The 57015-nt window shown below is 57.5% G+C and carries 53 protein-coding genes and 5 tRNA genes (1 of these 58 only partly in view); 47 read left to right on the forward strand and 11 right to left on the reverse strand.

The genetic code is table 11. The features are described 5' to 3' along the window. Nucleotides 1–63 precede the first annotated feature (63 nt). From ABLU95_RS17930 to ABLU95_RS17950, 5 genes are all read left to right on the forward strand, one after another. A tRNA-Leu gene (locus ABLU95_RS17930) sits at nt 64–148 on the forward strand. A gap of 23 nt (nt 149–171) precedes the next feature. Then, nucleotides 172–246: transfer RNA gene (locus tag ABLU95_RS17935), tRNA-Gln, on the forward strand. Between the two features lie 23 nt (nt 247–269). Next, nucleotides 270–346, forward strand: a tRNA-Met gene (locus ABLU95_RS17940). A 46-nt stretch (nt 347–392) separates the two neighbouring features. Beyond that, nucleotides 393–467 (forward strand) — tRNA-Gln (locus ABLU95_RS17945). 76 nt (nt 468–543) lie between these two features. Then, nucleotides 544–618 (forward strand) — tRNA-Gln (locus ABLU95_RS17950). Nucleotides 619–736: 118 nt separating this feature from the next. Here ABLU95_RS17950 and ubiF read toward each other — a convergent pair. Further along, a complete protein-coding gene (ubiF, locus tag ABLU95_RS17955; RefSeq protein ID WP_086075258.1) occupies nt 737–1912 on the reverse strand; it encodes a 3-demethoxyubiquinol 3-hydroxylase in 1176 nt (391 codons plus the stop codon). Between the two features lie 179 nt (nt 1913–2091). Between ubiF and miaB the strand changes: the two genes are divergently transcribed. The 11 genes from miaB (at nt 2092) to ABLU95_RS18010 (ending at nt 15262) form a co-directional block, all read left to right on the forward strand. Then, a complete protein-coding gene (gene miaB, locus ABLU95_RS17960; protein WP_004885906.1) occupies nt 2092–3516 on the forward strand; it encodes a tRNA (N6-isopentenyl adenosine(37)-C2)-methylthiotransferase MiaB in 1425 nt (474 codons plus the stop codon). Nucleotides 3517–3669: 153 nt separating this feature from the next. Continuing rightward, the gene (locus tag ABLU95_RS17965; protein WP_004176871.1) at nt 3670–4716 is read left to right on the forward strand and encodes a PhoH family protein; all 1047 of its coding nucleotides are present in this window, start codon (nt 3670–3672) and stop codon (nt 4714–4716) included. Continuing rightward, nucleotides 4713–5186 (forward strand): rRNA maturation RNase YbeY, encoded by a 474-nt coding sequence (ybeY, locus tag ABLU95_RS17970; RefSeq protein ID WP_023288844.1) that lies wholly within the window; start codon nt 4713–4715, stop codon nt 5184–5186. The genes ABLU95_RS17965 and ybeY overlap by 4 nt, the downstream gene beginning before the upstream one ends. Nucleotides 5187–5332: 146 nt before the next feature. After that, nucleotides 5333–6211, forward strand: coding sequence for a CNNM family magnesium/cobalt transport protein CorC (corC, locus tag ABLU95_RS17975; RefSeq protein WP_004197606.1), 879 nt, complete (start codon nt 5333–5335; stop codon nt 6209–6211). A 128-nt stretch (nt 6212–6339) separates the two neighbouring features. Continuing rightward, nucleotides 6340–7878, forward strand: a complete 1539-nt coding sequence (gene lnt, locus ABLU95_RS17980) for an apolipoprotein N-acyltransferase (protein ID WP_086075257.1) — start codon at nt 6340–6342, stop codon at nt 7876–7878. A 355-nt stretch (nt 7879–8233) separates the two neighbouring features. Continuing rightward, nucleotides 8234–9145 (forward strand): amino acid ABC transporter substrate-binding protein, encoded by a 912-nt coding sequence (locus tag ABLU95_RS17985; protein ID WP_023288842.1) that lies wholly within the window; start codon nt 8234–8236, stop codon nt 9143–9145. A gap of 164 nt (nt 9146–9309) precedes the next feature. Beyond that, a complete protein-coding gene (locus ABLU95_RS17990; RefSeq protein ID WP_032455129.1) occupies nt 9310–10050 on the forward strand; it encodes an amino acid ABC transporter permease in 741 nt (246 codons plus the stop codon). After that, nucleotides 10050–10724, forward strand: a complete 675-nt coding sequence (gene gltK, locus ABLU95_RS17995; RefSeq protein WP_002894707.1) for a glutamate/aspartate ABC transporter permease GltK — start codon at nt 10050–10052, stop codon at nt 10722–10724. The genes ABLU95_RS17990 and gltK overlap by 1 nt, the downstream gene beginning before the upstream one ends. Then, complete coding sequence (locus ABLU95_RS18000) at nt 10724–11449, forward strand: amino acid ABC transporter ATP-binding protein (RefSeq protein WP_004885898.1); 726 nt, start codon at nt 10724–10726, stop codon at nt 11447–11449. Before gltK ends, ABLU95_RS18000 begins: the two co-directional genes overlap by 1 nt. A 300-nt stretch (nt 11450–11749) precedes the next feature. Beyond that, entirely contained in the window at nt 11750–13420 is a 1671-nt protein-coding gene (locus ABLU95_RS18005; RefSeq protein ID WP_086075256.1) for a ShlB/FhaC/HecB family hemolysin secretion/activation protein, read from the forward strand. A gap of 63 nt (nt 13421–13483) precedes the next feature. Then, nucleotides 13484–15262 carry a filamentous hemagglutinin N-terminal domain-containing protein gene (locus tag ABLU95_RS18010; protein WP_086075255.1) on the forward strand — a complete coding sequence of 593 codons (1779 nt, stop codon included), beginning with the start codon at nt 13484–13486 and terminating at the stop codon, nt 15260–15262. 349 nt (nt 15263–15611) lie between these two features. On the opposite strand, the gene ABLU95_RS18015 is transcribed toward ABLU95_RS18010, so the two are convergent. Then, complete coding sequence (locus tag ABLU95_RS18015; RefSeq protein ID WP_025999140.1) at nt 15612–16094, reverse strand: zinc ribbon-containing protein; 483 nt, start codon at nt 16092–16094, stop codon at nt 15612–15614. Between the two features lie 226 nt (nt 16095–16320). Between ABLU95_RS18015 and leuS the strand changes: the two genes are divergently transcribed. From leuS to lipA, 15 genes are all read left to right on the forward strand, one after another. Beyond that, nucleotides 16321–18903, forward strand: a complete 2583-nt coding sequence (gene leuS, locus ABLU95_RS18020; protein WP_023288838.1) for a leucine--tRNA ligase — start codon at nt 16321–16323, stop codon at nt 18901–18903. 14 nt (nt 18904–18917) lie between these two features. Further along, the gene (gene lptE / locus ABLU95_RS18025) at nt 18918–19508 is read left to right on the forward strand and encodes an LPS assembly lipoprotein LptE (RefSeq protein WP_004885890.1); all 591 of its coding nucleotides are present in this window, start codon (nt 18918–18920) and stop codon (nt 19506–19508) included. After that, entirely contained in the window at nt 19508–20539 is a 1032-nt protein-coding gene (holA, locus tag ABLU95_RS18030) for a DNA polymerase III subunit delta (RefSeq protein WP_048297049.1), read from the forward strand. The genes lptE and holA overlap by 1 nt, the downstream gene beginning before the upstream one ends. Further along, entirely contained in the window at nt 20532–21182 is a 651-nt protein-coding gene (gene nadD, locus ABLU95_RS18035) for a nicotinate-nucleotide adenylyltransferase (RefSeq protein WP_032455122.1), read from the forward strand. The genes holA and nadD overlap by 8 nt, the downstream gene beginning before the upstream one ends. Nucleotides 21183–21254: 72 nt before the next feature. Next, nucleotides 21255–21884, forward strand: coding sequence for an adenosylcobalamin/alpha-ribazole phosphatase (locus ABLU95_RS18040; RefSeq protein WP_072421312.1), 630 nt, complete (start codon nt 21255–21257; stop codon nt 21882–21884). A gap of 222 nt (nt 21885–22106) precedes the next feature. Beyond that, the gene (gene rsfS, locus ABLU95_RS18045) at nt 22107–22424 is read left to right on the forward strand and encodes a ribosome silencing factor (RefSeq protein WP_023288834.1); all 318 of its coding nucleotides are present in this window, start codon (nt 22107–22109) and stop codon (nt 22422–22424) included. Between the two features lie 3 nt (nt 22425–22427). Further along, a complete protein-coding gene (gene rlmH, locus ABLU95_RS18050) occupies nt 22428–22895 on the forward strand; it encodes a 23S rRNA (pseudouridine(1915)-N(3))-methyltransferase RlmH (protein WP_002894620.1) in 468 nt (155 codons plus the stop codon). Nucleotides 22896–22922: 27 nt separating this feature from the next. Continuing rightward, entirely contained in the window at nt 22923–24824 is a 1902-nt protein-coding gene (gene mrdA, locus ABLU95_RS18055) for a peptidoglycan DD-transpeptidase MrdA (protein ID WP_023288833.1), read from the forward strand. Beyond that, nucleotides 24824–25936 carry a peptidoglycan glycosyltransferase MrdB gene (gene mrdB, locus ABLU95_RS18060; RefSeq protein WP_004885876.1) on the forward strand — a complete coding sequence of 371 codons (1113 nt, stop codon included), beginning with the start codon at nt 24824–24826 and terminating at the stop codon, nt 25934–25936. Before mrdA ends, mrdB begins: the two co-directional genes overlap by 1 nt. Nucleotides 25937–25947: 11 nt before the next feature. After that, nucleotides 25948–27096, forward strand: a complete 1149-nt coding sequence (rlpA, locus tag ABLU95_RS18065) for an endolytic peptidoglycan transglycosylase RlpA (protein WP_348880131.1) — start codon at nt 25948–25950, stop codon at nt 27094–27096. 139 nt (nt 27097–27235) lie between these two features. Next, nucleotides 27236–28435 (forward strand): D-alanyl-D-alanine carboxypeptidase DacA, encoded by a 1200-nt coding sequence (dacA, locus tag ABLU95_RS18070; protein ID WP_023288831.1) that lies wholly within the window; start codon nt 27236–27238, stop codon nt 28433–28435. Between the two features lie 112 nt (nt 28436–28547). Next, entirely contained in the window at nt 28548–28811 is a 264-nt protein-coding gene (gene ybeD, locus ABLU95_RS18075; RefSeq protein WP_002894474.1) for a DUF493 family protein YbeD, read from the forward strand. A 104-nt stretch (nt 28812–28915) separates the two neighbouring features. After that, nucleotides 28916–29560 (forward strand): lipoyl(octanoyl) transferase LipB, encoded by a 645-nt coding sequence (lipB, locus tag ABLU95_RS18080; RefSeq protein WP_065882532.1) that lies wholly within the window; start codon nt 28916–28918, stop codon nt 29558–29560. A 129-nt stretch (nt 29561–29689) separates the two neighbouring features. Continuing rightward, nucleotides 29690–30649, forward strand: coding sequence for a YbeF family transcriptional regulator (locus tag ABLU95_RS18085; protein WP_074442609.1), 960 nt, complete (start codon nt 29690–29692; stop codon nt 30647–30649). A gap of 180 nt (nt 30650–30829) precedes the next feature. Continuing rightward, nucleotides 30830–31795: a lipoyl synthase gene (gene lipA / locus ABLU95_RS18090; protein WP_065882536.1), complete on the forward strand. Its 966-nt coding sequence runs from the start codon at nt 30830–30832 to the stop codon at nt 31793–31795. A gap of 190 nt (nt 31796–31985) precedes the next feature. On the opposite strand, the gene tatE is transcribed toward lipA, so the two are convergent. Both tatE and ABLU95_RS18100 read right to left on the reverse strand, forming a co-directional pair. Beyond that, nucleotides 31986–32192: a twin-arginine translocase subunit TatE gene (gene tatE, locus ABLU95_RS18095; protein WP_023288827.1), complete on the reverse strand. Its 207-nt coding sequence runs from the start codon at nt 32190–32192 to the stop codon at nt 31986–31988. A 242-nt stretch (nt 32193–32434) separates the two neighbouring features. Further along, nucleotides 32435–33223 (reverse strand): deaminated glutathione amidase, encoded by a 789-nt coding sequence (locus tag ABLU95_RS18100; protein WP_065882538.1) that lies wholly within the window; start codon nt 33221–33223, stop codon nt 32435–32437. Nucleotides 33224–33312: 89 nt separating this feature from the next. Here ABLU95_RS18100 and crcB point away from each other — a divergent pair, with 89 nt between their 5' ends. Further along, on the forward strand, nt 33313–33696 hold the full coding sequence (gene crcB / locus ABLU95_RS18105; RefSeq protein WP_065882541.1) for a fluoride efflux transporter CrcB: 384 nt from the start codon (nt 33313–33315) through the stop codon (nt 33694–33696). A 67-nt stretch (nt 33697–33763) separates the two neighbouring features. Here the strand turns inward: crcB and cspE are convergent, their stop codons facing one another. Both cspE and pagP read right to left on the reverse strand, forming a co-directional pair. Next, the gene (gene cspE, locus ABLU95_RS18110) at nt 33764–33973 is read right to left on the reverse strand and encodes a transcription antiterminator/RNA stability regulator CspE (RefSeq protein WP_002439184.1); all 210 of its coding nucleotides are present in this window, start codon (nt 33971–33973) and stop codon (nt 33764–33766) included. 194 nt (nt 33974–34167) lie between these two features. Then, entirely contained in the window at nt 34168–34689 is a 522-nt protein-coding gene (gene pagP, locus ABLU95_RS18115; RefSeq protein ID WP_223171797.1) for a lipid IV(A) palmitoyltransferase PagP, read from the reverse strand. Between the two features lie 335 nt (nt 34690–35024). Here pagP and dcuC point away from each other — a divergent pair, with 335 nt between their 5' ends. From dcuC to uspG, 4 genes are all read left to right on the forward strand, one after another. Further along, complete coding sequence (gene dcuC / locus ABLU95_RS18120) at nt 35025–36398, forward strand: anaerobic C4-dicarboxylate transporter DcuC (RefSeq protein WP_023288824.1); 1374 nt, start codon at nt 35025–35027, stop codon at nt 36396–36398. A 92-nt stretch (nt 36399–36490) separates the two neighbouring features. Continuing rightward, complete coding sequence (gene rna, locus ABLU95_RS18125; RefSeq protein ID WP_348880135.1) at nt 36491–37288, forward strand: ribonuclease I; 798 nt, start codon at nt 36491–36493, stop codon at nt 37286–37288. A gap of 177 nt (nt 37289–37465) precedes the next feature. Further along, the gene (rnk, locus tag ABLU95_RS18130) at nt 37466–37876 is read left to right on the forward strand and encodes a nucleoside diphosphate kinase regulator (protein ID WP_032455114.1); all 411 of its coding nucleotides are present in this window, start codon (nt 37466–37468) and stop codon (nt 37874–37876) included. A gap of 188 nt (nt 37877–38064) precedes the next feature. Next, nucleotides 38065–38493: a universal stress protein UspG gene (uspG, locus tag ABLU95_RS18135; RefSeq protein WP_002894401.1), complete on the forward strand. Its 429-nt coding sequence runs from the start codon at nt 38065–38067 to the stop codon at nt 38491–38493. A 76-nt stretch (nt 38494–38569) separates the two neighbouring features. Here the strand turns inward: uspG and ahpF are convergent, their stop codons facing one another. Both ahpF and ahpC read right to left on the reverse strand, forming a co-directional pair. Continuing rightward, entirely contained in the window at nt 38570–40135 is a 1566-nt protein-coding gene (gene ahpF / locus ABLU95_RS18140; RefSeq protein WP_017899084.1) for an alkyl hydroperoxide reductase subunit F, read from the reverse strand. Nucleotides 40136–40505: 370 nt separating this feature from the next. Beyond that, nucleotides 40506–41069: an alkyl hydroperoxide reductase subunit C gene (ahpC, locus tag ABLU95_RS18145; protein ID WP_002894394.1), complete on the reverse strand. Its 564-nt coding sequence runs from the start codon at nt 41067–41069 to the stop codon at nt 40506–40508. A gap of 410 nt (nt 41070–41479) precedes the next feature. Between ahpC and dsbG the strand changes: the two genes are divergently transcribed. From dsbG to ABLU95_RS18165, 4 genes are all read left to right on the forward strand, one after another. Further along, nucleotides 41480–42229: a thiol:disulfide interchange protein DsbG gene (gene dsbG, locus ABLU95_RS18150; RefSeq protein ID WP_065882545.1), complete on the forward strand. Its 750-nt coding sequence runs from the start codon at nt 41480–41482 to the stop codon at nt 42227–42229. A gap of 180 nt (nt 42230–42409) precedes the next feature. After that, nucleotides 42410–43342 carry a LysR family transcriptional regulator gene (locus ABLU95_RS18155; RefSeq protein ID WP_101977983.1) on the forward strand — a complete coding sequence of 311 codons (933 nt, stop codon included), beginning with the start codon at nt 42410–42412 and terminating at the stop codon, nt 43340–43342. A gap of 112 nt (nt 43343–43454) precedes the next feature. Further along, nucleotides 43455–44678, forward strand: a complete 1224-nt coding sequence (locus tag ABLU95_RS18160; protein ID WP_101977984.1) for a DUF3440 domain-containing protein — start codon at nt 43455–43457, stop codon at nt 44676–44678. After that, nucleotides 44663–45289 (forward strand): ParB/RepB/Spo0J family partition protein, encoded by a 627-nt coding sequence (locus tag ABLU95_RS18165; RefSeq protein WP_348880136.1) that lies wholly within the window; start codon nt 44663–44665, stop codon nt 45287–45289. Before ABLU95_RS18160 ends, ABLU95_RS18165 begins: the two co-directional genes overlap by 16 nt. On the opposite strand, the gene ABLU95_RS18170 is transcribed toward ABLU95_RS18165, so the two are convergent. Then, on the reverse strand, nt 45290–46435 hold the full coding sequence (locus ABLU95_RS18170; protein WP_168380170.1) for a pyridoxal phosphate-dependent aminotransferase: 1146 nt from the start codon (nt 46433–46435) through the stop codon (nt 45290–45292). A gap of 141 nt (nt 46436–46576) precedes the next feature. On the opposite strand from ABLU95_RS18170, the gene mtnC reads away from it, so the two are divergent. Further along, on the forward strand, nt 46577–47266 hold the full coding sequence (mtnC, locus tag ABLU95_RS18175; RefSeq protein ID WP_023288816.1) for an acireductone synthase: 690 nt from the start codon (nt 46577–46579) through the stop codon (nt 47264–47266). Next, entirely contained in the window at nt 47263–47805 is a 543-nt protein-coding gene (locus ABLU95_RS18180) for an acireductone dioxygenase (protein WP_348880137.1), read from the forward strand. Before mtnC ends, ABLU95_RS18180 begins: the two co-directional genes overlap by 4 nt. Nucleotides 47806–47912: 107 nt before the next feature. Here the strand turns inward: ABLU95_RS18180 and ABLU95_RS18185 are convergent, their stop codons facing one another. Further along, the gene (locus ABLU95_RS18185) at nt 47913–50222 is read right to left on the reverse strand and encodes a molybdopterin-dependent oxidoreductase (RefSeq protein ID WP_348880138.1); all 2310 of its coding nucleotides are present in this window, start codon (nt 50220–50222) and stop codon (nt 47913–47915) included. A 408-nt stretch (nt 50223–50630) separates the two neighbouring features. Here ABLU95_RS18185 and ABLU95_RS18190 point away from each other — a divergent pair, with 408 nt between their 5' ends. Genes ABLU95_RS18190 through ABLU95_RS18210 form a run of 5 tightly spaced genes read left to right on the forward strand, consistent with a single transcriptional unit; the run spans nt 50631 to nt 56098 of the window. Further along, entirely contained in the window at nt 50631–51611 is a 981-nt protein-coding gene (locus ABLU95_RS18190) for a sugar ABC transporter substrate-binding protein (RefSeq protein WP_023288813.1), read from the forward strand. A 44-nt stretch (nt 51612–51655) separates the two neighbouring features. Then, complete coding sequence (locus ABLU95_RS18195; RefSeq protein ID WP_348880141.1) at nt 51656–53158, forward strand: sugar ABC transporter ATP-binding protein; 1503 nt, start codon at nt 51656–51658, stop codon at nt 53156–53158. Then, on the forward strand, nt 53155–54144 hold the full coding sequence (locus tag ABLU95_RS18200) for an ABC transporter permease (RefSeq protein WP_348880139.1): 990 nt from the start codon (nt 53155–53157) through the stop codon (nt 54142–54144). The genes ABLU95_RS18195 and ABLU95_RS18200 overlap by 4 nt, the downstream gene beginning before the upstream one ends. Next, on the forward strand, nt 54141–55145 hold the full coding sequence (locus tag ABLU95_RS18205; RefSeq protein WP_032455105.1) for an ABC transporter permease: 1005 nt from the start codon (nt 54141–54143) through the stop codon (nt 55143–55145). Before ABLU95_RS18200 ends, ABLU95_RS18205 begins: the two co-directional genes overlap by 4 nt. 11 nt (nt 55146–55156) lie before the next feature. After that, nucleotides 55157–56098: a sugar kinase gene (locus ABLU95_RS18210; protein ID WP_065804700.1), complete on the forward strand. Its 942-nt coding sequence runs from the start codon at nt 55157–55159 to the stop codon at nt 56096–56098. Nucleotides 56099–56139: 41 nt separating this feature from the next. On the opposite strand, the gene ABLU95_RS18215 is transcribed toward ABLU95_RS18210, so the two are convergent. Continuing rightward, on the reverse strand, nt 56140–57015 hold the 3' portion of the coding sequence (locus ABLU95_RS18215) for a 2-hydroxyacid dehydrogenase (RefSeq protein WP_023288808.1). It continues 153 nt past the right edge of the window; the window shows 876 of its 1029 coding nt (coding positions 154–1029); the start codon falls outside the window, past its right edge; the stop codon is at nt 56140–56142.

The raw sequence follows: 57015 nt of genomic DNA on the forward strand, positions 1-57015 counted from the left end.
AGCACATCACTCATAATGATGGGGTCACAGGTTCGAATCCCGTCGTAGCCACCATCTTTTTTTGCGGGAGTGGCGAAATTGGTAGACGCACCAGATTTAGGTTCTGGCGCCGCAAGGTGTGCGAGTTCAAGTCTCGCCTCCCGCACCATTCACCAGTCAGCGTTGTACGGATGGGGTATCGCCAAGCGGTAAGGCACCGGTTTTTGATACCGGCATTCCCTGGTTCGAATCCAGGTACCCCAGCCATCGAAGAAACAGTAAGACAATTTGGCTACGTAGCTCAGCTGGTTAGAGCACATCACTCATAATGATGGGGTCACAGGTTCGAATCCCGTCGTAGCCACCATATTCGGGACGTATCGATACACATCGATAAATCCGCAAAAATTTGTTGGGGTATCGCCAAGCGGTAAGGCACCGGATTCTGATTCCGGCATTCCGAGGTTCGAATCCTCGTACCCCAGCCAAATTAAAAAGTCGTTCAGCAATGAACGCACTGTTGCGCTAAAACCGGGATAGTGACGGTAAAATGCAACAGACAATTGGGGTATCGCCAAGCGGTAAGGCACCGGATTCTGATTCCGGCATTCCGAGGTTCGAATCCTCGTACCCCAGCCACTTCAATGCAAAAAAGCCCACCTCGGTGGGCTTTTTTGTTATTGGCGTTTTGCCATCCTGGCGCATCACTGACTGCCGGGCAGGCGCTTTCCACGACGCCCCTGCCCGCGACGCCGGTTTACAAGCCTAACGCATACTTCAGCGCCTGACGCTTCAGCGCCCCGGCGCGTTCGGCCGCCATCAGGCCAATATTGCGCAACATCCGCACCGGCGCCAGGTCATTGCTGAATCCTGCGTAAAAAAGATCCATCCCCGACTGCATAATAAAATTATCCGCCCGCCGCCGCCCCTGGTAGCGCTTGAGCACCGGCAGGCTGGCCCACTCTTCGCCGCGGCCGCGCGCTTGCGCCAGGATCTCCAGCAGGGCGTCGACATCACGGTAGCCAAGGTTAACCCCCTGCCCCGCCAGCGGATGAATGGTGTGCGCCGCATCGCCCACCAGCGCCAGACCAGGCTGAACATACTGCAGCGCATGACGCCGGGTGAGCGGGAAGGCGCCGGCCGCCTGCGGCGTCACCCGCCCGAGACGCGCCGGGAAATGGCGGGCGATCTCCTGCTGGAGCTGGGGCATGGACATGCCCTGCAGCTGACGGATCCGCGCCGGGGCGTCATACCACACCAGCGAAGCCCAGTTGTCGAACAGCGGCAGGAAAGCGCGCGGTCCGCTGGGGGTAAACTGCTGCCAGGTGCTGTCGCCGGGATCGTCGGCGCATTGGACGCTAATGAGCATACAGGATTGCTGATATTGCCAGGCATGCACGCCGATGCCGGCCATCTCCCGCACCTGAGAGCTGGCGCCGTCGGCGCCGATAACCAGCCGGGCGTGGATCGTCTCCCCGTCGCGTAAACGCAACGCCGTCTCCGCCTCGCCGCGCTGCATCGCCTCCAGTTCGCCGCCAACGCGCAGGGTAACCCCTTCGTGCGCCGTCAGCGCTTGCCACAGGCCCCACTGCAGGACCTTGTTCTCGACCATATAGCCCAGCTCCGGCAGCTTAAGCTCGGCGGCGTCAAAGGCGACGTGGGCGCTCTCCCACTCCCAGGTCTCCAGACGACGGTAAGCGTGGACGCGCATCGCCCGCACGGCATCCCAGACGCCAAGGCTTTTCAGCAGGCCGACCGAGGCCGCGCTGATCGCTGAGATCCGCACATCCGGGGCGGATGCTGGATCGAAAGCCGGAGGCGCCGTTTTCTCAAGCACCGTCACGGTAAATCCCTGTTGCGCCAGCCCCAACGCCAGGGCGCCGCCGACCATGCCGCCGCCCACGATGGCGACATCTGTTGCGTGAATTGTCATGGCTATTATCCTTAAAGCAGAATCCGTTAAGTTTACCGGATTTTTCGTCCTCTTGCGGTGATAACGCTCGCACTGGTCAGGGGGCGACCAAAGCATTACAATACGCGCCCTGGAATGCGAAATTCACCCTGTATATATCCCCGCGTTTTGGATATCTATTACTGAGCATGAGCAAGTCAATGACAAAAAAACTCCATATTAAAACCTGGGGCTGTCAGATGAACGAGTATGATTCATCAAAGATGGCCGATCTGCTGGATGCGACACATGGGTATCAACTGACCGAAGTGGCGGAAGAAGCAGATGTGCTGTTGCTCAATACCTGCTCAATTCGTGAGAAGGCCCAGGAAAAAGTTTTCCATCAGCTTGGCCGCTGGAAGCTGCTGAAAGAGAAGAACCCGGACCTGATTATTGGCGTTGGCGGCTGCGTGGCTTCCCAGGAAGGCGACCATATTCGTCAGCGCGCGCACTATGTCGATATTATTTTCGGGCCGCAAACCCTGCACCGCCTGCCGGAGATGATTAACTCCGTGCGCGGCAACCGCAGCCCGGTGGTTGATATCAGCTTCCCGGAAATTGAAAAATTCGATCGCCTGCCAGAACCGCGCGCCGAAGGCCCGACCGCCTTTGTCTCGATTATGGAAGGCTGCAACAAATACTGCACCTACTGCGTGGTGCCCTACACCCGCGGAGAAGAAGTCAGCCGCCCGTGCGACGATATCCTGTTTGAAATCGCCCAACTGGCGGCGCAGGGCGTGCGTGAAGTCAACCTGCTGGGCCAGAACGTGAACGCCTGGCGCGGCGAGAACTACGACGGCACTACCGGCAGCTTTGCCGATCTGCTGCGCCTGGTCGCCGCTATCGACGGCATCGACCGCATTCGCTTCACCACCAGCCACCCGATCGAATTTACCGACGATATCATCGACGTCTATCGCGATACGCCGGAGCTGGTGAGCTTCCTGCACCTGCCGGTGCAAAGCGGCTCCGACCGCGTACTGAACCTGATGGGACGCACCCATACTGCGCTGGAGTATAAAGCGATTATTCGCAAGCTGCGTGAAGCGCGTCCGGATATTCAGATAAGCTCCGACTTTATCGTCGGCTTCCCCGGCGAAACTACGGAAGATTTCGAAAAGACAATGAAGCTTATCGCCGACGTCAATTTCGATATGAGCTACAGCTTTATCTTCTCCGCCCGCCCGGGCACCCCGGCGGCCGATATGGTTGACGACGTGCCGGATGCCGATAAGAAACAGCGTCTGTATATTCTGCAGGAGCGCATCAACCAGCAGGCGATGGCCTGGAGCCGTCGCATGCTCGGCACGGTACAGCGCATCCTGGTGGAAGGCACGTCGCGCAAGAACATCATGGAGCTTTCCGGACGTACGGAGAACAACCGGGTGGTCAACTTTGAAGGCACCCCGGACCTCGTCGGCAAGTTTGTGGATGTCGAAATTGTCGATGTTTACACCAACTCGCTGCGCGGCAAAATCGTGCGCACCGAAGCGGAGATGGGTCTGCGTATCGCTGAATCACCTGAATCAGTGATTGCCCGCACCCGTAAAGAGAACGATCTTGGCGTGGGTATCTATCAGCCGTGATCCCTTCAGGCCTGTCGGTTCCGGCAGGCCTTGTAATTCCTCTCTCCGTCCCTATATCTACAGCAATGCTTGCGCCATTTTCCTGTGACGTAAATAATTTCCTGATTAGCCGGCCACGCGCCGCGTCCGGCCACCTGCGTAAAGAGGAACAGTTTGAACATAGACACTCGTGAAATTACCCTGGAGCCAGCGGATAACGCACGCCTGTTAGCCCTGTGCGGCCCGTTTGACGACAACATCAAACAGCTGGAGCGTCGGTTAGGCATTGAGATCAACCGCCGTGACAATCACTTTAAACTGACCGGACGCGCCCTATGCGTGCACGCCGCCGCCGATATTCTGCGCAGCCTGTATGTCGACACGGCGCCGATGCGCGGTCAGATTCAGGATATTGAACCAGAGCAGATCCATCTGGCGATCAAAGAGGCGCGCGTGCTGGAGCAGAGCGCCGAGAGCGTGCCGGAGTACGGAAAAGCCGTCAATATCAAGACCAAGCGCGGGGTGATCAAACCGCGTACGCCGAACCAGGCGCAGTACATCGCCAATATCCTCGATCACGACATCACCTTCGGCGTGGGTCCGGCAGGTACCGGGAAAACCTATCTGGCGGTGGCGGCGGCGGTCGATGCGCTGGAGCGCCAGGAGATCCGCCGCATTCTGCTGACCCGTCCGGCCGTCGAGGCGGGCGAAAAGCTCGGCTTCCTGCCCGGCGATCTGAGCCAGAAGGTCGACCCGTATCTGCGCCCGCTGTACGACGCGCTGTTCGAGATGCTCGGCTTTGAGAAGGTGGAAAAGCTGATTGAGCGTAACGTCATCGAAGTGGCTCCGCTGGCCTATATGCGCGGACGGACGCTGAATGACGCCTTTATCATTCTTGATGAAAGCCAGAACACCACCATCGAGCAGATGAAGATGTTCCTGACCCGCATCGGCTTTAACTCCAAGGCGGTGATCACCGGCGACATCACGCAGATTGACCTGCCGCGCAGCACCAAATCTGGTCTGCGCCACGCCATCGAAGTGCTGGCGGAAGTCGATGAGATCAGCTTTAACTTCTTCCATAGCGAAGACGTGGTCCGCCATCCGGTGGTCGCCCGCATCGTGAACGCCTATGAGGCATGGGAAGCCGCAGACCAGAAACGTAAAGCAGAACTGGCCGCCGAGCGCAAACGCGAAGCCCAGGAACAGGAGCAAAAATGAGTCAGGTGATCCTCGATTTACAGCTGGCCTGCGAAGAGACCAGCGGCCTGCCGGACGAAGCCCTTTTTCAACGCTGGGTCGACGCCGTCATTCCGCCGTTTCAGGAGGAGTCAGAGTTAACGATTCGTCTGGTCGACGTTGCAGAAAGCCATGAGCTGAACCTGACCTATCGCGGCAAGGATAAACCGACCAACGTCCTCTCTTTCCCGTTTGAAGCGCCGCCGGGGATTGAAATGCCGCTGCTCGGCGATCTGATCATTTGCCGTCAGGTGGTGGAGCAGGAAGCCAGCGAGCAAGGGAAGCCGCTGGAGGCGCACTGGGCGCATATGGTGGTTCACGGCAGCCTGCATCTGCTGGGCTACGATCACATCGAAGATGACGAAGCGGAAGAGATGGAAGCCCTCGAAACAGAGATAATGCTTGCTCTGGGCTATGAGGACCCGTACATTTCCGAGAAGATTGCTGAATAGCCCCCTGCCGGATGGCGGCGCTTGCGTCTCATCCGGCCGCTGTTCATGCATTTTAACCGCCTGAACCTCAGGCACCCCATGCCGTCCGGCGCTGAGTGTACGCGCGACGAGCGACATTAAATCAACATGAGAACCCAAACGACGCCATGAGCGACGACAATTCACACAGTAGTGACACAGTAAACAGCAAAAAGGGATTTTTCTCCCTGTTACTCAGCCAGCTCTTTCACGGGGAACCGAAAAACCGCGATGAACTGCTGGCGCTGATCCGTGATTCCGGGCAGAACGACCTTATCGATGAAGATACCCGTGACATGCTCGAAGGGGTAATGGATATCGCCGACCAGCGGGTCCGCGACATTATGATCCCCCGTTCACAAATGATTACCCTGAAACGCAATCAGACGCTGGACGAGTGCCTTGATGTCATCATCGAATCCGCCCACTCGCGCTTCCCGGTCATCAGTGAAGATAAAGATCACATCGAAGGGATTCTGATGGCCAAGGATCTGCTGCCGTTTATGCGCAGCGACGCCGAAGCTTTCAGCATGGAAAAAGTGTTACGGCCGGCGGTTGTCGTTCCGGAAAGCAAGCGGGTCGACCGCATGCTGAAAGAGTTTCGCTCACAGCGCTACCATATGGCGATCGTTATTGACGAATTCGGCGGCGTCTCCGGTCTGGTGACCATCGAGGATATCCTTGAGCTCATCGTCGGGGAAATTGAAGACGAGTACGACGAAGAAGAAGATATCGATTTCCGCCAGCTGAGCCGCCATACCTGGACGGTGCGCGCTCTGGCCTCTATCGAAGACTTCAATGACGCCTTCGATACGCACTTCAGCGATGAAGAAGTGGATACCATTGGCGGACTGGTAATGCAGGCCTTTGGCCACCTGCCGGCTCGCGGCGAATCTATCGACATTGATGGTTACCAATTCAAGGTAGCAATGGCAGATAGTCGTCGTATTATTCAGGTGCATGTTAAGCTGCCGGATGACGCTCCCCAGCCGAAGCTGGAAGAGTAAGCGGCGGCGCTGAAGGTCACGGCCAGCCGGGAGACAGACCGTGGGCGATCCCCGGTTGTCCCCTCCCCCGGCTGGCAAACAGCATAGCCTGTGGCAACAGGCGTTAATTAACGGGACGATTAGCCTAAATGGTATTTGCCTCTCTTCTTGAACGCCAGCGCGTACGTCTGCTGCTGGCGCTGCTATTCGGAGCCAGCGGAACGCTGGCTTTTTCACCTTATGAATTCTGGCCCGCGGCGATTATTTCGCTGGTCGGTCTGCAGGCGTTAACCCTCAACCGCCGCCCGCTGCAAAGCGCCGGCATCGGCTATTTCTGGGGTCTCGGCCTGTTCGGCACGGGTATCAACTGGGTCTATGTCAGCATCGCGCAGTTTGGCGGGATGCCGGGCCCGGTTAACGTCTTCCTCGTCGTGCTGCTGGCGGCCTATCTCTCGCTCTACACCGGCCTGTTTGCCGGCCTGCTCGCCCGTCTGTGGCCCAAAACCAGCTGGCTGCGGGTAGCGATCGCCGCTCCCGTCGTCTGGCAGATCACCGAGTTCCTGCGCGGCTGGGTGCTGACCGGTTTTCCGTGGCTGCAGTTCGGCTACAGCCAGATTGACGGCCCGCTGAAAGGCCTGGCGCCGGTGATGGGCGTCGAGGCGATCAACTTCCTGCTGATGATGGTAAGCGGCCTGCTGGCCCTGGCCCTCGTGCAGCGCAACGGGAAGCCGCTGGTCATTGCCGCACTGCTGTTCGCCCTGCCGTTCCCGCTGCGCTATATCCAGTGGTATCAGCTGCTGCCGGCGCGTGCGACGCAGGTCTCGCTGGTGCAAGGCGATATCCCGCAGGCCATGAAGTGGGACGAGAAGCAGCTGGTTAACACTCTGAAAACCTATCTGGCGCTGACCCAGCCGCATATCGGCCACTCGCAGCTGATTATCTGGCCCGAATCGGCGATCCCGGATCTCGAGATCAACCAGCAGCAGTTCCTCAGCATGATGGACGATCTGCTGCGCGCAAAAGACAGCTCAATGATCACCGGCATCGTCGACGCGCGTCTCAATAAGCAGAACCGCTACGACACCTACAACACCATCATTACCCTCGGCAAAGATAACCCGTACCGCTACGACTCGACCAACCGCTACAACAAGAACCATCTGGTGCCGTTCGGCGAGTTTGTACCGCTGGAGTCGATTCTGCGTCCGCTGGCGCCATTCTTCGACCTGCCGATGTCCTCCTTCAGCCGCGGTCCCTATGTGCAGCCGCAGCTGATGGCGCATAACCTCAAGCTGACCGCGGCCATCTGCTACGAGATCATCCTCGGGGAACAGGTGCGGGATAACTTCCGTCCGGACACCGACTTCCTGCTGACCATCTCCAACGACGCCTGGTTCGGCAAGTCCATCGGCCCGTGGCAACACTTCCAGATGGCGCGGATGCGCGCCCTGGAGCTGGCCCGCCCGCTGCTGCGCAGCACCAACAACGGCATTACCGCCGTCATCGGCCCGCGCGGCGAGATTCAGAAGATGATCCCGCAGTTTACCCGCGAGGTGTTGACCACCACCGTGACGCCCACCAGCGGCTTGACCCCTTACGCCCGCACTGGCAACTGGCCGCTGTGGGCGCTGACGGCGCTGCTCGGCTTCGGCGCGCTGCTGATGAGCCTGCGTCAGCGTCGCCGATAAATGCTCTGCCGGCGACGCCCGTCGTCGGCTTTTTTTCTTCCCGTCATTTGCCACCCTGGCACAGTCATTGCTTTATTTAATCGGGTAGCGCCGTCCTCTGGCCCAGTGCAACCGGGTTGCACCATAAACGATCGGCGGTCGCGCTATTTTGGTGCAATGGAAGATATTTGCCTCCGATTGGTGCGGAGCGCTTCGCAAAAATAAACAATAAAACAGCAAAATCTTTACATTAAGCCAAACTAAATGCTAACAAACACATACAAATGCGGCACGTGGATGCGTGCCCCCAATAACAACACACACAATCACAATGGGTATCAATAGCGTCGGTGACGCTGCGGATAAGGAGTTGGATATGCAATTACGTAAACTGGCCACGGCAATGCTGGTAATGGGAATGACCGCTGGTCTGGCGCAGGCGGAAGATGCTGCCCCGGCGGCTGGCCAGAGCACTCTGGATAAGATCGCGAAAAATGGCGTTATCGTTGTCGGCCATCGCGAATCTTCCGTCCCTTTCTCTTACTACGATAACCAACAGAAGGTTGTGGGTTACTCTCAGGACTACTCCAACGCCATCGTCGATGCCATCAAGAAGAAGCTGAACAAACCCGATCTGCAGGTCAAACTGATCCCGGTTACCTCGCAGAATCGTATCCCGCTGCTGCAGAATGGCACCTTTGATTTCGAGTGCGGCTCAACCACCAACAACCTCGAGCGCCAGAAACAGGCGGCCTTCTCCGATACTATCTTCGTCGTCGGCACTCGTCTGCTGGTGAAGAAAGGCGGCCCGATCAAAGATTTCCCGGACCTGAAGGATAAAGCGGTCGTTGTCACCTCCGGGACCACCTCAGAGATCCTGCTGCATAAGCTGAACGATGAGAAAAAAATGAATATGCGCATCATCAGCGCCAAAGATCATGGCGACTCTTTCCGCACCCTGGAGAGCGGACGCGCGGTGGCCTTTATGATGGATGACGCTCTGCTGGCCGGCGAACGCGCCAAGGCGAAGAAACCGGATAACTGGGAAATCGTCGGCACCGCGCAGTCGAAAGAAGCCTATGGCTGCATGCTGCGTAAGGACGATCCGGCCTTCAAGGCGCTGGTCGATGAAACCGTTGCCCAGGCCCAGACCTCTGGCGAAGCGGCGAAGTGGTTCGATAAATGGTTCAAAAACCCGATTCCGCCAAAAAATCTTAACCTGAACTTCGAGCTGTCGGACGACATGAAAGCGCTGTTCAAATCACCTAATGACAAAGCACTGAACTAATTATAACAACCAGGGGCGGGATATCCTGCCCTCCCGATGATTGTCACAGCACGGACAGACTATACGGCGGCTGGTCGTTCCCCAGCCGCCGCGAATACCGAAACAAGCTGGACAACCGTCTTCGAGGGTAGCAATGGCTACCCTTTTTTTTCCAGGAGTCATGTATGTCAATAGACTGGAACTGGGGGATATTCCTGCAACAGGCCCCCTTCGGCAACACTACCTACCTGGGCTGGCTGTGGAGCGGTTTTCAGATCACCGTCGCCCTCTCCATCTCGGCCTGGATCATCGCTTTTCTCGTCGGCTCGCTGTTCGGTATTTTGCGCACGGTGCCCAATCGTCTGCTCTCAGGGATTGGCACCTGCTATGTCGAACTGTTTCGCAACGTGCCGCTGATCGTGCAGTTCTTTACCTGGTACCTGGTGGTGCCGGAATTCCTGCCGGAAAATATCGGCATGTGGTTTAAATCGGAGCTGGACCCAAACATTCAGTTCTTTGTCTCTTCGATGCTGTGCCTGGGGCTGTTTACCGCCGCTCGCGTCTGCGAGCAGGTACGCGCCGCTATCCAGTCGCTGCCGCGCGGGCAAAAAAACGCCGGTCTGGCGATGGGGTTGACCCTGCCGCAAACCTACCGCTACGTGCTGCTGCCGAACGCCTATCGCGTTATCGTGCCGCCGATGACCTCGGAGATGATGAACCTGGTGAAAAACTCGGCCATCGCCTCTACCATCGGTCTGGCCGATATGGCCGCGCAGGCGGGCAAACTGCTGGACTACTCCGCTCATGCATGGGAGTCTTTTACCGCCATCACCCTGGCCTATGTTTTCATCAACGCGGTGATTATGCTGATTATGTATGTGGTCGAGCGTAAGGTTCGCCTGCCTGGCAATATGGGAGGCAAATAATGTACGATTTTGACTGGAGTTCGATCGTTCCCTCCATGCCCTACCTGCTGGCGGGGCTGGTGATCACCCTGAAGATCACAGTGATCGCCATCGTGGTCGGTATCGTCTGGGGCACCCTGCTGGCGGTAATGCGCCTGTCCAGCTTTCTGCCGCTGGCCTGGTTTGCTAAATCCTACGTTAACGTGTTCCGTTCCATCCCGCTGGTGATGGTTCTGCTGTGGTTCTACCTGATTGTCCCGGGCTTCCTGCAGAACGTGCTGGGACTGTCGCCGAAAACGGATATTCGCCTGATCTCGGCGATGGTGGCGTTTTCGATGTTCGAAGCCGCCTACTACTCGGAGATTATCCGCGCCGGCATCCAGAGCATCTCCCGCGGCCAGTCGAGCGCCGCGCTGGCGCTGGGAATGACCCACTGGCAGTCGATGCGGCTTGTGATCCTGCCGCAGGCCTTCCGCGCCATGGTGCCGCTGCTGTTAACCCAGGGGATCGTCCTCTTCCAGGATACCTCGCTGGTGTATGTATTGAGCCTCGCCGACTTCTTCCGTACCGCCTCGACGATTGGCGAGCGTGACGGGACCCAGGTCGAAATGATCCTGTTCGCGGGCGGCGTCTATTTTGTGATTAGCCTCAGCGCCTCGCTGTTGGTCAGCTGGTTGAAGAAAAGGACTGTGTAATGATTACCCTGAAAAATGTTTCAAAATGGTATGGTCACTTTCAGGTGCTGACCGATTGCTCCACGGAAGTGAAAAAAGGCGAAGTCGTGGTGGTCTGCGGGCCGTCAGGCTCCGGTAAATCCACACTGATTAAAACCGTGAACGGCCTTGAGCCGGTGCAGCAGGGGCAGATTATCGTCGATGGCACCGTGGTTAACGATAAAAAGACCAATCTTGCCAAACTGCGCTCGCACGTCGGAATGGTGTTTCAGCATTTTGAACTGTTCCCGCACCTGTCGATTATCGACAACCTGACGCTGGCGCAGGTAAAGGTGCTCAATCGTGACAAAGCGTCATCGCGCAAGAAGGGTCTCAAGCTGCTGGAGCGCGTGGGCCTGGCGGCGCATGCGGAAAAATACCCGGCGCAGCTCTCCGGCGGCCAGCAGCAGCGCGTGGCCATCGCCCGTGCGCTGTGCATGGACCCGATCGCCATGCTGTTTGATGAACCTACATCCGCGCTCGACCCGGAGATGATCAACGAGGTACTGGACGTCATGGTGGAACTGGCCAACGAAGGGATGACCATGATGGTGGTTACCCACGAAATGGGCTTCGCCCGCAAGGTGGCCAACCGGGTGATCTTTATGGATGAAGGAAAGATTGTCGAAGACGCCGATAAAGAAGCGTTCTTCGCTAACCCACAATCCGATCGCGCCAAAGACTTCCTCGCCAAAATTCTGCACTAACTTCTGCGGCGCGCACGATATCACCGTGCGCGCCTGTCAGCCCCTCCCCTTTGCAATCGCTTCATCTCAAAGCGACAGCTTCACAACGTGAAGTAAAAATTTCACAAAGAATTCAGGGGTCGTTAGATAGATTAACCGCCACGTCATCGTTAGCATACGGCATCTTGTAATAATCCCCGTGAGTTTAAATTTCTTGAAAATAATATTTCAATTGACTTGCTATATCTCGCGCAGGCTATTTCATGCCGCGCATAACCATTAATTATAATCTTACTCAATGAAACAAACGGATATTGCTTCATGTGGACTAATACCAACAGACTGGCCATTATTTTGTGTTTAAATTTGCTCACCTGCTTTACCGCCTGGGCGGGTATTGAGTCCGCCACGGTAAACCAGGTAGAACAGGATAAAGCCCGTGAAAGCGCATTAATGCCCCATCAGCAGCAATACCAATCTTCTCGCACCTATGCGAAAACGCAAACCTTGATATTTCCCGAAGAAGCGACCTGTCGGTACATCACGAAAGTTGATATTGCCTCCGAGGACAATGCAAAAACCACCGCCCTCCTCAGGAAGATCGCTGCCCAGGCGCCCGGCCATTGCCTCGGAATAGAAGGGATTCGCCTGCTGACGACCGCCCTACAAAATGAACTGATAACGCAAGGGTATATTACTTCCCTGATCGATATCCCTTCTCAGTCACTAGAAGGGGGCATTCTCAAAATAACGCTGACTTATGGCAAAACGGGGCATATTGATTTTGCGCCGAATAGTGCCGTGACGAACCTGTGGACCTCCATGCCCACCCATACCGGTAAAATCCTGCGCCTCAGCGATCTTGAACAAGGGATGGCTAACCTGCAGCGCCTGCCTGGCGCCAGCGCCCATATGAAGCTGCGGCCCGGGGAACATATTGGCGAAAGTGATATTGAAATCGCCCGGGTAATGGATAAACAGTGGCAGGTTGGCGCCTGGCTTGATGACGCAGGCAGCCGCGCCAGCGGTCGCTATCAGGGCGGCGGCGCGCTATACCTTTACGATTTATCCTCATTGAACGATATTCTTTCCATCTCGGCAGGCGGCGACGTTGAATTCAACCAGCACAACGATGGCAACCATAACGGCAACCTTTACTACTCCGTGCCTTTTGGTTATTGGTCATTGAGCCTGTACGGCTCCTACAGCCAGTACCGCCAGCAGTTTAAAGGAAGATGGTCAAGCATCGACTATAAAAGTAAAAACCGTTATTACAGCGCGACCGTTAGCCGCCTGCTTTCGCATACCCGACAACAAAAAACGACCGCCGATCTGCGCATAGCGAAGAGCAGTTCGCACTATTTCTTTGGCGGCGATGAGCTGTATGTGATGCGTAAACAAAATCCGGTCTGGGAATTTACCGTGCGCCATCAGCACTATTTCAACAGGAAAATTATCGACGCCAGCCTTGGCGTTCAGCGCAGCCTGCCGTGGCTGAGCTCCGTCCCCACCCCCGAGGAAAAAGGCGGTTTATATAGCCATCAATCGCGCATTGTTCACGCCGATATACAGGCCTTGGTGCAGTTTGCCGCAACCGGCGATAAGTTTAACTGGATGCCGCGTTTCCATGCCCAGTTCAGCCCGGATATATTATCTTCGGACAACCAGTTTAATATCGGCAATCGCTGGACGGTTCGCGGCTTTGACGGTGAAAATACGCTTTCGGCCAATCAGGGCTGGTACTGGCGCAATGATTTTAGCTGGAATATTCCCACCCCCGACCGGCAGGTATATCTTGGCTTTGACTTCGGCAGGATCATTGGTACCGAGCGCGCCCGGCAGGGAAAAAGCCTTTCAGGCGCGGTCGGCGGTATTCGCGGAGAAATAGCGTCTACGCAATATGACTTTTTTATCGGCACGCCTGTCAGTAAACCTGATGACTTTCATAGCGATGCCATGAATATGGGTTTTTCATTACAGTGGAGGTATTAGTTTTCATCAGCACATTACTGCAATTTACTGATTCATTTTTTCATATTTAAAGGAATAAATTACATGTTTAAATTTAAGGTTTCATATGTTGCGCTGGCTGCAGCGCTAAGTTCATCCGTTGTTTATGCCGATCCGTCAAGCTATACGCATAGGTCAGGGGTAAATGTTATTGATATCGAAGCGCCTAATGCCGCAGGCGTCTCGCATAACTTATATCGCGAATTCAACGTCGGTCCTAACGGCACTATTTTAAACAACAGCGCCAGCGACGTGAACCATAGCACTCACGGTAACATCGCAAAAAATAACAACCTCACCAACGGCAGCGCTTCCGTGATTTTAAATGAAGTGACCTCGAATAAAATGAGTAACCTGCAGGGCTTTATCGAAGTCAACGGGCAAAAAGCCGATGTCGTTATCGCTAACCCCAACGGCATCACCTGCTCCGGGTGCAGCTTTATCAACACCAACAAAGCGGTACTCACCACGGGTCAGGTCAACCTGAGCGATACCGGCGCAATTGAGAGCTACACGGTCACGCAAGGGAAAATCACCATCGGTGATAAAGGTATGAATGCCTCAACTAACTATGCCGCCCTGCTTGCGGATGCCATTGCGATTAACGGCACCGTGGCCGCCGCCAATGCTACATTAGGCGCGGGTAACTTCACGTTTGACAACAACACCGGGAAAATAGCTTCCCTGGGGAAAACGGCGACGGTTAAGCAGATGCTTACACCGGAATACAGCATTGATATCAGTAAACTGGGCGGAATTAAGGCCAATAGTATTAGTATGGTGGGTAATACTTTAGGTCTTGGCGTGCGAAATAAAGGTACCATTACGACAAATACCGCGCTCGCCATGACCAGCTTTGGTTCTCTGGTTAATGAAGGGGCTATCAACGGGAACGGCATTATGGCGTCTATGATATCAGTCGGCGACATGAAAAATACGGGTTCGATCAATAGCAAAGCCTACGCTACACAGCTAAATAGCATGGGCGCGTTGACCAATGAAGGCACTATTGCCAGCAGCCAGACGCTAGCTATTGGCTCGACGGGTAACCTTGTTAATACAGGCAACATTAGCGGAACTGAAGCATTATCCGTGGCCAGCACAGGCAATATCACCACCCGCTATGGCTCATATATCGGCTCCGAAGGCCAGTTAGATGTGTCCGCCAAAAATATCGATAACGGAGGTTCAATCCGGGGCAATGCCACGAACATTTCCTTCAGCGGCGATAGCCTCAACGTTACCGGAAATATTTTGGGCTACTCCAACCTCAACGTGAAATCTGTAAAGGATGACAAAATCAATACGGGGAAAATATATAACTCAGGGCGAATTTCCGGCAATGACGTAACGATTACCACTAACGGAAAATTGGAGCAGGAAGGTAACCTTGTTGGCAGTAATTCGCTTACGATTAAAAGTGATGTCATATACAACGCTTATTATATTTACGGTGGTTCGCTGAATATCGAGAGTAACTACCTACGCAACAGGGCCACAATAGATGGGAACAATACCAGCATCAGCGCAAACAACGGTATTCTTAATGATGGTCTGCTTTATGCGAACAATGATATGACGCTGTATACACGAAATAGTGCAGACATCACTAACCGCTACCAAATTAAAGCTAATGGCACCTTGACAATGACTACCAGGAATGTCAAAAATGGCGGCTACCGCTGCGGCTTTTTGAACCTGGAAACCTGCGGTAAAGGTTCTATTTCCGCTAACAAACTGGTCCTCAACTCTTATCATAACTACGCCTCTGACATGGGCGGGAAACAGCAGTATAAATATGCTGAAATAAATACTATTCGCTAAAAATAAGCGATGCGCTGGTGACAGCGCATCGCCAATGATTAACCACTACTGACAACGCCTTGCATCAGGCGGAGCCCACCCACCTTTAGCAAGCGATCGCCAGCATCTTATTGCAAATTAATTTTGCCAAGAGAATATGCCATGATACCTGCGATGTGCTGCATGTCATGCTTCAGGATAAGTCGTAACTTAGTGAAAAAAGAATAAGTATCAAGCCAGAAGAGATAAAAAGGACGAACAACATATTTTTAAAATGCAAGCCAATATATAACTTATATTGTCCAATAAATTTATCATTAATTATTTTTACACCGGCCCGGCGCAATCATTCAGCACCGGGCCCGATCGATCAGGGCTCAAACGGGCGACGCTGGAACTGATCGTGGCCGCACTTCGGACAGCGCGGTAGCACATCCGGGGTATACACCGCCAGGTGATAGTGACACTTCTCACACACCAGGTTACCTAAACCGACCACTTCGCCGCTGTGGTATACGCCGTGGTGATTCAGATCCTGAAAAACCTCCCGCCACTCAAGCTGGGTTTTGTCAGTGATATCGGCCAGCTCCTGCCACAGGCTCTCTTTGATCACCCGCATAAACACGCTGTCGCTCTCGTCTTCATGACTCTCTTCGTAGCTGCGGGCAAACTCCTCAAGATCGCGCTTGACCGCGGCTATCACCGACTCAATCTCGCTCTGCGTCAGATCGCCGGCGCGGACAATTTTATCGCGTGCCTGCGTCACCAGCGCGTCAATATCGCGCTCTCCATGGCGGAGCCGTTCGCTGAGCGAGGAGACCAGTTCACGGTAATATTGAGCAACCTTGTTCATCATTTCGCCTCCGGTGTGGTTAACGTCTTCTGATAATAGACCTTATTCCTCTCCCGCTGTGTCTGACAAGCCACAGACTTGCGAAATAATCTGCCCAGCTTTTGCCGATGTTGATGTGCGAAAAGCTGTTTTGACGTTGGCGTTTGGGCTATGCTATGCCGATCTGAAATAACACATCCATTGGCTACATTTTGTAGCTGTATTGAAAACAGGACCACTGGCTGCCATGCAAGAGCAATACCGCCCGGAAGAGATAGAATCGAAAGTCCAGCTTCACTGGGACGAAAATCGTACATTTGAAGTAACTGAAGACGAGAGCAAAGAGAAGTATTACTGCCTGTCGATGCTTCCTTATCCTTCTGGTCGACTACACATGGGTCACGTGCGTAACTACACCATCGGCGACGTGATTGCCCGCTATCAGCGTATGCTGGGTAAAAACGTCCTGCAGCCAATTGGCTGGGATGCGTTCGGTCTGCCTGCGGAAGGCGCGGCGGTAAAAAACAACACCGCGCCAGCGCCGTGGACCTACGACAACATCGCCTACATGAAAAACCAGCTCAAAATGCTGGGCTTCGGCTATGACTGGAGCCGCGAGCTGGCGACCTGCACTCCGGAATACTACCGCTGGGAGCAGAAGTTCTTCACCGAGCTGTACAAAAAAGGCCTGGTGTACAAAAAAACCTCCGCGGTGAACTGGTGCCCGAACGACCAGACCGTACTGGCCAACGAGCAGGTTATCGACGGCTGCTGCTGGCGCTGCGACACCAAAGTCGAGCGTAAAGAGATCCCGCAGTGGTTTATTAAAATCACCGCCTACGCCGATGAGCTGTTGAACGATCTGGATAAGCTGGACCACTGGCCGGACACCGTGAAGACCATGCAGCGCAACTGGATCGGCCGTTCTGAAGGGGTGGAAATCTCCTTTGACGTTAACCATTACGCCGACAAGCTGACCGTCTACACCACTCGCCCGGACACCTTTATGGGCTGTACCTACCTGGCGGTCGCTGCGGGTCACCCGCTGGCGCAGCAGGCTGCGGCCAACAATCCGGCACTGGCCACCTTTATCGACGAATGCCGCAACACCAAAGTGGCGGAAGCCGACATGGCGACGATGGAGAAAAAAGGCGTCGATACCGGCTTTAAAGCTATCCACCCGCTGACCGGCGAAGAAATTCCGGTATGGGCGGCTAACTTCGTGCTGATGGAGTACGGCACCGGCGCGGTGATGGCCGTTCCGGGTCACGACCAGCGCGACTACGAGTTCGCCAGCAAATACGGGCTGAACATCAAGCCGGTGATCCTCGCCTCCGACGGTTCTGAGCCAGATCTCTCGGAGCAGGCGCTGACCGAGAAAGGCGTCCTGTTTAACTCCGGCGAGTTCAGCGGCCTCGATTATGAAGCGGGCTTCAACGCCATTGCCGACAAACTGGCAGCCATGGGCGTCGGCGAGCGTAAAATTAACTACCGCCTGCGCGACTGGGGCGTCTCCCGTCAGCGCTACTGGGGCGCGCCGATCCCGATGGTCACCCTGGAAGACGGCACCGTGCTGCCGACCCCGGAAGATCAACTGCCGGTGATCCTGCCGGAAGACGTGGTCATGGACGGCATCACCAGCCCGATCAAAGCCGATCCTGAATGGGCCAAGACCACGGTTAACGGCCAGCCGGCGCTGCGCGAAACCGACACCTTTGACACCTTTATGGAATCCTCCTGGTACTATGCGCGCTACACCTGCCCGCAGTATCAGGAAGGGATGCTGGATTCGCAAGCGGCCAACTACTGGCTGCCGGTCGATATCTACATCGGCGGTATCGAACACGCGATCATGCACCTGCTCTACTTCCGCTTCTTCCACAAACTGATGCGCGACGCGGGCATGGTCAACTCCGATGAGCCGGCGAAACAGCTGCTGTGCCAGGGCATGGTGCTGGCTGACGCTTTCTACTACGTAGGCGAAAACGGCGAACGTAACTGGGTCTCCCCGGTTGACGCCATCGTCGAACGTGACGAAAAAGGCCGTATAGTGAAAGCGAAAGACGCGGCGGGCCACGAGCTGGTGTACACCGGCATGAGCAAGATGTCCAAGTCGAAAAACAACGGCATCGACCCGCAGGTCATGGTTGAGCGCTACGGCGCGGATACCGTGCGTCTGTTCATGATGTTCGCCTCCCCGGCGGATATGACCCTCGAGTGGCAGGAATCTGGCGTCGAAGGGGCGAACCGCTTCCTGAAACGCGTCTGGAAGCTGGTCTACGAACACACCACCAAAGGGGACGTTGCGGCCCTGAACGTGGCGGCGCTGAGTGAAGATCAGAAAGCGCTGCGTCGCGATATCCACAAAACCATCGCCAAAGTGACCGATGACATCGGTCGTCGTCAGACCTTCAACACCGCCATCGCGGCGATCATGGAGCTGATGAACAAGCTGGCGAAAGCGCCGCAGGAAGATGAGCAGGATCGCGCTCTGATGCAGGAAGCCCTGCTGGCGGTCGTGCGTATGCTCAACCCGTTCACCCCGCACGCCAGCTTCACCCTGTGGCGTGAGCTGAACGGTGAAGGCGATATCGACAACGCGCCGTGGCCGGTGGCAGATGAAAGCGCGATGGTGGAAGACAGCACCCTCGTCGTCGTCCAGGTCAACGGCAAAGTTCGTGGTAAAATTACCGTTGCGGTAGACGCAACTGAAGAGCAGGTCCGCGAGCGCGCCGGCCAGGAGCATCTGGTGGCGAAGTATCTCGACGGCAAAACCGTGCGTAAAGTGATTTACGTTCCGGGTAAACTGCTCAATCTGGTCGTTGGCTAAGCGCGGGAGGAAGCGTGCGATATCTGGTAACAATGTTGTTATCTCTGGCGGTGCTTGCCACCGCCGGCTGTGGCTGGCATCTGCGTAGCACTACCAAGGTGCCCACCACCATGAAAACCATGATCTTCCAGTCGAGCGATCCGAACGGGCCGTTAAGCCGCGCGGTGCGTAATCAGCTGCGTCTTAACGGCGTGGAACTGATCGACGCCAGCACGCTGCGTAAAGATGTCCCTTCTCTGCGCCTCGATGGATCGTCGATTCAGAAAGATACGGCATCGGTGTTCCAGGACGGTCGTACGGCGGAATATCAGATGGTCATGACCGTTCATGCCAGCGTCCTGATCCCGGGTCACGATATCTATCCGATAACCACCAAGGTCTATCGTTCGTTCTTTGATAACCCGCAGGCGGCGCTAGCCAAAGACGCCGAGCAGGATATGATTATCCAGGAAATGTACGATAAAGCGGCGGAACAGCTGATTCGTAAACTGCCAAGCGTTCAGGTTGCGGATGTTGAAGCCACCCAGCAGGAAGAAAAACCGGTCGCGGGCAGCACCGCGCCGGCGTCCTCGGGTAACCGCGTCTCCACCACGCTGGGTCAATGATGATTCGGTTGTACCCGGAACAGCTCCGCGCGCAGCTCACTGAAGGGCTGCGCGCGGCCTATCTGCTGCTTGGCAACGATCCTCTGCTGTTGCAGGAAAGCCAGGACGCTATTCGCGAAGCCGCTGCCGCGCAGGGCTTTACCGAACACCACACCTTCACTATCGATAACAGCACCGACTGGCAGGCGCTTTTCGCCTTAAGCCAGGCGATGAGCCTGTTTGCCAGCCGGCAAACCCTGCTGTTGATCCTGCCGGAAAACGGCCCCAACGCGGCGATCAACGAACAGCTGGCGACGCTGGTCGGTCTGCTGCACGACGACCTGCTGCTGATCGTTCGCGGCAGTAAGTTGACCAAAGCCCAGGAGAATGCCGCGTGGCTCACCGCGCTGGCTCAGCGCGCCGTCCAGGTCAGCTGCCAGACGCCGGAATACGCGCAGCTGCCGCGCTGGCTGGCCGCGCGGGCCAAACAGCATCAGCTGCAGCTCGACGACGCGGCCAGCCAGCTGCTGTGCTACTGTTACGAAGGCAATCTGCTGGCGCTGGCGCAGGCGCTGGAGCGTCTGGCGCTGCTCTGGCCGGACGGTAAGCTGACCCTGCCCCGCGTTGAGCAGGCGGTGAACGATGCCGCGCACTTTACCCCTTACCATTGGGTCGATGCCCTGCTGGCAGGCAAAAGTAAGCGCGTGCTGCACGTTCTGCAGCAGCTCCGTCTTGAAGGCTGCGAGCCGGCGATCCTGCTGCGTACGCTACAGCGGGAGCTGCTGCTGCTGGTCACCCTCAAGCGCCAGTCGGCACAGACGCCGCTGCGTTCGCTGTTTGATAAACATCGGGTCTGGCAAAACCGCCGTCAGCTGCTCAGCGACGCCCTCGCCCGACTCAGCGGCGAACAGCTGCGCCAGGCGGTGACCCTTCTGACCCGCGCGGAACTGACCTTTAAACAGGATTACGGGTACGACGTCTGGCCCGAACTGGAAAGTCTTTCGTTGTTGCTCTGCCACAAAGCCCTGGCGGACGTTTTTATTGATGGTTGATATGACTCACTTACAGGCAATCTATGGCGGCACCTTCGATCCGGTGCATTATGGTCACCTCAAGCCGGTCGAGATCCTGGCGAATCAGATTGGCCTGAGCAAGGTCATCATCATGCCTAATAACGTCCCGCCGCATCGTCCCCAGCCGGAAGCCACCAGCGCCCAGCGCGTGCACATGCTGAAGCTGGCGATTGCCGATAAGCCGCTGTTCACGCTTGATGAACGCGAACTGCGGCGCGATACCCCCTCCTGGACGGCGCAAACGCTGCAGGAGTGGCGCCAGGAGCAGGGGCCGCACAAGCCGCTGGCGTTTATCATTGGCCAGGATTCGCTGCTCACCTTTCCCACCTGGCATAACTATGAAACCATCCTCGACAATGTCCACCTGATTGTCTGCCGCCGGCCGGGTTACCCGCTGACCATGGCCCATGAGGCCGATCAGCGCTGGCTGGATCGCCATTTAACCCACGACGTGGAGTCTTTGCATCACCGCCCTTCCGGCGTGATCTACCTGGCTGAGACCCCGTGGTTCGATATTTCGGCGACGATCATTCGCCAGCGCCTTGAGCGCGGCGAGTCCTGCGCCGAGATGCTGCCGGCCGCGGTGCTGGACTACATCCGCGAGCAGGGTCTCTATTGCTGACCCCGGGCTGGGCCTGGCGCGAAAAAAGCGCTATCGTAACGCCACCTCTCCATCGCCTGTCAGAGCCTGTTCATGAAATTGTGGTTAGTACGCCATGGCGAAACCGAAGCCAACGTTGCCGGGTTATATAGCGGCCACGCCCCCACGCCTCTGACGCCGCGCGGCGTCGCTCAGGCGCGAGCGCTCGGTGAACGACTGCGCGCGGTGCCTTTCGATAAAGTCTTCTGCAGCGAGCTGGCGCGGACCGGGACAACGGCCGATCTGCTGCTTGGCGATCGCGCTATCCCGCGCGAATGCCATGCCGCGCTCAATGAGATGTTTTTCGGCGACTGGGAGATGCGCCATCATCGCGACCTCCAGCGAGAAGATGCGGAAAACTATGCCGCATGGTGCGCTGACTGGCAGCACGCGGCCCCGACCAACGGCGAAAGCTTTCAGCGTTTTGCCCGCCGCGTCAGCGAGTTTACCCCCACGCTGACCGACTGCCGCCATCTTGACCACCTGCTGATCGTCGGCCATCAGGGCGTCCTGAGCCTGCTGATCGCCCTGCTGTTGCAGATGCCCGCCGCGGCGATGTGGCACTTTCCGATAGCCCATGGCGCCTGGAGTCTCCTCGACATTCGCGACGATTTCACCACCCTGCGGGTATTAAATAGCCAGGCCGTCTGGCAGCCGCAAGAAGAATTCCCGCCGAACCATTGACAGGCCAGAGCAGGCTGCTATTCTCCGCTGCCAGGCAGCATCCGCCAAAGCAGGTTTGCAGAAATTGTTTTACAAAAATGGCGATGCAATCCTCGGCGAGGGATGGGATGATACTCCGCCGCGAACGCCTGCCGACAGACATTTCACCCGACTTTTTCATTAGTTCAGGTATACTGTCAGGCTCTTTATGATTATCAATCTTCACGCACCCAGGGGGAACACTTGCAGGGTAAAGCACTCCAGGATTTTGTTATCGACAAAATTGATGACCTGAAAGGTCAGGACATCGTTGCCATTGATGTACATGGCAAATCCAGCATCACCGATTGCATGATTATCTGCACCGGCACCTCCACGCGTCATGTGATGTCCATCGCCGACCACGTGGTCCAGGAATCCCGCGCCGCCGGCTTGCTGCCGCTGGGCGTTGAAGGGGAAGCCGCCGCCGACTGGATCGTCGTCGACCTCGGCGACGTGATGGTTCACGTCATGCAGGAAGAGAGCCGTCGTCTGTACGAGCTGGAAAAACTCTGGAGTTAATGCGTGAAGTTGCAGCTGGTGGCCGTTGGCACCAAAATGCCGGACTGGGTACAGACCGGCTTTAGCGAGTATCTGCGCCGTTTTCCCAAAGATATGCCGTTCGAACTGGTGGAGATCCCCGCCGGTAAGCGCGGCAAGAACGCTGATATCAAGCGCATCCTCGAAAAAGAGGGCGAGATGATGTTAGCCGCTGCCGGTAAAAACCGCATCGTGACCCTGGATATTCCGGGTAAACCATGGGATACGCCGCAGCTGGCGCGCGAACTGGAACGCTGGAAACAGGACGGGCGCGACGTCAGTTTGCTGGTCGGCGGCCCGGAAGGCCTCTCTCCAGCCTGTAAAGCAGCGGCGGAACAGAGTTGGTCGCTCTCCACCCTCACCTTACCTCACCCGCTGGTGCGCGTACTGGTGGCCGAGAGCCTGTATCGGGCGTGGAGCATTACCACCAACCATCCGTACCACCGTGAGTAATGATGATCAGGGTAGACTGAGCAGCGAATGAAATTACAGAATTCTTTCCGCGACTATACGGCTGAATCCTCGCTGTTCGTGCGCCGGGCGCTGGTCGCTTTTTTGGGGATTTTGCTGCTTACCGGCGTTCTGATCGCCAACCTGTACAATGTGCAAATCGTTCGCTTCGACGACTATCAGACGCGCTCGAACGAAAACCGCATCAAGCTGGTCCCGATCCCGCCGAGCCGCGGCATTATTTACGATCGCAACGGTACCCCGCTGGCGCTTAACCGCACCATTTATCAGCTGGAGATGATGCCGGAGAAAGTCGATAACGTGCAGCAGACGCTGGATGCGCTACGCGACGTCGTCGATTTAACCGACGATGATATCGCCGGTTTCAAAAAGGAGCGCGCCCGCTCCCATCGCTTTACCTCGATTCCGGTCAAGGTCAACCTCAGCGAAGTGCAGGTGGCCCGCTTTGCCGTCAACCAGTACCGCTTTCCCGGCGTGGAAGTCAAAGGCTACAAGCGCCGTTACTACCCCTATAACTCGGCGCTGACGCACGTCATCGGCTACGTGTCGAAAATTAACGATAAAGACGTCGACCGCCTCGATAAAGAGGGCAAACTGGCCAACTACGCCTCGACCCATGACATCGGTAAGCTGGGTATTGAGCGTTATTACGAGGACGTCCTGCACGGTCAGACCGGCTACGAAGAGGTTGAAGTGAACAACCGCGGCCGCGTTATTCGTCAGCTCAAAGAGGTGCCTCCGCAGGCCGGACGCGACATCTATCTCACCCTCGACCTCAAGCTACAGCAGTATATCGAAACGCTGCTGGCCGGCAGCCGCGCCGCGGTGGTGGTCACCGACCCGCGTACCGGCGCCATTCTGGCGCTGGTTTCGACGCCGAGCTACGACCCGAACCTGTTCGTCGACGGCATCTCCAGCAAAGATTACTCCGGCCTGCTCAACGATCCCAACACGCCGCTGGTCAACCGTGCGACGCAAGGGGTCTATCCGCCGGCATCGACGGTCAAACCGTACGTCGCCGTCTCGGCGCTGAGCGCCGGGGTGATCACGCGCAATACCAGCCTGTTCGACCCGGGCTGGTGGCAGCTGCCCGGCTCGGAAAAACGCTATCGTGACTGGAAAAAATGGGGCCACGGCCACCTGAACGTCACCAAAGCGCTGGAGGAGTCCGCGGATACCTATTTCTATCAGGTCGCCTATGACATGGGCATCGATCGCCTCTCGGAGTGGATGAGCAAGTTCGGCTACGGCCACTATACCGGTATCGACCTCGCCGAAGAGCGCTCGGGCAACATGCCGACCCGCGAATGGAAGCTCAAACGCTTTAAAAAACCCTGGTACCAGGGGGACACCATTCCGGTGGGCATCGGCCAGGGTTACTGGACCGCCACGCCGATCCAGATGAACAAAGCGCTGATGATCCTGATTAACGACGGGGTGGTGAAAGTACCGCACCTGCTGCAAAGCACCGTGGAAGACGGCAAGCCCGTTCCGTGGGTCCAGCCTCATGAGCCGCCGGTAGGCGACATCCATTCCGGCTACTGGGAAATCGCCAAAGACGGCATGTTCGGCGTGGCCAACCGCGGCAACGGCACCGCGCACAAATATTTCGCCAGCGCGCCGTATAAAATCGCGGCCAAGTCCGGTACCGCCCAAGTGTTCGGCCTGAAGGCCAACGAAACCTATAACGCGCACCGAATCTCTGAGCGTCTGCGTGACCATAAACTGATGACGGCGTTTGCGCCTTATAACAACCCGCAGGTTGCCGTGGCGATGATCCTGGAAAACGGCGGTGCCGGCCCGGCGGTCGGTACGATTATGCGCCAAATCCTCGATCACATCATGCTGGGCGATAACAACACCACGCTGCCAAGCGAAAACCCGGCGGTAACCGCAGGGGAGGATCAATAATGACGGATAATCCGAACAAAAAATCGCTGTGGGATAAGATCCATCTCGATCCCACTATGGTGCTGATCCTGCTGGCGCTGCTGACCTACAGCGCGCTGGTTATCTGGAGCGCCAGCGGTCAGGACGTCGGCATGATGGAGCGTAAAATCGGCCAGATCGCCATGGGCGTGGTGATCATGATCGTCATGGCGCAGATCCCGCCGCGGGTCTATGAGGGCTGGGCGCCCTACCTCTATATTTTCTGTATTATTCTGCTGGTGGCCGTCGACGCCTTCGGCGCCATCTCCAAAGGGGCGCAGCGCTGGCTGGATCTCGGTATCGTCCGCTTTCAGCCGTCGGAGATTGCAAAAATCGCCGTGCCGCTGATGGTGGCGCGCTTTATTAACCGCGACGTCTGCCCGCCTTCGCTGAAGAATACCGGTATTGCCCTGGTGCTGATCTTCCTGCCGACGCTGCTGGTGGCGGCGCAGCCTGACCTCGGGACCTCGATTCTGATCGCCCTCTCCGGTCTGTTTGTGCTGTTCCTCTCCGGCCTCAGCTGGCGCCTGATCGGCATCGCGGTGGTGCTGGTCGCCGCCTTTATCCCGATTTTGTGGTTCTTCCTGATGCACGACTATCAGCGCCAGCGCGTGATGATGCTGCTCGATCCGGAAACCGACCCGCTGGGCGCGGGATATCACATTATTCAGTCTAAAATTGCCATTGGCTCCGGCGGTCTGCGCGGCAAAGGCTGGCTGCACGGCACCCAGTCGCAGCTGGAGTTTCTGCCGGAACGCCATACCGACTTTATCTTCGCCGTTCTCGCCGAAGAGCTGGGCCTGATTGGCGTACTGATCCTGCTGGCGCTCTATATTCTGCTGATCATGCGCGGACTGTGGATCGCCGCCCAGGCGCAAACCACCTTTGGCCGGGTCATGGCCGGTGGTTTAATGTTGATTTTATTCGTTTATGTCTTCGTAAATATTGGTATGGTGAGTGGTATTTTACCGGTGGTGGGCGTACCGTTGCCGCTGGTGAGCTACGGGGGCTCCGCCCTGATCGTATTGATGGCCGGGTTTGGTATCGTGATGTCGATCCATACCCACAGAAAAATGTTGTCGAAAAGCGTTTAAAGGGGTTCGCAATGCGTAAGCAATGGCTGGGGATCTGCATAGCAGCGGGGCTGCTGGCGGCATGTTCGAGTGATGACGTGCAACAAAAGACGGTCAGTACTCCACAGCCGGCCGTCTGTAATGGCCCGACGGTTGAGATCAGCGGCGCCGATCCGCAGTATGAAACGCCGAACGCGACGGCGAATCAGGATTATGAGCGCGATGGTAAGCGCTACAACATCGTCCAGGATCCGGCAAACTTTACTCAAGCCGGTTTCGCGGCGATCTATGACGCAGAACCCAACAGCAACCTGACCGCCAGCGGTGAAACCTTCGACCCGACGCAGTTGACCGCGGCGCACCCGACGCTGCCGATCCCGAGCTATGCGCGGATCACCAACCTCGCCAACGGGCGCATGATCGTCGTGCGGATTAACGATCGCGGTCCCTACGGCAACGATCGGGTTATCTCGCTCTCCCGCGCGTCCGCCGACCGCCTGAACACCTCGAATAACACCAAAGTGCGTATCGACCCGATCATCGTCGCGCCTGACGGTTCGCTTTCCGGCCCGGGAATGGCTTGTACCACCGTCGCCAAACAGACTTACGCCCTGCCCGCCCGTCCGAATCTGGACGGCGGTGACGCCGCTGGCATGAGCCAGCCCGCGCCCACAGACATTCGCCCGATCAGCAACAGCACGCTGAAGCCGGAAGACAGCGTTGGCGCACCGGTGAACAGCGGCGGTTTCCTCGGCGCCCCGACGCCGCTGAACAGCGGCGTGCTGGAGAGCAGCGAACCCGCGGCCGCCGCCGCGACGGCACCTGCCGCCGGCGCCACGCCAGCAGCGCCGGTGACCGCGCCCGGCTCCATCCAGGGTAGCGTCGCGCCCGCAGCGGCCACCGCCGCAGCCGCCGGCGCCGTTGCCGCTTCGTCTTCCGCCACCTCCAGCGCCAGCGGTAGCTTTGTCGTGCAGGTGGGCGCAGTGAGCGACCAGGCGCGGGCGCAGCAGTATCAGCAGCGTCTGAGCCAGCAGTTCTCTGTGCCGGGCCGGGTCATGCAAAACGGCGCGGTGTGGCGTATTCAGCTGGGGCCGTTTGCCGACAAGGCGCAGGCCAGCGCCGTTCAGCAGCGCCTGCAAAGCGAAGCGCAGCTGCAGTCCTTTATTACTCGCGCCAACTAAAGGCCGCGGGCAGGCCGTTCACCTTGCGCATGTAAAAGTCATTAACAAACTCATGCGCAATGTCGGATGCTGGCCCGCAGAGCATTTGCTATAGTAAGGCACTTTTTTTAACTCCATCACGGATGCCGTTGTTCTGACCATGAAGACCTCTTTCACCGCTCGTTTACTCATCACGGCGCTCTCCGTTGCAGCGCTCTCCTCCGCTGCCCGCGCCGATGACCTGAATATCAAAACGATGATCCCAGGCGCCCCGCAGATTGACGCCGAATCCTGGATCCTTATCGATTACAACTCTGGCAAGGTGCTGGCTGAAAACAACGCCGACTCCCGCCGCGACCCGGCCAGTCTGACCAAAATGATGACCAGCTATGTTATCGGTCAGGCGATGAAAGCGGGTAAATTCAAAGAGTCCGATCTGGTCACCGTCGGCAACGACGCCTGGGCCACCGGCAACCCGGTATTCAAAGGCTCTTCCCTGATGTTCCTCAAGCCGGGGATGCAGGTGCCGGTTTCCCAGCTGATCCGCGGTATCAACCTGCAGTCCGGTAACGATGCCTGCGTGGCGATGGCCGACTATGTCGCCGGCAGCCAGGACGCCTTCGTCAGCCTGATGAACAACTACGTCAACGCCCTCGGCCTGAAAAACACCCATTTCCAGACTGTTCACGGCCTCGATGCTGACGGCCAGTTCAGCTCGGCGCGCGACATGGCGCTGATTGGCCAGGCGCTGATCCGCGACGTGCCGAACGAGTACTCCATCTATCGTGAGAAAGAGTTCACTTTCAACGGCATCCGCCAGCTGAACCGTAATGGCCTGCTGTGGGATAACAGCCTGAACGTCGACGGCATCAAAACCGGCCACACCGACAAAGCGGGCTACAACCTCGTCGCTTCCGCCACCGAAGGGCAGATGCGTCTGATCTCGGCGGTAATGGGCGGCCGGACGTTCAAAGGGCGTGAGTCGGAAAGCAAAAAACTGCTGACCTGGGGCTTCCGCTTCTTCGAAACCGTCAACCCAATTAAAGCCGGCAAAGAGTTTGCATCCGAACCGGCCTGGTTCGGCGACAGCGATCGCGCTTCGCTGGGGGTGGATAAAGACGTCTACCTGACCATCCCGCGCGGCCGGATGAAAGATCTGAAAGCCAGCTACGTGCTGAATAACACTGAGCTGCACGCCCCGCTGCAGAAAAACCAGGTCGTCGGCACCATTAACTTCCAGCTGGATGGTAAAACCATTGACCAGCGCCCGCTGGTGGTGCTGCAGGAAATTCCGGAAGGTAATTTCTTCGGTAAAATTATTGATTACATTAAATTAATGTTCCACCACTGGTTTGGTTAAAAATCGAACACTTGAAAGTGTGATTTCCATCCCCATATACTATTCATCCAAGTAACCTGATAACTCCCGCCCTTGGTGGGAGTTATTATTTTGTCGTAACACCGGAGCTGACATGAAAACCAAACTTAACGAACTGCTTGAATTCCCTACGCCATTTACTTACAAAGTAATGGGGCAGGCGTTGCCTGAGCTGGTTGATCAGGTGGTGGAAGTGGTACAGCGCCATGCGCCTGGTGATTACTCGCCGTCAGTAAAACCGAGCAGCAAAGGTAACTACCACTCGGTCTCCATCACCATCAACGCCACCCACATTGAACAAGTGGAAACGCTGTACGAAGAGTTAGGCAATATCGATATCGTTCGGATGGTGCTGTAACCTTTTCCCTGACCCGGCCGCTGTGCCGGGTCTTCTCATTCCCTCCCGCACGGCTGTGATATACTCCCCGACCTGAATTCTCTCTTCCCGGCGGAGATATTGTTTTGCAGCACAATAAAATTCTAATCCGGCAGCTTGGCCTGCAACCTTACGAACCCGTCTCGCAGGCGATGCATGAATTTACCGACGCCCGTGATGAAGATACCCTCGATGAGATCTGGCTGGTGGAACATCACCCGGTCTTCACCCAGGGTCAGGCCGGCAAAGCGGAACACCTGCTGGTGCCCGGTGATATTCCGGTGATCCAGAGCGATCGCGGCGGGCAGGTAACCTATCACGGCCCGGGACAGCAGGTAATGTACGTCCTGTTGAACCTCAAGCGCCGCAAGCTGGGCGTGCGTGAACTGGTGACGCTGCTGGAGCAAACGGTCGTCAATACCCTTGCCGAATACGGTATTGAGTCGCACCCACGCGCCGACGCCCCTGGCGTCTACGTCGGCGATCGTAAAATATGCTCTCTGGGGCTGCGCATCCGTAAAGGCTGCTCTTTCCACGGCCTGGCGCTCAATATCGCTATGGATCTGACGCCGTTTCTGCGTATCAACCCCTGCGGCTATGCCGGTATGGAGATGACGCAAATGCGCCAGTGGCAGCCGGAAGCCACTCCGGAGAGAGTCGCTCCGCGGCTGGTCGCCCATCTGCTGGCGCTGCTGAACAATCCCCCGCACGAATACCTTCCTCAGGGTTAAGGGCCGACCAGCGCCCCGCTGACGGCGGGGTGCTGAACGAGTAACACATTATTTTTGCAATCAATTGTCACGCACGGCAACGCGGTGGGCCGCTATACTTGGCCTATCATTCCCAACCGGACTCATCGCGTGCCAGAGAATACGCCGCCGTCAGAATCTCCTGACCGACAGGACGAACGTTACGACCGTCAGATGTTTCGCATCCTGCGTAATATTGACCTCAATCTGTTGACCATCTTCGAAGCCGTGTATGTACACAAAGGTATCGTCAATGCCGCGAAGATACTCAATATCACGCCGTCGGCCATTAGCCAGTCAATAAACAAACTGCGGGCGCTGTTCCCCGATCCGCTGTTTATCCGTAAAGGCCAGGGCGTAACGCCCACCGCCTATGCCACCCATCTTCACCAGTATATCAGTCGCGGTATGGAAGCTTTCCTCAGCGCGCTGGATATCACCGGCAGCCCGCACCAGCAGCGGGTGATCACTATCGCCACCACGCCAGCCATGGGGGCGCTGCTGATGCCTGGCCTGGCCAGCGCGCTGAAGCCGGTCTTTCCGCAGATCCTGCTGCACAACATCGCCCTCACCGACGCCGCGCGGCAGCTCGACCAGCGCCAGGTGGATTTGTTGATTGATACCCATCTGCACAGCGGCCAGGCGATAAGCCATCACGTGCTGTATCAGGAACGGGTGCAGATGTACTGCCGCGCTGGGCATCCCGCGCTGGACGGTCCGCAGGATGAAACTACCCTCGCGAAGTATGAATTTGCGCTGCTGCTGCCGGAAGGCCAGCGCTACCCTACGCTGCACCGTCGGCTGCAGGAGGAGATGGGCGAACGCCGCTGCGGTTTCAGCACCTTCAACCTGCTAACCCAGGCGGCAATGATCGCCGAGAGCGACATGCTGGGGCTGACCACCGAGCGCCTGTTCGCCATGGTATCCCGTCTCTGGCCGCTGCAGACCCTGGACTTCCCCTCCCTTAGGGAAGAGCAGATTGATGTTGCGCTGCACTTCAATAAGCAGAGCGGGAAAGAGCCATTGCTGAAAGAGATCATTGAGACCGTGATCCAGACGTTCAAGGTGTAGCGCACGGAAGGGAAAAGGATAAAACAACAACTATTTTACAATTTGCCGGGCAGGCAGGCTGCTTTCTGCCCCTTTTCAATGGTATACTGCCTGCTCTTGATTCAAAAATAGTTGATAATTGCAACATTTCATTGAATTAATTCGCTTTCCTTCGTGACTCGCAACTGGAACACGCACGCTATGAGTAAACCCATTGTGATGGAACGCGGTGTTAAGTACCGCGACGCCGATAAAATGGCCCTTATCCCGGTGAAGAACGTGGCAACTGAGCGTGAAGCTCTGCTCAGAAAACCGGAATGGATGAAAATCAAACTTCCGGCAGACTCGTCCCGTATCCAGGGAATCAAAGCAGCGATGCGTAAGAACGGCCTGCACTCCGTGTGCGAAGAGGCCTCCTGCCCGAACCTTGCAGAGTGCTTCAACCACGGTACCGCGACCTTTATGATCCTCGGCGCGATCTGTACCCGCCGTTGCCCATTCTGCGACGTGGCGCATGGCCGCCCGATCGCGCCAGATGCGAACGAGCCACAGAAGCTGGCGCAAACTATCGCCGATATGGGGCTGCGCTACGTGGTGGTCACTTCGGTGGACCGTGACGACCTGCGCGATGGCGGCGCACAGCATTTTGCCGACTGCATCAGCGCCATTCGCGAGAAAAACCCGACGATTAAAATCGAAACGCTGGTCCCGGATTTCCGCGGCCGTATGGATCGCGCCCTGGATATTCTGACGGTGACCCCGCCGGACGTCTTCAACCACAACCTCGAAAACGTACCGCGCCTCTATCGTCAGGTGCGTCCGGGCGCGGATTACAACTGGTCGCTGAAGCTGCTGGAGCGTTTTAAAGAAGCGCACCCGGAGATCCCGACAAAATCCGGCCTGATGGTGGGCCTGGGCGAAACCAACGACGAGATCATCGAAGTCATGCGCGACCTGCGCCGTCATGGCGTCACCATGCTGACGTTAGGCCAGTATCTGCAGCCGAGCCGTCACCACCTGCCAGTGCAGCGTTACGTTAGCCCGGAAGAGTTTGAAGAGATGAAAGCGGAAGCCATGGCGATGGGCTTCACCCACGCCGCCTGCGGCCCCTTCGTTCGCTCTTCCTATCACGCCGACCTGCAGGCTAAAGGGATGGAAGTTAAATAACCTGCCGCTTCTCCCGCTGCGTCACGTCCTGGCGCAGCGGCGCTCTCCGCTTCATTCGCTTCGCCTTCCCGTAACAGTTAGTTGCATCTTTCCTGCACGGCGTCGACAAAAACGACAAAGGCCGCAACGTCAAACGTCGCGGCCTCTTCGCCGTACCACCCGCATCCCACCAGGGGACGCAGCCGGAGAATTACTCTTTATGAGAGAGCTTCTGCGCCGGTGCTTCGTCTTCAGCGGTGGTTTTCTTCGCGCTATCGTCATCTTCGTTCATGGCTTTTTTAAAGCCCTTGATAGCCGACCCCAGGTCGCCGCCCAGCGTACGTAATTTCTTGGTACCAAACACTAAGATAATCAGTGCTGCGACTACCAGCAGTTTGGTAATACTAATCTCACCCATAGCTAACCTTCTTCTCTATACAAGCTGCGAATACGCCATCATACACGCATTTATCCGTCATATTGTAATCCACCTGTGCGTGGGCTGCGTGAATCAGCCCGAGGCCTCCCCTCCGGGAGTGAGCGCTGGGGTGTCCGTCCTGACGTGCACAGCGAATTATTGGGATAAACAATACGGGTATTTGGCGCGCGGACACAATAGCAATCTGTAACAAGGTGAATCAAGCCTTGTTTAAAAAAACGTCACAATAATTGCGGTGACGCAAACCGTCGGTTCTGCAGCACCGGCAAACGCTCGCGAACCCGCGCAAGGTAGTCTGCGGAAATATCGGCATAGATCAGCTGCGGCTCGCTCCCCGCGCCCGCCACGGTGGTCCCCAGCGGATCGACGATGCGGCTCTGCCCGATGTTACGCGTCCCGCATTCGCCTGCCGCCACGACGTAGCAGGTCGTGTCCAGCGCGCGCGCCGCCAGCAGCGTCGCCCAGTGATGCTCTTTTTGCGGCCCTTTCACCCATGCGGTGGGCAGCACCAGCAGCTGCGCCCCGTTCAGCGCCAGCGACAGCGCCAGCTCCGGAAAACGCAGATCGTAACAGGTCATCAGGCCAACGCGGAAACCCGCCACTTCAATCACCGGCGGGATTTGCCGGCCGGGATCCACCCGCCGGGACTCCTGCATTGCGAAGGCGTCGTATAAATGAAGTTTGTGATAATGGGCAATAACCTTCCCTTTACGCAATACCACCAGCGTGTTGGTTGCTCTCCCCTCCCCCGACGGCACATGCAGCGTCAGGATCGTCGTCAGGCCGTTACGCGCGCTCTCGGCCAGCAGCAGCTGTAAAAACTCTCCATCCAGCGTTTGGGCCGATTTCACCGACAGATCCGGGTCGTTGTCATCACGTGCCAGCAACGCCTCCGGCAGCACCAGCAGCGCCGCCCCTTCACGCGCCGCCTGCTGCATCATCGCCACACAAGTTTGCGCATTCGTCCGCCATACTGGCGTGACGATAAACTGCCCTGCCGCTACCCGCATGTTTTTCTCCCGTCAGGTTATGAATAGCCAATTGCGCCCGTTGCGCGCTACACTTGACACTCTCTTACATCAAATAGCAGGAAACGACCGTGTTTCAACTTCTTTGCGCCGTTTTTATTGGCGGCGGCACCGGCAGCGTTTTGCGCTGGTGGCTCGGCATGAAGCTCAATCCTGTGCACCATGCTATCCCGATTGGGACACTGACTGCCAACCTGTTAGGCGCCTTTGTGATCGGCGCCGGGCTGGCGTGGTTTAATAGACTGACCGGCATTGACCCGATGTGGAAACTGCTGATCACCACAGGTTTCTGCGGCGGGTTGACCACCTTCTCCACCTTCTCTGCGGAAGTGGTGTTTCTTCTGCAGCAGGGGCGAGTGAGCTGGGCGCTCCTCAACGTCGCGGTGAACTTGCTGGGCTCATTTACCATGACGGCTGTCGCCTTCTGGCTCTTCTCGCAGGCCGCCAGCCGCTAAAGGCGTAATCAACAGGCAAAAAAAAACCCGCTGATTAGCGGGTTTTTATATTCTACTGACGCGTTGCTTACAGAGCGATTACGTTTGCAGCAGAAGGGCCTTTGGCACCGTTAGTGATTTCGAACTCTACGCGCTGACCTTCAGCCAGAGTTTTGAAACCGTTGGACTGGATTGCAGAGAAGTGTACGAATACATCTTTGCTGCCATCTTCCGGAGTAATGAAACCGAATCCTTTGGACTCATTAAACCACTTAACGTTACCTTTAATCTTAGACATCAAAATTACCTTTATATGAAAAATCGACACTAATGCTGTGTCGGGTATCAGTACACCAATTGTGGTACCTTTTGTCCAGTGCAACTTTGCTAAAAAGTGATAAAAGTCGCTATCTTTTTTAGTGGGTAACGCTTTAGTCCTTGTTTTTCCACAAGACGCATCGCTTATCTCATTTATTGCTAAGACTTAGCGAATTAAAACTGTATGCGAGCCCAGGCGAAGTAAACGTTACCGTTATTGTAGGTACCGGGAATATAGGTCATCTGGAACGTTGCCGGACCGTAACCTATTGACGCTAAGGGCAAGATCACCGGAATCGGGATGTAGTTCCAGTTATCGCGCGCCGTCACCCCGAGGGTATAGCCGAGACCGAGGCGGAAGTTCTGGTCCGTCAGCGGCCGCCAGGTTTTCTCCCAACCGTAGCCGCCGATGGGTTCCCACTTATTGAAAGAGTCTTTAAACGCCATCAGGTACAGGCCGTGCCAGTTCCCTTTCTCATCCCAGCGCGAAACGCCGAAGCCTGCCCCCCACGGACGTTCATTATACTTGTCCGTCTTTTCCTTATCATAAGCAAAGCGCGCGTGCCAGGTGATGGCTGGAACGTACAGATCATAGTGCTCCGGCTCATTCCAGGTCTGCGCAACGTTATTACTTAAGGTATGGTAACCTTCGCTAAGGGTCGATGAAAACGACGCGCTGGCGTTTCCGGATACCAATAACCATCCTAAAAAACCAAGAGAAAACAATGAAAAACGACGTAACATCAACACTTTTCTATTACCACTTTCATTTAAAAGCCACCTAAAATAGCAAAGATAGTCTCAATACAGGTTGAACGAAATAAGGCAAACTCCTGATTTTCGCCCGCTGACCATCAGAACCGCTTAACTATCCATCTGGTGATTATATCCAGGCGGGACGGGAGGGGCGTAGTTCTTATCGCTTTATTGATTTGCATCAGCGAGTTTCGTCCGTTTTTTCGGCACATTCGCACATTAAAATTTGGTGTGGCGCTTTTTAACTACATATTCTTTGGGCTTAGGGGAAATGAATGCTGACGTTTGTTGAGATCCTGATCGGGATTGCGGTCATTGTGGGCGTCGCCCGCTATATCATTAAGGGCTATTCAGCCACCGGCGTGCTGTTCGTCGGCGGCTTAATATTGCTGATCGTCAGCGCCCTGCTGGGTCATAAAGTCTTACCAGGCAATACCGAGGGCACCGGTTACTCCGCCACTGACATTATTGAATACATTAAGATTCTACTCATGAGCCGTGGCGGCGATTTGGGTATGATGATCATGATGCTGTGCGGTTTCGCCACCTATATGACGCATATTGGCGCCAATGATATGGTGGTGAAATTAGCCTCAAAGCCATTGCGCTATATCAATTCGCCCTATCTGCTGATGATTGCCGCCTACTTTGTCGCCTGCCTGATGTCGCTGGCCGTCTCCTCCGCGACCGGCCTCGGCGTCCTGCTGATGGCGACGCTGTTCCCGGTGATGGTAAACGTTGGTATCAGCCGCGGTGCGGCGGCGGCCATCTGCGCCTCCCCGGCGGCGATTATCCTTTCGCCTACCTCGGGTGACGTCGTGCTGGCGGCAAAAGCGGCCGAAATGCCGCTGATCGACTTTGCCTTCAAGACCACGCTGCCGATCTCCATCGCCGCTATCATCTGCATGGCGATCGCCCACTTCTTCTGGCAGCGCTACCTGGATAAAAAAGAGAACATTTCCCACGAAATGCTCGACGTCAACGAGATCACCACCAATGCCCCGGCGCTGTACGCCATCCTGCCGTTTACCCCGATTATTGGCGTACTGATCTTTGATGGCAAATGGGGGCCGGAACTGCACATTATTACCATCCTCGTCGGCTGCATGCTGCTGGCGGCGATCCTCGAATTCCTGCGCGGGTTCAACACCAAAAACGTCTTCAGCGGACTGGAAGTCGCCTACCGCGGGATGGCTGACGCCTTCGCCGGGGTGGTGATGCTGCTGGTCGCCGCCGGCGTTTTTGCTCAGGGATTAAGCACCATCGGCTTCATCAACGGTCTGATCTCCATCGCCACTTCCTTCGGCTCGGCCAGTATTATTCTGATGCTGGTGCTGGTGATCCTGACCATGCTGGCGGCGATGACCACCGGCTCCGGCAATGCCCCGTTCTACGCCTTTGTCGAGATGATCCCCAAGCTGGCGCACTCCTCCGGCATCAATCCCGCCTATCTGTCGATCCCGATGCTGCAGGCCTCTAACCTTGGCCGCACGATCTCGCCGGTCTCCGGCGTGGTGGTGGCCGTCGCCGGGATGGCGAAGATCTCCCCGTTCGAAGTGGTCAAACGCACCTCGGTGCCGGTGATGGTTGGCCTGCTGGTGGTGATTGTCGCGACCGAGATCCTCGTCCCGGGCAGCGCGGTCCACTAATGGTCTAACCACGTGAAAAGGCGCCAGCAGGCGCCTTTTTTATGCTTTAATAACTCCCCGTTATCTTTTGCCATCCACAATCAGGAATAAACATGTTCAGGAAGGAATTCGCCGCGCTTGCCCTTGTGCTTACCGCCACTCAGGCCGGCGCTGAACCGCTCACCGCGACGCGATACGCTGATTTTGACCGCTATGTCCTGGCCCTCTCCTGGCAAACCGGATTCTGTCAGAGCATGTATGACCGTAACCGCAACGAACCGGAAGAGTGCCGCCTGCAGCAGGAAACCGCGAATAAAGCCGATTTTCTGACCGTGCACGGTCTGTGGCCCGGGCTGCCAAAGTCCATTGCCGCGCGCGGAGTGGATGAACGACGCTGGATGCGCTACGGCTGCGCCACGCGCCCGCTGCCCGACATGCCGGAGGTGAAAGCGAACCGCAAATGTCAGGCGGCGGAGACGGGGTTGTCGCTGGAGATGGCCAACAAACTGAATAGCGTGATGCCGGGCGCGGGCGGCACCTCCTGCCTCGAACGTTACGAATATGCCAAACATGGCGTCTGCTTCGGCTTCGATCCCGACAGCTATTTTGGCGCCATGGTGCGCCTGAACGGGGAAATTAAGCGCAGCCCGGTTGGTGATTTCCTTGCCAAACACTATGGCCAAACCGTCAGCCGGGCCGACTTCGACGCCGCCGTGGCCCGCGCCTGGGGTCCGCAGAGCGTGAAGGCGTTTAAATTAACCTGTAACGGTAATCCTGCCTATTTGACCGAGATGCAAATCTCGCTCAACGCCGCGACCATCAACGCCCCACTGGCCACCTCCGCCTTTGTGCCCCAGCCTCACCCGGGTAACTGCGGCGCGCAGTTTATCCTCGATAAGGTTGGCCACTAGCGCAACGCGGCGTGCTGTTCAAAAAACGTCCTCCTCCGGTGGCGTTGCGCGCTGATTGTGCGTTTCATCACTTCAAACTGCCGGCAACTCTCAGTATGATGGGAGAACCTTAACCCTTGCCTTTTTCGGCGAGGGTTTTCTTTTACGGACAGGTTCCTGGATAACATGGAGTATGCAATGACCAGACCCGCAATCATCATTAACGAACTGGATGCCGAACGTATCGACAGGCTGCTGGAGCAGCCGGCTTTCGCCAGCTCGCCGGTTGCCGATGCCCTGAACGACGAGCTCGACCGCGCGCAAATGCTGGCGCCGGAAGCGATGCCGCACGATGTCGTCACCATGAACAGTACGGTTAAATTCCGCGATTTAACCAGCGGCGAAGAGCGCGTGCGGACGCTGGTGTTTCCGACGCAGGTGACCGACAGCGCCAGCCAGCTCTCCGTCCTCGCGCCGGTGGGCGCCGCGCTGCTCGGCCTCAAGGTCGGCAGCACCATTCACTGGGAGCTGCCGGGCGGGGCGTCGACGCACCTGGAAGTGCTGGCGCTGCTGTACCAGCCGGAAGCCGCTGGCGAATTCCACCGTTAATCCCCGCTGCCTGAGGCGTATCGCGCTTTATTCAGAGGATGTCCACACATCCTCTTTCTGCTGTCTTTCCCCCCGCTAACCTTTTTTTACGCTTTGCGCCTGCCTGACTGACAGTTTTGCGACCTGAATGACACAATATCCGCATATAATATGTTGATATAGACGCAAACGAACAAGGAGGATTGCATATGTATAAGACTATCATTATGCCGGTTGATGTCTTTGAGATGGCGCTGAGCGATAAAGCCGTCCGGCATGCGGAGTTTCTGGCCCAGCAGGACGGGGTGATCCATCTGCTCCACGTGTTACCCGGTTCAGCGAGCTTCACGATGAGCCGTTTTACCGCCGACCTGCGGCGTTTTGAGGAACATCTGCAGCACGAGGCGGAAACCCGCCTGCAGACCATGGTCAGCCATTTCAGCATTGACCCATCGCGGATCAAGCTGCATGTGCGTTTCGGCAGCGTGCGCGACATGGTCAACGAACTGGCCAGCGAAATAAACGCCGACGTGGTGGTGATTGGCTCACGCAATCCCTCCATCAGTACCCACCTGTTGGGCTCCAACGCCTCGAGCGTCATCCGTCATGCCCATATTCCGGTGATGGTCGTCAGGTAAGGCTGAGGAAAAGCGCATAAAAAAAGAGGCTACCACCGGGTAGCCTCTTTGTTATGCAGGTCTATTGTCTGACTTGTTATGCGGTTTTCGTGCGGATCAGATAGTCGAAGGCGCTCAGCGACGCTTTCGCCCCCTCCCCTGCCGCGATGATAATCTGCTTGTACGGCACGGTGGTGCAGTCACCGGCGGCGAATACGCCTTTAACGTTGGTTTCGCACTTCGCATCGATGATGATCTCGCCCATACGGTTACGCTCAACCGCGCCTTCCAGCCAGGTGGTGTTAGGCAGCAGGCCGATCTGCACGAAGATGCCCGCCAGCGCGACGTGATGCTCATCGCCGCTCACCCGGTCACGATACTGCAGACCGGTGACCTTGCTGCCGTCGCCTTTCACTTCCGTGGTCTGCGCATTGAGAATGATGTCGACATTCTTCAGACTGCGGACTTTATCCTGCAGCACCTGGTCGGCCTTCATCTCCGGTGCGAATTCCAGCAGGGTCACGTGTTCCACAACGCCCGCCAGGTCGATGGCGGCTTCCACGCCGGAGTTCCCCCCGCCGATCACCGCCACGCGCTTACCTTTAAACAGCGGGCCGTCGCAGTGCGGGCAGTAGGTTACGCCCTTGGTGCGATACTGATCTTCGCCCGGCACGTTCATGTTGCGCCATTTCGCCCCGGTGGCAATGATGACGCTGCGCGCCTTCAGCACCGCGCCGGAGGCGGTTTCGATCTGATGCAGGCCGCCCTCTGTCGCCGCTGGCGTCAGTTTGGTCGCGCTCTGGGAGTCGATCACATCGACGTTATAGTCGCTAACGTGCGCTTTCAGGGCCCCGGCCAGCTTCTGGCCTTCGGTTTTCGGCACCGAAATGTAGTTTTCGATATCCACGGTATCCAGCACCTGGCCGCCGAAGCGCTCGCCCATCAGGCCGGTACGAATCCCTTTACGCGCAGAGTAAACCGCGGCCGCCGCGCCGGACGGGCCGGAACCGACGATCAGCACATCGTAAGCGTCACGCTGATTCAGCTCTTCCGCTGCGCGTTTTTCCGCACCGGTGTCCACTTTGGCGACGATTTCCGTCAGCGTCATCCGCCCCTGACCAAACTCCTGGCCGTTCATGAATACCGCCGGCACGCCCATCACGTTGCGTTCGGTGATCTCATTCTGGAACGTCCCGCCATCAATCGCCGTATGTTTGATACGCGGGTTGAGCACCGCCATCAGGTTCAGCGCCTGGACCACGTCCGGACAGTTATGGCAGGAGAGCGAGTAGTAGGTTTCAAACTCGAAGTCGCCATCGATATCGCGGATCTGCTCCAGCAGAGACTGGGCCTCTTTCGACGGATGACCGCCGGTCCACAGCAGCGCCAGCACTAGCGAGGTAAACTCGTGGCCCAGCGGGGAGCCCGCAAAGCGTGGGCCCTGGTCGGAACCGGGGTTAGTAATCAGGAACGATGGCTTGCGTACCGCCAGCGTGTTGTCTTCTTTAAAGGTGACTTTGTCTGACAGTTCAGCAATTTCAGCCAGCAGTTCCCTGATTTCTGCCGATTTAGCGCTGTCATCCAGCGTGGCAATCAGCTCAACAGGCTTGGTCAGCTTCTCAAGATAGGCCTTGAGCTGGGTTTTCATGTTGGTGTCGAGCATTGTTATCTCCTGGGCTTAAAACATCATCATGCAAGCGGCCTCGTCCAGGCAGCCTGAATGCGCTTGCATCATGGTGTTGGAATGAAATGGGCGCAGGTGCGCCCATGACTGAAGTAATTTCCAAAGTATTTCGCGTCAGAGCAAGGCGGCTAGCCTGAGAATCCCCGAGAGCTTACTAAAGTAAGCGACCGGGGTGAGCAGGCGACGCCAACTCAGCTATTGCGTGAAAGACGACGGAAATTTTAATTCACCAGTATTTCGCGTTAGAGCAAGGCGGCAAGCTTATGAACCCCCGGAAGCTTACACGAGTAAGTGACCGGGGTGATTAAGCGCAGCCAACGCCGCTATGATGCGAAAGACGCCGTGATTATTAGATTTTGCCGACCAGGTCCAGAGATGGAGCCAGCGTCGCTTCGCCTTCTTTCCATTTCGCCGGGCACACTTCGCCTGGGTGGGAAGCAACATACTGCGCCGCTTTGATTTTACGCAGCAGGTCAGACGCGTCACGGCCGATACCTTCAGCGGTAACTTCGATCGCCTGGATGATACCCTGCGGGTCAACCACGAAGGTGGCGCGGTCAGCCAGACCTTCATCTTCACGCATGTTGTCGAAGTTACGGGTCAGGGCGCCAGTCGGGTCGCCAATCATCGCGTATTTGATTTTCGCGATGGTTTCAGAGCTGCTGTGCCACGCTTTGTGGGTGAAGTGGGTATCGGTAGAAACAGAGTAAACGTCTACGCCCAGCTTCTGCAGTTCTTCGTAATGGTCAGCCACGTCGCCCAGTTCGGTCGGGCAGACGAAGGTGAAGTCAGCCGGATAGAAGAAGAAGACGCTCCAGCGGCCTTCGGTGTCTTTCTCGGTGACTTCGATGAATTCACCATTTTTGAATGCCTGGTTTTTGAACGGTTTGATTTTGGTGTTAATTAAGGACATCTATACTTCCTCCGTGTTTTCGTTGAGGTCTAAGTTAACGAATTTTTCCTGACCCGACCAATGCGTTTACATTATCGAATCAATAAGCGTTATCTAACAACCGGAACAAGACAACTATGTGAACCTGTCGACGCGTTCAGCGCAGTTCGCTGTTTTTCGCATCATTTGCCGCGACAAAAGTAAAAAGGCCACCCTTTCAGGCGGCCCCGTTACCTGAAATACCCGAAGGTAGGTTCAGCGCCAGTCAGACTGGCTATGTGTTGCGCTCTACATTACCTTAATGTAACAGCATCCAGGATTACATCACCCACGCCAGGAAAGGGCAATCCGTCGTTCTGCTGATCCTGCCTATAACTGTAATAGGTTTGGCAATGTTTCTTCCTTTCCTGCTGATTTTACAAGGAATACTCATGTTAAAACGTCTGCTGTTGCTCAGCCTTTTGCCTTTTTGTAGCTATGCGGAAGAACTGCCCGCCCCGGTAAAAGCAATTGAAAAACAGGGCATTACCATCATCAAACCCTTTGACGCGCCGGGGGGAATGAAGGGCTGGCTGGGGAAATACCAGGATATGGGCGTCGCCATCTACCTTACGCCTGACGGCAAACATGCCATTTCCGGTTATATGTACGACGAAAACGGCAACAACCTCAGCGAGCAGTTATTTCAAAAAGCGCTCTACACGCCGGCGGGACAGGAGATGTGGAAGAAGATGGCCAGCGCCCACTGGCTGCAGGATGGTAACAAAGACGCCCCCATCGTGCTGTATGTCTTTGCCGATCCCTTCTGCCCTTACTGCAAACAGTTCTGGCAGCAGTCCCGTCCCTGGGTGGAGGCCGGTAAAGTGCAGATCCGCACCCTGCTGGTGGGCGTGATCAAGCCGGAGAGCCCGGCCACCGCCGCGGCGATCCTCGCCAGTAAAGATCCGGCGAAAACCTGGCACGATTACGAACAATCGAACGGCAAAATGGCCCTGACGATACCGAAGGCTATCCCGCCGGAGAAAATGAAAATGCTCAACGTCAACCAGCAGCTGATGGACGATCTGGGGGCCAACGTCACGCCAGCTATTTATTATATGAATAAGGATAATATGCTGCAGCAGGTGGTCGGCCTGCCGGATAAAGAGAAGCTGTCTATTATGATGGGTGAAAAAGAGTAATTCCGTCCCGGTGTGGCGCCTGGCGAAACCGATCTCTGGTGCCACTACCGATAGTAAGATATATTAAGCAAAACTTAACTTTATTTGCCCACAATTAAATTCACACCACAAATACTAAGACTCAAGATATTATCGTTAGACATATTTTAACTTACACTGGCAATTAACAGGACTGTATTAATGGCAAATCTTTACGATCTGAAAAAGTTCGATCTGAATTTATTGGTAATTTTTGAATGTATCTATCAGCACTTAAGCATCAGCAAAGCGGCGGCAATGTTATTTATCACCCCGTCAGCGGTAAGTCAGTCATTGCAGCGTCTGCGTCAGCAGTTAGACGATCCGCTATTTGTGCGCGTCGGGAAGGGAATGACGCCCACCACCGCCTGCGTGAATCTTCATTACCACCTGCAGCAAAATCTGGAGCAGCTGGAAAAAACGATCAATCTCAATAACCGCTCCGATCTGCGTAAACGTATTGTAATATATGGCCCCCCGCTGTTCTGTTCAGTAAACAGCCACTTTATGATTAACCAGCTTTCTCATCAGGCCAACTTGCAAATTGAGCACCATAACCTGACCACCACCGAATCGGCAGAGGAGCTGCTGGCATATCGCCAGGCTGACCTGGTGTTCACCCGAATGCCCATCACCAACCGCGCCACGATCTGTCAGCCCTATCAGACGGTGCAGACCCTCGCGGTGTGTCGGACGAACCATCCGCGGCGCGAGGCGCTCACGTCAGTTGACGCGCTGGCGCAGGAGTTTTTCACCCACTATATTACCAACGATCCCGTTATCCAGCGCGTTCAGCAAAGCAGCACGCCCTGGCTGAATCCGCGTAATATTGCCTTTCGCAGCGACTCTTTTATGACCATTCTTAACATGATCAATAAAACCGATCTGATTGGCTTCTTGCCGTCCTATTTATATGATTTTATTTCGCCAGCCATGCAACTTCACGTCCTCGATATAAATGAACTTTTTCCAGACATTACGATATATATTAACTACCATCAATCATCTACACAAAATCATTTTTTATCTGAATTAATCACCATTTTAATGAATGACAGAGAGATATCACGACCCCTACTCAATAACAGCCAATAACGATCCGACTTATTGACCCTCCCAAGGGAAGGGAAAGTCGACCATTAATTTCCCACGCATCATCGTTTATACTGAGCGAACGGGAATCTCTAGTATTAAAGGATTAATGGTCATGTCATTTATCAAATATCCCTTACCGGAATCGGTGCTGCAGGCGACGGAGCAGCGGATCGATTGGGTTATGGATAATTTTTCACGCATTTGCGTCTCTTTCTCTGGCGGAAAAGACTCTACCGTTATGCTCCATTTAACCGCGCAGGCAGCGCGGTTACAGGGTAAGAAAATCAGCGTACTGTTTATTGACTGGGAAGCGCAGTTCTCCTGCACCATCGCTCACTGTGAAAAACTGCGCGCCCTCTATCAGGATGTTATCGATACCTTTTACTGGGTCGCCCTGCCGCTCACTACCCAAAATGCCCTGACGCAGTATAAGCCGCAATGGCAATGCTGGCAGCCCGGCACCGCCTGGGTCCGCCAGCCCCCCTCCTGGGCCATTACCCACCCGGGCTATTTTTCGTTTTATCAGCCGGGGATGAGCTTTGAAGCCTTCGTCAGCCACTTTGCCGAGTGGTTTTCACAGCGCCGTCCCGCCGCCGTGCTGGTGGGTATTCGGGCAGATGAGTCGCTGAATCGCTTTATGACCATCTCTTCTCAGCGAAAACAGCGCTTCGCCGACGATAAACCGTGGACCACCTCGGCACCGGGCGGCCACGCCTGGTACATCTACCCGCTCTATGACTGGAAAACCGCCGATATCTGGACCTGGTTTGCTAAAAGCGGCCAGCCCTATAACCCGCTGTACGATCTGATGTATCAGGCCGGTGTGCCGCTGCGCTATATGCGCATCTGCGAACCCTTCGGTCCGGAGCAGCGCCAGGGGCTATGGCTGTACCATGTGCTGGAGCCGGAGCGCTGGGCCGCGATGTGCCAGCGGGTGAGCGGCGCGCACAGCGGCGGCGTCTATGCCGGGCATGATAATCAATTCTACGGTCACCGAAAAATCGACAAACCGGACCATTTGACATGGAAAAGCTATGCGCTGTTTCTGCTCGACAGCATGCCGGAAACCACCGCCGAGCATTACCGCAATAAGATCGCCGTCTACCTGCGCTGGTACCAGAAAAAAGGCATGGAAGAGATCCCCGATACTCAGCCCGCGGACGTTGGCACCAAAGATATCCCCTCCTGGCGACGGATCTGCAAAGTGCTACTCAACAATGACTACTGGTGCCGCCAGCTCTCCTTCAGCCCAACCAAAAGCAGCCACTATCAGCGCTACCGAAAACGTATGGAAAAACATCGCCAACAATGGGGGATATTATGCAACAACAACTAACGCAGGCGCTGGACAATTTCCTGCAAACGCTGGATGACGAAGCGCGTATCGAGGCTATCAACGCGTTTCGCCAGATGCTCCACCAACACAGCCCCTTCCGCTCGCAGCCCGTTGACTGTGTGCTGTGGGTCAAACAGGAGCAGGTTATCCCCAACGACTATAACCCGAATAATGTGGCGCCGCCGGAGAAGCGCCTGCTGCAGACCTCGCTGGAGGCCGATGGCTTTACCCAGCCGGTGGTGGTCATCAGGCAGGGACAGCAGGGGTACGCGATTGTCGACGGTTTTCACCGCCATGAGCTGGCCTGCAGCAAAGCGTCGCTGAAAAAACAGCTGAAAGGCTATCTACCGGTCACCTGCCTGACGAATGAAGAGGCCTCACGCGACGGGCTGATGGCAGCGACAATACGCCACAACCGGGCGCGCGGACGCCACCAAATCCACGCCATGTCAGATATTGTCCGCGAGCTAACCCGGCTCGGCTGGACGCCGCAGAAGATCGGCAAAGAGCTGGGAATGGATGCCGATGAGGTGCTGCGCCTGAAGCAAATTAGCGGCCTGGCAGAGATGTTCGCCGACCGCCAGTTCTCTCAGGCGTGGACCATAAAGTAACTACAGCTCGCACAAACGCGCCGCCGCGGCCAGCAGGGTCTCCGGTTGTTTAGCGAAGCACAAGCGGATCAGCTTGTGCGGGAACGGGTCGGCGCAGAAGACGGAGAGCGGGATCGCCGCCACCCCAACCTCGGTCGTCAGCCAGCGGCAGAAGCTGACGTCGTCAAGGTCGGAGATGGCGCTGTAGTCCGCCAGCAGGAAATAGGTCCCCTCACAGGGCAGGAGCTCCAGCCGGCTGGGGCGCAGCGCCTCAATAAACAGATCGCGGCGTTCACGATAAAAGGCCGGTAGTTCTTGGTAGTGATCCGGCTCCTCGCGCAGCATGTCGGCGATCGCCAGCTGCGCCGGGGTATTTACCGAGAAGGTGAGATACTGGTGCACCTTGCGCAGCTCCGCGCTGATGGCCGCCGGGGCCACGCAGTAGCCAACCTTCCAGCCGGTCATATGAAACGTTTTGCCAAACGAAGAGACCGCCACCGCCCGCTCGCGCAATAGCGGATGCGCCAGCACGCTGGCGTGGCCGTCTTCGGCAAAGTTGATATGCTCATAGACCTCGTCGCTGAGAACATAGATCTCGCGTTCGGCAATCGCCTGCCACAGGGCGGCAAAATCCTCGCGTTGCCAGACCGTGGCCGAGGGGTTGTGCGGGGTGTTGAGGATCACCAGCCGGGTTTTGTCGCTCAGCGTCGCGGCAAACTGCTGCCAGTCGACGCGAAAATGCGGCGGCTGAAGGGCAATACGGCGTAATTCGCCGCCGGCCAGCGCCACCGCGGGGGCATAGCTGTCGTAGCTGGGATCGAAACAGACCACCTCGTCGCCGCGGCGCACCAGAGCGGTAATCGCCGCGAACAGGGCCTCTGTCGCCCCGGCGGTGACCGTGATATCGCTGTTGACGTCGGGTCGATATCCATACCGCTCCGCCGTCTTGTCAGCGATCGCCTCGCGCAGCGCCGGCACGCCGGTCATCGGGGCATACTGATTCGCCCCCTGCGCCACGTGGTACGCCAGACGCTCCTGAAGATAGCGCGGGCCGTCGAAATCGGGAAAGCCCTGCGACAGGTTTATGGCCTGATGCTGCTGGGCGAGAGCGCTCATCTGGGTAAAAATGGTGGTGCCAAGTGACGGGAGTTTACTCTCTGGAATCAATGGGTTATTACTCATTCTTTTTGTACCGATTGTAATGCTGTTGTTGAAGCCACTATAACACGATGTTAATATTTGGCAATCAAGACGCTTAGACGTCTAAATGCTAATGTTATTCCACGCTACGCCCACTCTGGAGAAACCATGATCCGCGCCATCGTGACCGACATAGAAGGCACCACCAGCGATATCCGCTTCGTGCATAACGTGCTGTTCCCCTACGCCCGCGAACGACTGGCCGGCTTTGTGACCGCTCAACAGCACGCTGAACCGGTGAGAACGATCCTCGACAACTTGCGCCGCGAGACAGACGCCCCCGCCGCCAGCACCGCCGACCTGATTGCTACCCTCTTCGCTTTTATGGACGAAGATCGGAAATCCACTGCGCTGAAGGCGCTGCAGGGGATCATCTGGCGCGATGGCTACCTCAACGGCGACTTTACCGGCCATCTCTACCCGGACGTGCTGCCGGCGCTGGAGAAATGGAAAGCACAGGGCATTGATCTGTATGTATATTCTTCTGGCTCCGTGGCAGCGCAGAAATTGTTATTTGGCTACAGCGATGAAGGTGATATTACTCATCTGTTTACGGGCTATTTCGATACCCTGGTAGGCGCCAAACGCGAAGCGCAGTCCTACCGCAATATTGCTGAACACCTGGGCCACGCCCCCGGAGCCATCCTGTTCCTGTCGGATATCCATCAGGAACTCGACGCCGCCGAAGCCGCGGGGTTGCGCACTGTCCAGCTGGTACGCGGCGACCGCGACCCGGCAAGCCGCCACCCTCAGGTTCAGCGTTTTGACGACATTCATCCGGAGCAGATCCCAGCATGAGCGCATTAACCCTTTTTTCCGTGAAAGATCCGCAAACGCCGGTCTGGCACAGCACCGACGCCAAAGCGATTCAGGAGCAGCTTAACGCCAAAGGCGTCCGTTTTGAGCGCTGGCAGGCTGACCGCGATCTCGGCGCGGCCCCCAGCGCAGAAACAGTGATTGCCGCCTATCAGCATGCGATTGACAAACTGGTCGCCGAAAAGGGCTATCAGAGCTGGGACGTCATCAGCCTGCGCGCCGATAACCCGCAGAAAGAGGCGCTGCGGGAAAAATTCCTGAACGAACACACCCATGGCGAAGACGAGGTCCGGTTTTTTGTCGAGGGCGCCGGCCTGTTCTGCCTGCACATTGGCGACGAGGTGTTCCAGGTGCTGTGCGAAAAGAACGATCTGATTTCGGTTCCCGCCCACACTCCGCACTGGTTTGATATGGGTTCAGAACCGAACTTCACCGCCATTCGCATTTTTGATAACCCGGAAGGCTGGATCGCCCAGTTTACCGGCGACGATATCGCCAGCACCTACCCACGGCTGGCGTAACGTCGCCCTGTCATCAGTCTTAAACCGCCTGGCGCGCGCTTTCCCGGAGGCGGCGCATACCGCGCTTTCTCCGGGCTAGCCGACCCGCCGCCGGCGATCCCTGACACCTAAACCGCAATAAACTTCGGCGGGTCAAAGGCGCTGATCGGCGGCAGTTCCTCTCGCCACGGGGCGATCTCCACCCAACAGCTCTGGGCGCTACAGCCCTGTCCCAGGCGCGAACTGCCGCGATCCTCGGTTAACACGTTGGGATTACCGTGCTTATCGAGGGATCCTTTTTCATTCGGATCCAGAGGGTCATACCAGGCGCCGGTGGACATCTGTACCACCCCCGGCAAAATCTGCTCGCTCAGGTGCACGCCCGCGAGAATCGCCCCACGGTCGTTATACACTTTCACCACGCTGCCTTCGCGGATGTCTCTTGCCTGCGCATCCTGCGGATGCATCCACAACGGCTCGCGTCCCTGAATTTTCGTCGCCCGGCTAACGCTGCCGTGGTCGTACTGACTGTGCAGACGGGCGCGCGGCTGACTGGAGAGCAGATGAAGCGGCCAGCGCGCCGCCTCCTGTCGCTGCCGGGCGGCCTCTTCCTCATCCCACCAGGGATGGCCGGGGCATTCGCGATAGCCAAACCCGGCGACGGTAGCGGAAAAGAGTTCAATCTTGCCGGAGGGCGTGGAAAGCGGATAGCGCTGCGGATCGGCGCGAAAATCGGCGAGAAAGACCTGCGGCCGCGCCGGCGCGCTGTACTCCAGCACCCCTTGCTGCCAGAAGACTTCGAACGAGGGCAGCGCAATGCCCTCCTCCTGCGCCCGCGGTCTTGACTCCTCATAGAGATGGCGCAGCCACTGCCCGGCGTCCCGCCCCTCGCTGAACTGTTCTCCGAAGCCCAACCGCCCGGCAAGATCGAGGAAAATAGCGTAATCATCACGCGCCTCGCCCACCGGCGGGATCTGCGCGCTCATGGCAATCATAAACCCGTCGTGACCGCCGCTGCCGATATCCTCTCGCTCCAGCGAGGTGGTAGCCGGCAGAACGATGTCGGAGAATTTGGCCTGCGCGGTCCAGTACTGCTCATGCACCACCACCGTCTCCGGACGGCGCCAGGCCTCGCACAGTCGGTTAATATCCTGGTGATGATGAAACGCATTGCCTCCCGCCCAGTAGACCAGACGGATGTCGGGATAATGCAGCTGCTGACCGTCGAACTCATAGGCTTCTCCCGGGTGCAGCAGCATATCGGACAGCCGCGCCACCGGGATGACGCTGCCCACCGCATTCTCCCCGGCGGGCAGGCGCGGGCCGGAAAACGCTTTTCGCACCGCGCCCGCCAGGTTGGTACAGGCATAGCCAAACCCGAGGCCGCCGCCGGGCGTGCCGATCTGTCCCAGCAGCGCGGTCAGGGCCACCGTCGCCCAGTAGGCCTGCTCCCCCTGACGGGCGCGCTGGATAGACCAGGAGATATTCACCATCGTCCGGTGGCGGGCCATCTCCCGCGCCAGGTCAGCGATGCGCTGCGCGTCCAGGCCGGTTATCGCCGCCGCCCACGCCGGGGTTTTCGCCACGCCGTCATGCTCGCCCAACAGATAGGCGCGATAGGGGGCAAACCCGACGGTATGGCTGGCGACAAACGCCTGGTCGTAGAGGGACTCAACGATCAGCACATAGCTCAGCGCCAGCAGCAGTGCGGTATCGGTGCCCGGCCGAATGGCCAGCCACTCGGCGTCGGCCACGGCGCTGAGGTCATTGCGCACCGGACTGATATTAATAAACCGCGTGCCGTTGGCCTGCATCTTATCCAGCCAGTACGGCAGCATATGGTCATTGGCGCCGCCGCCGTTGACCTGGGCATTGCGCAGCGGCAGACCGCCAATCGCGACAAACAGCTGACACTCCCGCGCCAGCTCGGAAAAATGGGTATGCTGACGGTGCAGCGGGCTCAGCGGCCCAAGAATATGCGGCAGAATGCGCTCGCCCGCGGCGCTGCTATAGGTATTGGTGCTGGCGGTATACCCGCCAAAGCCCTTAAGAAAACGGTGCAGCTGGCTCTGCGCATGGTGAAAGCGCCCGGCGCTGGCCCAGCCGTAGGAGCCGCCGTAAATCGCCTCATTGCCGCAGCGCTCCTTGACCGAGCGCAGCTCGCGAGCCACCAGGTCCAGGGCCACCTCCCAGCTGACTTCGACAAAGGGCTCCTTGCCTCGCCCTTCTCGTGACGCCGGCCCATGCTGCAGATAGCCGGCGCGCACCGCCGGGCGGCGAATGCGCGTTTGGCTGGTCACCGCGTCGGGGAGCGATTGACCGATGCGTGAGGGGTTTTTATCCCAGGGCACCGGCTTAACCGCCACGATCTCGCCCTCGCGGCTCTCCACCTGCCAGGTTCCCCAGTGCATCACCGTATAATTATGCTGTTTCTTCATAGCGCCCGCGTTCTTCTCAGCCTAAGGTTCGTTAAAATAAAGCGGGGAAATGCGGTAATATTCCTTACCCGGCCAGATATTGCTCTGCTAAAAAAAGCGTTAACCCGCGCAATCTTCTCTTTTTCGCAGTAGAGGCCGTATTTCCCATGCACTCATAATATTAAGAAAATTGTCTTTATCCGCTAAATAAACACAGAACAAACCAAAAATAAAACCACAAAATAAAAAGGCCTACCCGGCATCATGAAATATTTTCAGGTTCTTCATGACAAAATAAACTTTTTCTCTGACGTTTCCGCGATATAACATTGCCGGCATAACTTAGACTTATTTTGTATTTGAGGTGGCGAGGTGCTTCTTGTCATGCTACCGGTCCGCAACCACCTTCATCACAGGATCATAATAACAATGTCGCAGAAGAGAAAATTATTGCCTGCCGCGCTGGGACTGCTTTCCCTTGCTTCGCTGAGCGTCACCGCCGCTGACGCCCTCTCCTTACAGGGAAAAACCATTGGCGTTGCCGTCGTAGGCACCCAGCATTTCTGGGATCGCGAGGCTTTTAAAGGCGCGACAGAGGAAGTGGAGAAGCTGGGGGGCAAAGTCATTGGCGTCGATGGCGGCCGGGATAATCAGGTTCATGCCAATAATCACGATATTTTACTGTCACGCAAGGTGGACGCGGTAATTAGTATTCTCGGCGACAGCGCCGTCGAACCCAAATTTAAAGCATTACGTGATGCCGGCATCCCGGTATTCACCGTGGATCATGTTTCACAATATTCGGTCAACAATTCCACCTCCGATAACTACACTCTGGGCTCCACCATCGGTCGCTACATGGCGGACGAATTAGGCGGCAAAGGTAATGTGGCTGTATTTAACGCGTTCTCCAGCGCGCTGCGTATTTGCGGAATTCGTTACGATCAGTGGAAATATGTCCTTAAGGATTATCCGGATATTCATATTATCCAGCCTGAGCTCGCGGAACAGTTCGCCAACTCGCCGGAAGACGCGCGGAAGAAAACCCTCGAATTACTCAGCCAGTATCCGAAAGGCAAACTGGATGCCATCCATGTCGCCTGCTGGGATCAACCGGCCATCGGTATCGTCCAGGCGCTGGAAGAGACCGGTCGTGATAAGGACGTGAAAGTGACGGCCATCGACGCCGGCCCGGAGACACTGGAGATCATGGCGGAGCCCGGCAGCCCCTTCGTGGCTAACGTCGCACAGCAGCCGCATCTGATCGGCCAGACCTCCGCCGATAACGTGGCCCGCTACTTTGCCGGTCAGAAACTGCCGGTGCAAACCTTTATCCCGGTCATACCGGTGAAAGGTCCGCAGGAAGCGAAAGCGGTGTATAAACAGTTGGGATACGGCGAACTGCAGTGATAATTCAACACCCTGGCGGGGAGCGCCCCGCCGCGGGTCTGGTCATGGACCAGATCGGCAAACGTTTTGCCAGCGTAACGGCGCTTAATGCGGTTACCCTGCGACTCAATCCCGGGGAAATTCATGGCCTGATTGGCGAGAACGGCGCAGGTAAATCGACGCTGATCAAAATCCTCGCCGGCGTCTATCAGGCCGACAGCGGCAGCGCGACCCTCGACGGTCGCCCGCTGCCCCTCGGCAACCCGGCAGCCATCGAAGCCGCCGGCATCCGCGTGATCCACCAGGAGCTCAACCTGATCCCGCACTTTACCGTCGCGGAATCGGTGTTTCTGGGTCAGGAGTATCGCACCCGCTGGGGGGCGCTGGATCGCCGACGGATGAAGGCCGCCACAGCGCAATTTTTCCAGCAAAACTGGCAGCTGGCGATCGACCCCGAACGGCTGGTGCGGGATCTGAGCCTGGCCGAGCGCAAGCTGGTGCAGATTGCCCGCGCGCTGATCGACGGCGCGGCGCGGCTGGTGGTGTTCGACGAGCCCACCGCCCCCCTCGAGGCGCACGAGGCCAGTCTGGTCTCCTCCGCCATCCTGCGCCTGCGCGACCAGGGCATCGCCATTCTGTATATTTCCCACTACCTCAATGAGATAGCCAGCCTCTGCGACCGCGGCACCGTGCTGCGCAACGGGGAAGTGGTCGGTTACCCCGACCGCGACCTGCTGCAGAATACCGAGGCGCTGATCGCCATGATGGTCGGCCGTGAAATCGACCAGCTGTATACCCCGCGCCAGCGCCCGGCGGCAGACAACGGAGCGGCTCCGCTGCTCTCGGTGCGCCAGCTGAGCGACGGACGGCAGCTGCAGGATCTCTCTTTTGATATTCACCCGGGGGAGATCGTCGGCGTCGCCGGCCTGCTCGGCGCCGGGCGCGATGTGCTGGTGGACTTACTCTACGGCTTGCGCCCGGCGGAGCGCGGCACTATCCATCTCGACGGCCTGCCGCGACGTATCCGTACGCCAAAGCAGGCGATCCGCGCCGGAATGGCGCTGGTCCCGCGCGACCGCCGCCATCAGGGGCTGATCCTGCCCTTCACCACCGCCGACAATATTAATCTCGCCTCGCTGCCGGAGACCGCCACCTTTGGCTGGGAGCGGCGGGGGATCGCCGAGCAGAAAGCGCGCGACTGGATAGAACAGCTGGCGATCCGTCCGGGACGCCCGGCGCTGCCGGTACGCTACATGAGCGGCGGCAACCAGCAAAAAGCGATCCTCGCCCGCTGGCTCGGCACCGATGCCCGGCTGTTTATTCTCGATGAACCCACCCTCGGGGTTGATATCGGCGCCCGCCGCGATATTTATCAACGTACGCGCCAGCTGGCCGATAAAGGGCGGGCGGTGCTGGTCTCCTCCAGCGACGCCCCCGAACTGCTCGGACTATGCGACCGGATCCTCGTCCTCTGGCGCGGCGCGCTGGCGGCCAATCTGCCCACCCGCGGGCTGACCCTCGACGCCCTGCTGGTGGCGATCAACGGCGGACAGGAGCCTTCACCATGAGTACCGCTATCCAGCGTCGCGGCCGTCCGGGCCTGGCGACGCTGATTGAAAAATTCCCCCTGATCCTGTTTCTGGCGCTGCTGGTGTGGCTGAGCGTGCAGTCGCCCTACTTCCTCAGCTGGCAAAATATCAGCCTGATGCTGGTCCAGAGCGTTCCGCTGGCGATCCTCTGTTTCGGCCTGGTCTGCGTCATCGCCGTGGGCGGAGATGACGTGGTCTCCGGCGGCATCGACCTCTCCCTGCCGGCGACGGCGGTGCTCGGCGTCGCGCTGCTCAGCCTCGGGCTGGCCGAATGGCACACGCCGTATCTCCTGCTGCTGGCGCTGCTGGCGGCGGTTTGCCTGCTCTGCGGGGCGATCAACGGCTTCCTGGTGCTGGCGGCCGGCCTGCCGCCGCTGCTGGCCACCCTCTCGACCTCGGTGGCGTTTACCGGCCTGACGGACCTGTTGACCGGCCAGCGGCGCATCGCGGTCAGCGATCCGCTGATGGTCGCCTTTCGCGATAACAGCGTGCTGGGCCTGCCCTGGCCGCTGGTCTATCTGCTGGGGGTGTTTATCCTGTTCCAGTTCCTGCTCCATCATTCCCGCTTCGGCCAGCATGTGCAGGCGGTGGGCGGCAATCGCGATATGGCGCAGATGAGCGGCCTGAACGTGCGCCGCTTAACCCTGCTGGTCTGGCTGTTAGCGGGCATCGCCGCCGGGCTGGCTATTCTGCCGCTGCTCAGCCAGGGCTCCGGCAGCTCCAGCGGAACGGCTACGCCGCTGCTGCTGGAAACCGTGCTGGCGACCTTTATCGGCGCCGCCTTCTCGCGTCGTCGGGTGGTCACCATCTGGGGCGCGCTGCTGGGGGCGATTCTGGTTAACGCCCTCTCTAACGGGCTCGGCCTGCTGGGGGTCAATATCTTCTGGATGGGCGCCATTAAAGGCGGCCTGATCCTGGTGGTGCTGGCGGCATCGGCGGTCAGACACAAAGGAGGCGAGGCATGAGCCAAATCACCCTGAAAACCCCAGCGCCTGCGGAACAGACGGTCAGCAGCCCGCTGGCCTGGCTGTCGCGGGCCGGATTCGGCGTTATCACCCTGCTGGCCATTGCCCTGTTCGGCTGGGCGAATCCGGTATTTTTAACCGTGGATAACTGGGCCAACCTGCTGCAGGGCAGCGCGATCCTGCTGATTGTGGCGATGGCGATGACCCTGATCGTCAGCGCGGGCGCGATTGACCTTTCGGTAGGCGTCGCGCTCGATTTTGGCGCCGCCTTCGCCCTCGTCGCCCTGAAAACCTGGCATCTGCCGTGGCAGGCGGCGGTGGGCTGCGCCCTGCTCGGCGGGGTGCTGATTGGCCTGCTCAATGCTTTTCTGATCCTCATCTGTCGGATCCGCCCCTTCCTCGCCACCCTCGGCACCTGGTTTATCGCCAGCAGCGCGGAACGCATCTATACCGATGGCGGCGGCGCGATAGCCTATCGGCGGATGGCCCCCGAGTATCACGACCTGGCGGTGGGTAACCTTGGCGGCATCCCCACGCCGGTCGCGATCGTGCTGGCGCTGTGGCTGGCGGCCTGGCTGGTCACTGAGCGTACCCTGTGGGGCAAATATATCCGCGCCATCGGTCAGAACAGCGAAGCGGCGCGCATCGCCGGGATCCGCGATCGCCTGACCATGCTCGGCGTGCTGGTGGCCGCCTCGGCCCTCTGCGCCGTCGGCGGGGTGATCCTCTCCGCCAACCTGCGGCAATTTACCCCGCTGGCCGGGCAGTCTTATCTGATGGACGCCATTGCGGCGGTGTTTATCGGCACCGCCTTTAACCGTCTGGGCCGGGTCAGCATCGCCGGCACGCTGGGCGGCGTGCTGTTCCTCGCCATTATTGATAATGGTCTGAACCTGATGGGGCTCAATTATCTGGTGAAAGACGCGCTGGTCGGCGTGATTCTGGTGGTGGCCCTCGCCCTATCCTTCTGGCAGGCGCGCCTGCGCCAAACGCATCGCTAAACGGGAGAACGATGGCAACCTTTGACGCCGTGTTTGTCGGCCTGACTATTCTGGATATCGCCGGGCGCCCGGTGGTGGCGATCCCGCCGCGCGGCGGCGTCGCCTTTATTGAGCAAATTCGCCTCAACCCCGCCGGCACCGCCGCGGGGGCCAATATTAACGCCGCGAAGCTCGGGATCCGCACCGCAGCGGTGGCCTGCCTGGGCGAAGATGAAAAAGCCGACTTTATCCTCGCCAGCTATGCCCGGCTGGGCATCGACTGCTCGCTTATCCAGCGCACCGCGCTGAAGGAGACCTCGGCGACGATCCTGCCGATTCGCCCCAACGGCGAACGTCCGGCCCTGCACTGCCGGGGCGCGTCTGACGCCCTGTTCGTCAGTGAGGCGGAATTTGACGCCGTCCTTGACTGTCGCTTCCTGCATCACGGCGGGACCGGACTGCTGGCGGCAATGGACCAGGGACAGAGCGCGCGGCTGTTGCAGGCGGCCAAAGCGCGCGGGGTCACCACCAGCTTTGATCTTATCGCCCCGAATGAACACACCCTGGAACTGCTGCGGCCCCTTCTGCCGTCGGTGGATTATTTCATGCCTTCCCTGGAGGAAGCCGCCTTTCTCTCCGGGGAGACACAGCCGGAGGCCATCGCCCGCTTTTTCTTTGCGCTGGGCGTGGGCACCTGCATTCTGAAAGACGGCGAGAACGGCTCCTGGCTTATCGGCCGCGATGGCGCGCTGGAGCATATTGCGCCGTGGCCGGTCGAGGCGGTGGATACCACCGGCTGCGGCGACAGCTACTGCGGCGGGTTTATAGCCGCGCTGGCGCGCGGACTCAGCGTGAAAGCAGCGTGCGACGTCGCCTCGGCGGTGGCCGCGCTGGTGGCGACCGGGATGGGATCGGATGCCGGGGTGGTGGACTGGGAACAGACCCGGGCTTTTATGGCGGCCCATCGCCCCTGACGCTGGACCCGCGCCGCCGCAGGCGCGGCGGCGCAAGCGGCTTAACGCCACTGGTACAGCAGCGGCTCTCCGGCGACATAGCGCTGAAGATCGGCGGCAATCATCGCCGTGTGTTTGGCGATACTCTCCCGGGTAGCCCCGGCGATATGCGGCGTAATAATCACGTTATCAAACTCGGTGACAAATGGGTGATCGCGCCACAGCGGTTCGCGGTGATACACGTCCAGCGCCGCGCCGCCCAGCGGGCCGTGACGCAGGGCATCAATCAGCGCCGCTTCGTCGACCACCGCCGCGCGGGAGGTATTGATCAGCAGCGCGCCGGGCTTCATGCTGTTTAACAGCGCCGCATTCACCAGCCCGTCGCTGTGCGGTCCGCTGCTCAGATGCAGGCTGACGATATCCGCGTCGCGGAACAGCGCCTCGAGGGTCGTTTTCTGTAGCCCTGGCTCATTGATATCCTCTGCGGCGACGAACGGATCCACCACCCGCACCGCCATGCCGAACGCCCGGGCGATACGCGCCACCCGGCGGCCAATGTTGCCATAGCCCACCAGCCCCAACGTTTTATTGCGCAGTTCACTGCCCTTAAACACTTCATAGGGGCTTTCCGGGCTCACGTCCCAGACCACATCGCGCCGCAGGCCCTGCTGAGTGGCGGCGGCGGCATTATCAGCCTGCGTGAACTCCCCCCGCTTCAGCGCCGCATGGGATTGCGGAATGTGGCGCGCCAGGCTGAGCATCAGGCCAAGCGTCAGCTCCGCGGCGGCATCGGCATTGCGCCCCGGGGTGTAGAGCACCCGAATGCCGCGCGCCTGCGCGGCCTGAGTATCAATATTCACCGGATTGGCGCGGGTACAGGCGATCACCTGCAGACGCGGACAGGCGGCCATCACCGCGTCCGTCACTTCATCATAGCT

Origin of the sequence: Klebsiella sp. GG_Kp146, assembly GCF_040061975.1 — a bacterium.
Taxonomy (GTDB): Bacteria; Pseudomonadota; Gammaproteobacteria; order Enterobacterales; family Enterobacteriaceae; genus Klebsiella; species Klebsiella quasipneumoniae.

Bases quoted from the DNA above. Each gene is read 5' to 3' on its own strand.
- ABLU95_RS18155 (WP_101977983.1), top strand. From the start codon at position 42,410: ATGGCAAATCTTTACGATCTGAAAAAGTTCGATCTGAATTTATTGGTA.
- ubiF (WP_086075258.1), bottom strand. From the start codon at position 1,912: ATGACAATTCACGCAACAGATGTCGCCATCGTGGGCGGCGGCATGGTC.
- mtnC (WP_023288816.1), top strand. From the start codon at position 46,577: ATGATCCGCGCCATCGTGACCGACATAGAAGGCACCACCAGCGATATC.
- ABLU95_RS18195 (WP_348880141.1), top strand. From the start codon at position 51,656: ATGGACCAGATCGGCAAACGTTTTGCCAGCGTAACGGCGCTTAATGCG.
- ABLU95_RS18005 (WP_086075256.1), top strand. From the start codon at position 11,750: ATGTGGACTAATACCAACAGACTGGCCATTATTTTGTGTTTAAATTTG.
- ABLU95_RS18205 (WP_032455105.1), top strand. From the start codon at position 54,141: ATGAGCCAAATCACCCTGAAAACCCCAGCGCCTGCGGAACAGACGGTC.
- rnk (WP_032455114.1), top strand. From the start codon at position 37,466: ATGACCAGACCCGCAATCATCATTAACGAACTGGATGCCGAACGTATC.
- ahpC (WP_002894394.1), bottom strand. From the start codon at position 41,069: ATGTCCTTAATTAACACCAAAATCAAACCGTTCAAAAACCAGGCATTC.
- miaB (WP_004885906.1), top strand. From the start codon at position 2,092: ATGACAAAAAAACTCCATATTAAAACCTGGGGCTGTCAGATGAACGAG.
- lnt (WP_086075257.1), top strand. From the start codon at position 6,340: ATGGTATTTGCCTCTCTTCTTGAACGCCAGCGCGTACGTCTGCTGCTG.
- ABLU95_RS18015 (WP_025999140.1), bottom strand. From the start codon at position 16,094: ATGAACAAGGTTGCTCAATATTACCGTGAACTGGTCTCCTCGCTCAGC.
- ABLU95_RS18210 (WP_065804700.1), top strand. From the start codon at position 55,157: ATGGCAACCTTTGACGCCGTGTTTGTCGGCCTGACTATTCTGGATATC.
- ABLU95_RS18000 (WP_004885898.1), top strand. From the start codon at position 10,724: ATGATTACCCTGAAAAATGTTTCAAAATGGTATGGTCACTTTCAGGTG.
- ABLU95_RS17990 (WP_032455129.1), top strand. From the start codon at position 9,310: ATGTCAATAGACTGGAACTGGGGGATATTCCTGCAACAGGCCCCCTTC.
- cspE (WP_002439184.1), bottom strand. From the start codon at position 33,973: ATGTCTAAGATTAAAGGTAACGTTAAGTGGTTTAATGAGTCCAAAGGA.
- dacA (WP_023288831.1), top strand. From the start codon at position 27,236: ATGAAGACCTCTTTCACCGCTCGTTTACTCATCACGGCGCTCTCCGTT.
- ABLU95_RS18100 (WP_065882538.1), bottom strand. From the start codon at position 33,223: ATGCGGGTAGCGGCAGGGCAGTTTATCGTCACGCCAGTATGGCGGACG.
- ahpF (WP_017899084.1), bottom strand. From the start codon at position 40,135: ATGCTCGACACCAACATGAAAACCCAGCTCAAGGCCTATCTTGAGAAG.
- leuS (WP_023288838.1), top strand. From the start codon at position 16,321: ATGCAAGAGCAATACCGCCCGGAAGAGATAGAATCGAAAGTCCAGCTT.
- ybeY (WP_023288844.1), top strand. From the start codon at position 4,713: ATGAGTCAGGTGATCCTCGATTTACAGCTGGCCTGCGAAGAGACCAGC.
- ABLU95_RS18180 (WP_348880137.1), top strand. From the start codon at position 47,263: ATGAGCGCATTAACCCTTTTTTCCGTGAAAGATCCGCAAACGCCGGTC.
- mrdA (WP_023288833.1), top strand. From the start codon at position 22,923: ATGAAATTACAGAATTCTTTCCGCGACTATACGGCTGAATCCTCGCTG.
- ybeD (WP_002894474.1), top strand. From the start codon at position 28,548: ATGAAAACCAAACTTAACGAACTGCTTGAATTCCCTACGCCATTTACT.
- ABLU95_RS18010 (WP_086075255.1), top strand. From the start codon at position 13,484: ATGTTTAAATTTAAGGTTTCATATGTTGCGCTGGCTGCAGCGCTAAGT.
- dcuC (WP_023288824.1), top strand. From the start codon at position 35,025: ATGCTGACGTTTGTTGAGATCCTGATCGGGATTGCGGTCATTGTGGGC.
- ABLU95_RS17985 (WP_023288842.1), top strand. From the start codon at position 8,234: ATGCAATTACGTAAACTGGCCACGGCAATGCTGGTAATGGGAATGACC.
- ABLU95_RS18190 (WP_023288813.1), top strand. From the start codon at position 50,631: ATGTCGCAGAAGAGAAAATTATTGCCTGCCGCGCTGGGACTGCTTTCC.
- rlpA (WP_348880131.1), top strand. From the start codon at position 25,948: ATGCGTAAGCAATGGCTGGGGATCTGCATAGCAGCGGGGCTGCTGGCG.
- ABLU95_RS18165 (WP_348880136.1), top strand. From the start codon at position 44,663: ATGCAACAACAACTAACGCAGGCGCTGGACAATTTCCTGCAAACGCTG.
- nadD (WP_032455122.1), top strand. From the start codon at position 20,532: ATGGTTGATATGACTCACTTACAGGCAATCTATGGCGGCACCTTCGAT.
- lipA (WP_065882536.1), top strand. From the start codon at position 30,830: ATGAGTAAACCCATTGTGATGGAACGCGGTGTTAAGTACCGCGACGCC.
- rna (WP_348880135.1), top strand. From the start codon at position 36,491: ATGTTCAGGAAGGAATTCGCCGCGCTTGCCCTTGTGCTTACCGCCACT.
- ABLU95_RS18200 (WP_348880139.1), top strand. From the start codon at position 53,155: ATGAGTACCGCTATCCAGCGTCGCGGCCGTCCGGGCCTGGCGACGCTG.
- corC (WP_004197606.1), top strand. From the start codon at position 5,333: ATGAGCGACGACAATTCACACAGTAGTGACACAGTAAACAGCAAAAAG.
- ABLU95_RS18185 (WP_348880138.1), bottom strand. From the start codon at position 50,222: ATGAAGAAACAGCATAATTATACGGTGATGCACTGGGGAACCTGGCAG.
- holA (WP_048297049.1), top strand. From the start codon at position 19,508: ATGATTCGGTTGTACCCGGAACAGCTCCGCGCGCAGCTCACTGAAGGG.
- mrdB (WP_004885876.1), top strand. From the start codon at position 24,824: ATGACGGATAATCCGAACAAAAAATCGCTGTGGGATAAGATCCATCTC.
- dsbG (WP_065882545.1), top strand. From the start codon at position 41,480: ATGTTAAAACGTCTGCTGTTGCTCAGCCTTTTGCCTTTTTGTAGCTAT.
- tatE (WP_023288827.1), bottom strand. From the start codon at position 32,192: ATGGGTGAGATTAGTATTACCAAACTGCTGGTAGTCGCAGCACTGATT.
- gltK (WP_002894707.1), top strand. From the start codon at position 10,050: ATGTACGATTTTGACTGGAGTTCGATCGTTCCCTCCATGCCCTACCTG.
- ABLU95_RS18040 (WP_072421312.1), top strand. From the start codon at position 21,255: ATGAAATTGTGGTTAGTACGCCATGGCGAAACCGAAGCCAACGTTGCC.
- ABLU95_RS18160 (WP_101977984.1), top strand. From the start codon at position 43,455: ATGTCATTTATCAAATATCCCTTACCGGAATCGGTGCTGCAGGCGACG.
- uspG (WP_002894401.1), top strand. From the start codon at position 38,065: ATGTATAAGACTATCATTATGCCGGTTGATGTCTTTGAGATGGCGCTG.